Source organism: Brevundimonas sp. GN22 (genome assembly GCF_054824005.1).
Window position 1 is genome coordinate 1 of sequence record NZ_JSYD01000002.1, and the last position, 57,127, is coordinate 57,127.

The following is a 57,127-nucleotide window of genomic DNA, read 5'->3' on the forward strand; positions in this document are numbered from 1 at the left end:
CTGAGAAGATTGGCGTGGGGCAGACAGACGGAGCTGCCGAGCAGCCGGGCCTTTTGGTGCCTCACATTACGATGGCGAAACGTGAACCGGTAGGCCCACGGACGAACGCCGCCACCAACTCTCGTTCAGCCAAAACATTATGACCGATATGCGGCAAAACCGTCTTTCGGACCCGATCCAGCACGGCTGATATCCAGTTTTTGCGAGCCTGTGTCGCTGTCACCAAAGCTTCACCAATCGGCGCTTTTTGTGTCTAGCGCCCGACAGATGCGAGGCCTAGACGGCGCCAGATCATTCCAAGGGGATATTGAATGAAGCGCCTGTCTCTCCTCGCCGTGACCGCCAGCACACTGGCTATCGCTGTCGCAGCACCTGCATTTGCCCAATCGACGACCCCGGCCGCCGATGAGCCCGCCTCGGTGGGTGACATCGTTGTCACCGCCCAGCGTCGTAGCGAAAGCATTCGTGACGTGCCGTTCGCCGTCACCGCGATGAACATCGAGACGCTGGCCGCTGTGAACGCGGGCGGTGCCGACATTCTGGCGCTGGCTGGCCGCGTACCCAGCCTGCAGGTCGAAAGCTCGAACGGCCGCTACGCACCGCGCTTCTATATCCGCGGCTACGGCAACGTCGACTTCGACTTCACCGCCTCGCAGCCGGTTTCGGTCGTCATGGACGATGTGGTTCTGGAAAGTGTCTACCTGAAGGGCTTCCCGCTGTTCGACGTCCAGCAAATGGAAGTCCTGCGCGGTCCGCAAGGCACCCTGTTCGGCCGCAACACCCCCGCTGGCGTCGTCAAGGTCGACACCGTCAAGCCGGGCGCAGAGTTCGAAGGCTTCGGCAAGATCGCTGCCGGTAACTATGGTTCGGTTCGCGCTGAAACCGGCGTCACCGTTCCGGTCAACGACACCGTGTCGGTGCGCATCGCCGGTCTGTGGAACCACCGCGACGACTGGGTGAACAACGCCTATGACGCCGCCTTCGCCAACCCGAACGGCGAAGAACTGGGCAATTTCGAGGACCGCGCTATCCGTGGTCACCTGGCCTGGACCCCGAACGACCGCTTGTCGGTTCTGGGTACCCTGCAGTTCCGCGACTACGCCGGCACCGGCACGCTGAACCGCGCCAATGCCCTGACCAAGGGCTCGAACAAGCTGAACGACAACTACGACCGCGACACCGTCTATTACGATGGCGGCCGTAACAACTTCCAGAAGCAGAACACCCAGTCGCAGTCGCTGCAGGTCGCTTATGACTTCGGTGACATGACCCTGACCGGCGTCATCGGTTCGTTCCAGGGCGAGTCGATGGGTAACGGCGACATCGACGGCGGCGTGTCCTTCACCGCTCCGGCCGGTGCTGGCTATGCCACCCCGTTCCGCGTCGAAAGCGGCACCGATCACTCGGATCTGGTCCAGAACACCTTCGAACTGCGTCTGGCCTCGAACGGCAACAACCGCCTGAACTGGCAGGTCGGTGCCTTCGCATTCAACGACCGCTTCAATCTGGTGTCGAACACCTATGGCGGCACCGGTGCTCTGGCCCCGACCAAGCAAACCGACATCGTCCAGAAGTCGGAATCGTGGTCGGTCTTTGGTCAGGCCAACTACCAGCTGACCGAAGCCCTGAAGATCACCGGCGGCCTGCGCTACACCGAGGACGAGCGCACCTATAACGGTTCGATCACCATCGGTGCTCCGGGCACCGGTCAGGTCGCTGTTTCGGACGAGCAAGTCTCGTGGGACATCAGCGCCCTGTACGAAGTGAACCCGAACTGGAACCTGTTCGCCCGCGTCGCCCACGGCTACCGTGGTCCGTCGATCCAAGGCCGTAACCTGCCGGTTCTGACCACCGCCGACTCCGAGACCGCCATGTCCTACGAGGCTGGCTTCAAGGCTCGCCTGTGGGATGGCCGCGCCCGTCTGAACGCCACCGCCTACTTCTATGAAGTGGACGACATGCAGTTCACCGCCATCGGCGGCATCGACAACTCGAACCGCCTGCTGAACGCCCAGAAGGGTGAAGGCAAGGGTATCGAGATCGACGGCGACGTCTATCTGGGCGCTGGTTTCACCTTCGCCGGTGGCTTTGCCTGGAACGCGACCGAGATCAAAGACAATGATCTGCTGGTGGCCATCTGCGGCAACCACCTGTGCACCATCACCGATCCTATCCAGAACGTGAACGGCACAGACCGCGCCAACATCAACGGCAACCCGTTCCCGAACGCTCCGGAATACTCGGCCAACTTCACCCTGTCGTACGTCCGCCCGCTGGGCAACGATCAGGAGCTGTTCGCCGCGACCGACTGGGTCATGCAAAAGAACACCAACCTGTTCCTGTATGAATCCAAGGAGTTCATGTTCGGCACCCAGTTCGAAGGCGGCCTTCGCGCCGGCTGGCGTGACCTGTCCCGCGACCTCGAAGTGGCTGGCTACGTCCGCAACATCACCGATGAAGACAACATCATCGGCGCGATCGACTTCAACAACCTGACGGTCTTCGTCAACGAGCCGCGCATGTACGGCATCGAGGTTTCGAAGCGCTTCTAAGCGACAAGACGTCAGTGATCTGACAAGGGCGGTCGGGGCGAAAGCTCCGGCCGCCCTCTTGCTATATGGCGGTCCTTGATGGCCAATACCCCGTCCTTGTGGGAGGGGTCGGATGCGTCTTTCGATATTGCTGGGCTCGCTGGCCCTGATGTTTGCGCTGGCTGTGCTGACACTGCAGACGCCGTCACCGCGCCCGATAGATGCTCCGCCTCATCTGTTCTCTGCTCAACGGGCCATGGTGGATATCCGCCAGATATCCAGGGCTCCCCATCCGCTGGGTTCGCCCGAAAATGTTCGGGTGAAGAACTATCTTGCCCAACGGCTGACCGACCTCGGCTTTAGTGTGACCGAGCAGAAAGGCGACATCTCCCTCAAAGGGGGCCAGCGCCTCAAACGCGAAGGCGGATCGCCCGAAACTACGGGACAAGCGACCAATCTGGTCGCCGTCCGCACCGGCAGCCAGTCCGACCTGCCGGCGCTGATGCTCATGGCCCACTATGACACCGGCGCGTTGTCACCGGGTGCAGGCGACGACTCCACGGGGGTTGCTGTCACTCTGGAAACGGCGAGAGCCCTCGCGGCCCGCAACATCGACGGGCGCACCCTGATCATCCTGCTGACGGACGGTGAAGAGATCGGCCTTGAGGGCGCGCGCATCTTCTTCAACGAACACCCCCTGGCCAAGGCACCGGGCTTCATCATCAATCTGGAGGCGCGTGGCGGTGGCGGTCGGGTCAATATGTTCGAGACCGGCAAGGGCGACGGCCCCACCATCAAGGCCTTCGCCCCTGTCGCCATGAAGGCCGACGGCGGTGTCACGACGGCCTCGATCGGCTCCTACCTTTATGAGCGGATGCCCAACGGTACGGACTTCACCATCCCCCGCGACAAGGGCATGCAAGGCGTCAATCTGGCGTTCCTTGGCCGGGCCCACCACTATCACACCGCAGATTCCACGCCCGAGCAGCTGGATGTTGGCTCGGTCCAGCACATGGGATCACAGACGCTGGAACTGGCAACGCGCCTGATCCCGGCTGCGGAACTGCCCAAGGCGGGTCCGAACCTTGTCTATTCCGACATCTTCGGGCGCTTGTTGATCAGCCATTCGCCGTTCGCGGGCTGGATCCTGCTAGGGCTGTCCCTCATGGGACTGGCCTATTCCGTCTGGCGCGCGCGGACTGTGACAGGTCTCGGAGCCAAACAGCTTTGGCAGGGCATGCTGGACGGGGTCTGGTTCCTCAGCGCGTCCCTGGTGCTTTCACAGGGCGTAAGGATGCTGGCGGGTCCGCTGCAAATGCGCGTCGACGGCGTGTCCTTTTACTACACCTTGTTGCGTCGTCTGCCGTGGATGGAGGCGGCCACCGCGCTGGTGGTTCTGGGTCTGGCCTTCTTGCTGATGTCAGGCGGACGCGCTTCGCATCGTCGCGTACTGGGTTACGGCCTGGCGCTGGTCACACTGACGGTCGCGGTACTGGGCAAGGGAGGCCCTGTCTACGTAGGCGCAGGCGCAGTTGCTGCCGTCCTGTCGCTGTGGCCCGGTGCAGCGGCAAGAAACATTTGGGGCGGCTGGACAGGCACAGTGGCGCTGGCATTTGTACTGGGCTGCGCCCTGCAAGGCTTTGCGCCCCAAGTGGCATTGATCGTCACATGGCCTCTTTTGCTAGCGGTCATCGCTATGGCGATCTCGGCCACCCTGTCGCCATCGCTCAGTGAACTGCGAGGGCTGGTTGCGCCCGCTATCGCCGCCATTATCGGCGGTGCATGGCTGGTCGGTTACGGGCATTTCGTGTTTCTGGCGCTGGGTATTTCCGTGCCGGGAGCACTTGGCTTTATCGGTCTGCTTATCCTGCTATTCCTTCGCCCGCTGGTGCCCGCGCGGGGCGACCACTGGCTGACAGGGATGGCTGCCGTCTTCCTGATCGCTGCCCTGGTGTTCAGTGGTGCATCGCGTCTGGCGGAGCCACACACGCCACCGCCGAGCGATAAGGGGGCGTCACGCGCCAACGCTTAAGCTTGTCGTAGTAAGGTTCTGCCAAACGGACAGGATGAAACTGATCCACGCCCTTCAGGACAACAGCGACCCCAACTCTCTGGTGTCGCGTTTTCGCCGCGCCCGTAGCCGTCGGGTTGTCACTCTCATCGAAAAGATTGCAGCCGAACAGGGCGAGGTCAGGATCGTCGATCTGGGAGGAGAGGCCGGGTACTGGCAACTGTTCGATGTCGAGCTTCTGCGTCGATGCAAGGTCCATATCACGCTGGTGAACCCCGGCGGGGTGGACGATGCCTGGGACGAGCGGTTGTTCTCGGTCGTCGACGACGACGCAACCCGATTGCCGCAATACCCCGACAACAGCTTTGATCTCGTCCACTCCAACTCTGTGGTCGAACATGTCGGCGATTGGGTGCGCATGGAGGCGTTTGCCACCGAATGCCGTCGTCTTGCCCCGCGCTATTACGTCCAGACGCCCTATTTCTGGTTTCCGGTCGAGCCGCATTTCTCCAGCCTTTTTTTCCACTGGCGGAGCGAGCAGTCACGCGCCCGCGCCCTGATGCGCCGCGCCCACGGCTTCTCGCAAAAGGCACCCGATGTGGGGGCCGCGATGCGGGACGTCCAGCACGCGCGGCTGCTGGATAAAAACCAGTTCCGTTTTCTATACCCTGACGCCGTACACCACGACGAGAAGGTCGGTCCCCTGATCAAATCGCTCATCGCTATCCGCACCTAGAAGCGCTGGCGCAAAGACGCAGACGCGATTATCGCTAGACGCATGTCGCATCCTGTTCTCGTCACCGGCTCGGCCGGATTTATCGGCTTTCACACCACGCTTCGCCTGTTGGAGCGGGGCGAGACGGTCGTTGGTATCGACAATCTGAACAGCTATTACGATCCGGCTCTGAAACAGGCTCGGCTGGACCAGTTACTGGTCCATCCCAGCTATCGCCACCATACGCTTGATCTGGCCGACGCCAGCGGGGTGGCGGCCGTATTCGCCGAGCATCATCCAAAACGGATCGTCCACCTCGGTGCTCAAGCAGGCGTCCGCTACAGCCTCGAGGCACCCGGGACCTATGTGTCCTCCAATGTCACCGGCTTTCTGTCGATTATCGAGGGCGCGCGAGCCGCAGGATGCGAGCACCTCGTCTATGCCTCGACCAGTTCGGCCTATGGGGCCAATGGCAAACTGCCGTTCGCGCCGTCGGACGGAGCCAACCACCCCCTGACCCTCTATGCCGCGACCAAGATCGCCAACGAGGCTATGGCGCATTCCTACGCCCATCTGTTCGGTATCCCCCTGACGGGCCTGCGGTTTTTCACCGTGTACGGTCCGTGGGGCCGACCGGACATGGCGCTATTCAAATTTACCCGCGCCATCCTCAAGGACGAGCCGATCGACGTGTACGGCGAGGGCCGTATGAGCCGCGACTTCACCTATGTGGATGACATCGTGACGGGCATTGTCGCGGCACTGGACCAGCCCGCGACGGTCAATCCGGCATGGGATGCCACCGCTCCCGATCCGTCGACCAGCGGCGTTGCCCCGTGGCGCATTCTGAACCTCGGCGCAGGTCAGCCGGTCCCGCTTATGCGATACATCGAGGTGCTGGAAGAAAAGCTGGGCCGCAAAGCCAAGCTGAACCTGATGCCGATGCAGGAGGGGGACGTGGTCAACACCGAAGCAGACGTTTCGGCCACTCTGGCGGCTATCGGCTATGCGCCCTCAACGCCAGTCGAAGAGGGCGTGGGCCGGTTCGTTGACTGGTATTGCAACTTCTACCGCGAAAACTGACCGGCCCAAGAGGCTCAGCCCCCGTCGGTCCACACCGTCTTGTACAGGTCAAAGCGGCGGTCGCGCAGGTTCTTGACCGTGCCTTGCGCCCGCGCCCACGCCAGATCGGACAGATCGAGGTCGGCCACCGTCACCGTCTCGACGTTCTCGGTCGCCTCGGCGGCAATACCGTCCCGCGCAAACGGGAAATCGCAGGGCGTCAGGATGCAGGACTGGGCGTACTGGATGTCCATATTCTCGACATTGGGCAGGTTGCCGACATTGCCCGCCAGCACGACGTAGCACTGGTTCTCGATGGCCCGTGCCTGACCACAGTAGCGCACCCGCAGATAGCCCTGACGGTTGTCCGTGCAGAAGGGCACAAACAGGATGCGCGCCCCCTCGTCCACCATGCGGCGTGCGATCTCGGGGAACTCGGAATCGTAGCAAATCATCACTCCGATAGGGCCGCAGTCCGTCGGGATGGCATGGACCCGGTCGCCGCCTTTGATATTCCACCAGTGACGTTCGTTCGGCGTGGGATGCAGCTTTTCCTGTTCGTGCACCGAACCATCGCGCAGGAACACATAGGCCACGTTCTGGATGTCGCCGTCATCGGTACGGGTCGGGTGCGAGCCGCCGATAATGTTCACATTATAGCTGACAGCCAGCTTGCGCATGGCCTCCACAAAGCGCGGCGTATACCGGGTCAGATGCTCGATGGATTCCACCGGCGTCAGCTTCTTGGGCTCTAGCGACAAGAGCTGAAGCGTGATGAGCTCGGGGAAGACTACGAAGTCGGCCCGATAGTCGGCCACCACATCGACGAAATATTCGATATTGGCCATGAACTCGTCAAAGCTTTCGACCTTGCGCATCTGCAACTGGACGGTGGCGACGCGAACAGCTTCCTTGGTGGTGAAGGCCGCGCCCTTACCCGTATCTTCGATGAAGTAGGGGTTGCGCCACACCATGTGTGAGGCGTGGCCCATCGACTGCTTATCGGTGGACAGATAGCCGCGCAGCACACCGATCGGCTCAAAGCCGGACCGGATATGGAAGGCCACGACAGGATCATTCATCTTACGCGCCGTAACAGCGTCCAGATAGTCCTTCGGATCCGGATAGGCCGACTTGCGCCGCGACAGCCCGGGCAGGCGTCCACCGAAGACAATCCCCTTCAGGTTCTGGACCTCGCACAACTCGCGTCGGGCATCGTACAGGCGCTGGCCGATCCGCAGTCGGCGACGGGTGGGATCGACACAGACCTCCATACCATACAGCCAGTCTCCGTTCGGATCGTGCCGCGAGGCATAGCCCCCGCCAGTGATATCTTCCCAGGTATGGGCGCGCATGGCCGAAGCTTCGTCGATGCGGAAGCTGGCCGCATAGCCGACGATCTCGCCCTCGTATTCCACCACCAGCTGGCCATCCGGATAGATGGCGATCTGACCGCGTAGCATGCCGGCGGTGTAGGGAATGTCGTCTTTGTAGACGCGCCCGACCAGCGCGCTGATGGCCGCAACATCGGCCATTCTCGCGTTTCGGAGCGTCAGGAGGGCGGGTTTGGAAGGATCGACGGGCGGCAGATTTTCAGTGCTCATACGGCACTAAACGCCTGTCCGTGGCAAAGGTGGCGAGACACCCTGCGTCATTATCGGACGCATGAAACGAGCGCTGTTCCACATTTCAAATGAGAACATCTTGTGAACCAGAACAAACCGTGTACTAATCACGTCATCGAGGGAGCGGGTCCTGGCGGGTCTCTCCCAACGTCCTACGGGAAAAATGCCATGAATCATGGCATGGGAGAGATCAAACCAATGACACAGGCGGCATTGAAATTAGTGGCTAAGGCAGACTCCGATAAACAACGCGCCCTTGAGGCAGCGATCGCACAGATCGACCGCGCATTCGGCAAGGGCTCGGTCATGAAACTGGGCAAGGCAGGTCAGGTGACCGAGATCGACAGCGTGTCGACCGGTTCTCTGGGCCTCGATATGGCTCTGGGCATCGGCGGTCTGCCGGTGGGCCGCGTGATCGAAGTTTTCGGTCCCGAATCCTCGGGTAAAACCACTCTGGCTCTGCACACGGTCGCAGAAATCCAGAAAAAGGGCGGTGTGGCTGCCTTCGTGGACGCCGAACACGCGCTTGATCCGGTCTATGCCCAGAAGCTGGGTGTGAACCTGGACGACCTGCTCGTCTCGCAGCCGGACACCGGTGAACAGGCTCTGGAAATCGTCGACACCCTCGTCCGCTCGGGTGCCGTGGACATCGTGGTGATCGACTCTGTCGCCGCCCTGACCCCGCGCGCCGAAATCGAGGGCGAGATGGGCGACAGCCTGCCGGGCCTGCAAGCCCGTCTGATGTCGCAAGCCCTGCGCAAGCTGACGGCGTCGATCAACAAGTCGAAATGCATCGTGCTGTTCATCAACCAGATCCGTCACAAGATCGGCGTGATGTACGGCTCGCCCGAAACCACCACGGGCGGTAACGCTCTGAAGTTCTACGCTTCGGTGCGCCTCGACATCCGCCGCACCGGCGCGATCAAGAACCGCGACGAAGTGGTCGGCAACACCACTCGCGTGAAGGTCGTGAAGAACAAGGTGGCCCCGCCGTTCCGTGAGGTTATCTTCGACATCATGTACGGCGAAGGCATCTCCAAGATCGGCGAGATCATCGATCTGGGCGTGAAGGCAGGCATCGTCGAGAAGTCGGGCTCCTGGTTCTCCTATGACTCGACCCGCATCGGTCAGGGCCGCGAGAACGCCAAGGAGTTCCTGAAGAACAATCCGGATATGGCACTGGCCATCGAAAAGGCTGTTCGCGCCTCCACCAACAAGATTGCCGACGAGCTTCTGGGCACTCCGGAACCGGACGAAGGTCAGGACCTCGAAGGCTAAAGCATCTCCGCCCTCCCCCGGCGACCCGCCTACCGACCCCGTCGGGGGCGGGGTGGAGAAGGCCCACCCGTTCATCGGGTGGGCCTCTTTTTTTGCCCGTCTAAAGGGCTCGGCCCTTTCCCTGACCGATTGAAAGCGGCAGGGTCAAAACTCCTTCCCGATGATGAGAGCCTGCGATGACTGCCTTCGCCACTGCCGACCTGTGTGATGCCCACCCCGACAAGGTGAAGGTCTGCACCACGGCCTTCCGTAGCTTTGGCAAGATTACCGCCTTCTGTGGCCCGATCCGGACCCTCAGCGTTCTTGATGATAATGCGCTGGTGCGCTCTACCCTCGAAGGTCCCGGACGCGGCGCGGTGCTCGTGGTCAACGGTGGCAGCTCGCTCAAGCGCGCACTCGTGGGTGATAATCTGGCCAAACTGGCCATCGACAATGGCTGGGCGGGCATCATCGTCAACGCTGCCATCCGCGACAGCACCGTCATCGACACCATGGACGTGGGCGTAAAAGCCATCGGCACCTGCCCCCTCCGCTCGGACCGTGACGGCATCGGCGAGCAGGACATCCCGACCAGTTTCGGCGGCGTCATATTCCGTCCTGATGACTGGATTTATGCGGACGCGGACGGCGTCATTGTCTCCGCAGACCGACTGGTCTGAGCGCCGTTCCGAATTCGCCATGAGTCTTGAGGGTTCGGGGGTGATGCACTCGCCTCAAAAACCCTATATGACGCCCTGACATTATTTTTGCGGTGCGGCCCTCCGGCTGCGCTGCCCACCCGACACACCGAACAGTCCGACAGATCATGACCAGCCTGAAGCAGATACGTTCTACCTTCCTCGATTACTTCGGCAACGACGGCCACGAGAAGGTGCACTCCGCACCGCTGGTGCCGCAGAACGACCCGACCCTGCTTTTCGTCAACGCCGGCATGGTCCCGTTCAAGGACTACTTCACCGGTGCTGCCGTGCCGCCGTATCCGCGCGCCACTTCGTCGCAAAAGTGCGTCCGCGCCGGCGGCAAGCACAACGATCTGGACAACGTTGGCTACACCGCGCGTCACCACACCTTCTTTGAAATGCTGGGCAACTTCTCGTTCGGCGACTACTTCAAAGACCACGCCATCGAGAGCGCGTGGGGTCTGCTGACCAAGGAGTTCGGTCTGGACCCGCAAAAGCTGCTGGTCACGGTTTATCACACCGACGACGAAGCCTTTAACATCTGGAAGAAGGTGACGGGCTTCTCGGACGACAAGATCATCCGTATCCCGACCGCCGACAACTTCTGGGCCATGGGCGACAACGGTCCGTGCGGTCCGTGCACCGAAATCTTCTACGACCACGGCGAGCACATCTGGGGCGGCCCTCCGGGTTCGCCGGAAGAGGACGGCGACCGCTTCGTCGAGATCTGGAACAACGTCTTCATGCAGTTCGAGAAGGAGAACGACGAGATCGTTCGCGAACTGCCCAAGAAGTCGGTCGACACCGGCATGGGTCTGGAGCGTATCGCGGCTGTGCTGCAGGGCGTGCACTCCAACTATGAAGTCGATCTGTTCCGCCACCTGATCGCCGCTTCGGAAGACGCGACCAACACCAAGGCCGAAGGTGCGCTGCAAGCCAGCCACCGCGTAATCGCCGACCACCTGCGCTCGTCGTCGTTCCTGATCGCCGACGGTGTGACGCCGTCGAACGAAGGCCGTGGCTACGTCCTGCGCCGCATCATGCGCCGCGCCATGCGCCACGCCCACCTGCTGGGTGCGCAAGATCCGCTGATGCACCGTCTGGTTCCGGCACTGGTCACCGAGATGGGCGAAGCCTATCCGGAACTGGGCCGCGCACAGGCCTTCATCGAAGACACGATGAAGCAGGAAGAAATCCGTTTCCGCACCACCCTTGGTCGCGGCATGGGCCTGCTGGACGAAGCCACCAAGGACCTGTCCGAGGGCGGCATCATCTCGGGTCACACGGCCTTCACCCTGTATGACACCTACGGCTTCCCGCTCGACCTGACGCAGGACGAAGCACGCCGCCGTGGCCTGTCGGTCGACAATGACGGCTTCGAGGCCGAAATGGCCGAGCAGCGCCAACGCGGCAAGGCCAACTGGAAGGGCTCGGGCCAAACCGCCAATGCTGGCGAATGGCTGGCCATCCGTGACCAACTGGGTGCCACCACCTTCACCGGCTATGACAACACCGACGGCGAAGGTGCCGTGGTTGCCATCGTGGCCGAAGGCGCTCGCGTTGAAGCCGCTTCGGCTGGCGACATCGTCGAAGTCCTGTTCGACCAGACCCCCTTCTACGGCGAAGGCGGCGGCCAGAACGGCGACAAGGGCTCGGTAAAATGGGCTGGTGGCGAAGGCCGCGTTCTGGACGTGCAAAAGCACGCAGGCGGCGACCTGTACGCCCACCAGATCGAAGTCACCTCGGGCGAGTTGAAGATCGGCACCAAGGTCGAGTTGTACGTCAATGCCGATGAGCGCCTGACCACCCGTTCGAACCACTCGGGCGCACACCTGCTGCACACCGCGCTGAAGAACGTTCTGGGTGCCCACATCGCCCAGAAGGGCCAGATGGTCGACCACGAGCGTCTGCGCTTCGACTTCAGCCACAATGCGCCGGTGACCGACGAGGAAATCGCCCGCATCGAAGACGAGGTGAATGCGGTCATCCGCCAGAACGTGCCCGCCACGACCCAGTTGATGTCGCCTGAAGAGGCTATCGACGCCGGTGCTATCGCCCTGTTCGGCGAGAAGTACGGTGACGAAGTGCGCGTGCTGGCGCTCGGCAACTCGCTGACCGAAGCCGGCAAGGCCTATTCGGTCGAACTGTGCGGCGGGACCCACGTCGCCCGCACCGGCGACATTGCCCTGTTCAAGATCATCTCCGAAGGCGGCGTGGCCGCTGGCGTGCGTCGTATCGAGGCCCTGACCGGCGAAGCCGCCCGTCAGTACCTGCTGGAACAGGCCAACATCACCCGCTCGCTGGCGCAGAACTTCAAGGTTCAGCCGACCGACGTGGCACCGCGTGTTGAAAACCTACAGGCCTCGGTCAAGTCGCTCGAGAAGCAGGTTGCCGAACTGAAAAAGCAACTCGCCCTCGGCGGCGGCGGTGCCTCGGCCGCTCCGGAAGAGATCAACGGTGTGAAGGTGATCGCCCGCGTCCTTGACGGCGTGGACGGCAAGGGCCTGCGCGGCGTTGCCGAGGACTTCAAGAAGCAACTGGGCTCGGGCATCGTGGCTCTGGTCGGCGTGACCGATGGCAAGGCTGCCATCACCGTCACCCTGACACCGGACCTCGTCGGCAAGTACAACGCCGCCGACTTCGCCCGTGACGCCGTGATCGCCATGGGCGGCAAGGGCGCAGGCGGCAAGCCGGACTTCGCCCAAGGCGGCGCACCCGACGCCTCCAAAGCCGAAGAAGGCCTCGCAACCATCAAGGCCAAGATCTAAGCATCGGCTCCAAGCCTACAGAAAAGCCCGCCTCACCCGAGGCGGGCTTTTTTGTTTGGGCGACTTCGTCGCGCGCTATCGCTCGGCCCTCGGGGCCTCGCTGCATGAGCGCAGAGTTCACCTACTTCTTTTTGCCCTCAAGGAGCGAGCCACCGCGTGGCGAGCGTTAGGGCAAAAAGAAGCCCCGCCAGACACCGTCTGGCGGGGCTCACTCTTAGTCAAAAAGACTATTACTCACCAATGCCCGGCAGAGCCGCGCGCAGGTTTTCCGAGACCTTGTCCAAGAAACCTTCGGTGGTCAGCCAGCCTTGTTGGTCGCCGACCAGCAGGGCAAGGTCCTTGGTCATGAAGCCCGACTCGACGGTGTCGACGACGACCTTCTCGAGGGTTTCAGCGAACTGGGCCAGCTCGGCGTTGTTGTCCAGCTTAGCGCGGTGCTTGAAACCACGGGTCCAGGCGAAAATCGAAGCGATCGAGTTGGTCGAGGTCGCTTCACCCTTCTGGTGCTGACGGTAGTGACGGGTCACCGTGCCGTGGGCGGCTTCGGTTTCCATGACCTTGCCATCCGGGGTCATCAGGACCGAGGTCATCAGGCCCAGCGAGCCGAAGCCTTGGGCGACGACGTCCGACTGCACGTCACCGTCGTAGTTCTTACAAGCCCAGACGAAGCCACCCGACCACTTCATGGCGGCAGCCACCATGTCGTCGATCAGACGGTGTTCGTAGGTCAGACCGCGAGCCTTGAACTCTTCGGCGTAGTGAGCGTCGAACACTTCTTGGAAGATGTCCTTGAAGCGGCCGTCGTAGGCTTTCAGGATGGTGTTCTTGGTCGATAGGTAGACCGGATAGTTACGCTGCAGGCCATAAGCGAACGAAGCGTGAGCGAACTCACGGATCGACTCGTCTTGGTTGTACATGGCCATGGCCACGCCAGCAGCCGGAGCCTTGTAGACTTCGTGCTCGATGACTTCGCCGTTGTCGCCAACGAACTTGATCGACAGGGTGCCGGCACCCGGCATCAGGAAGTCGGTAGCCTTGTACTGGTCACCGAAGGCGTGACGGCCCACGACGATCGGCTGGGTCCAGCCCGGAACCAGACGCGGAACGTTCGAGCAGATGATCGGCTCGCGGAAGACAACGCCGCCGAGGATGTTGCGGATCGTGCCGTTCGGCGACTTCCACATCTTCTTCAGGCCGAATTCCTTCACGCGGGCTTCGTCCGGCGTGATGGTTGCGCACTTCACGCCAACGCCGTGCTTCTGGATAGCCTTGGCAGCGTCGATGGTGATCTGGTCGTCCGTAGCGTCACGGCTTTCCATACCCAGATCGTAGTAGTCCAGTTCCAGATCCAGATACGGGAAGACGAGCTTGTCCTTGATCATCTGCCAGATGATGCGGGTCATTTCGTCGCCGTCGATGTCCACGATGGGATTGGCGACCTTGATCTTGGCCATACTTCGCCTCTTGTTCTGAGAAAGGTTTACGTTGGGGGCGATATAGCCCCCCAGAGCGCCGACGCAAAGCAATAGGGCATAAGAATTTGGCGTTCCGCCAACCTGCCCCTAGGGTGGCGTTCCGGTTTATCGACGGGCCATCCCGAGGATTTCCCCCATGCTCACCGCGCGTATTCTTGCTATCGGGGTGGCGTCTGCCTCCCTCCTTACAGGATGTAACGAGGACGAGGCTGCGCCGACTTCGTCCCTGCCGATTACAACGGTGGCGGTCGCCGCAGAGAACGCCCGCGATACGGCGGGCGATACGTCTTCCGGTTTATCGAGTGAAACCAAAGCCTTCCGCGATTGGACGGCGATTTGCGACAACGTCAACAACTGCGCCGCCTACGGTCCCGGCGAGGATAATGGCGGCTTTGTCCTGGTAAAACTCGCAGCCGGTCCGGAGGCCAGACCTAGGGTCTATGCCGACAGTTGGGCCCTGCAATCGCCGACTGTGCCAACCCGACTCGACATCGATGGCCGGAACTATGCCGGCGTCTGGGGCGATCCGGATACCGATTTGAATGTTCTGACATTTGAGAATCCGTCAGACCAATTGCTAAGGGCGCTGGCCAATGGTCAGGCTCTGACCCTGTCGGCCAATGCCGAGCGGATTTCAGTATCGTTGACCGGCGCGGCCGCTGCGTTCTTGTGGATCGACGAGCGTCAAGGGCGCCTTGGCACCACCACAGCCTTGGTCCGCAAAGGCGATCGCCCCGCCAGCAGCGTGCCAGATGCACCGACGCCGCCGCGTATCCGCGTCGCTGCACCTGTGTCCCAAACGGATTTGCCCAAGACCCTGTCGCCACACGTCACGGCCCTGCCCCGCGCGCGCGAATGTGCATCTCTGTATGAGAACAAGTCATTTGGACGGGACGATTGGGCGGTTCACCGCCTCGGCACCGATACCCTACTGTGGGAACTGCCGTGCGGAGCCGGAGCCTATAATTTCTCGCAGGCCTATGTCCTGTCGGCCAATGACGGGTCCGGCGCGCGTGCGTTAGAGTTTCCCACGCCACGCGGCCCGCTAGACAGTCTGGTCAACAGCAGCTTTGATAGCCAGACCAATACGATCGGTGCCTTCGGCAAGGGCCGCGGTGTTGGCGATTGCGGCAGCATGGCATCATGGGCGTGGACGGGCCGCGAGTTTGCTTTGCTGTCGGAAGACAATATGAGCGACTGCCTCGGCATCCACTGGGATATTTGGCCCTCGACTTGGCGTACCGCTCAATAGGGCACCCGCAGTGGCACAAAGCGAGCCCGCTGGCGTTGTGGACAGAAGCATCCCGTTGCTTTTGACGTGATAACTAACCTCAGCCCATAGGTTTCATATGAAGATGTTGCTCCATGTGGCCACGATCATTGCCGCTGCCGCTCTGTTCATCATTAGCTATCCGCTCGATGCACATGCCCAAACGCAATGCCCTGTTGGCACCGCCGCAGGCTCCGCCACGTGCGGGCCTGACCCTTCCTCAGGTGGTTACGCACCGGCAGCGCCTAGCGGGCCGCCCCGTATTCGCGAGCGCGTGAGCGGAGTAGGCGGCTTTGCCATCAATACCGAGACCTTTGATATTTACGCATGGACCGGCCACAGCTATCGCGCCGAGGATGCGGGCTGGCAGGCGCTCGCGAAGTGCCAGCAGCCTGACTATAATCGCGAATTGAGCATGGCACCGCCGCCCAATCCAGATGCCAAGTGCGAGATCCTTTATTCCTGGCTGAACGGTTGCGCTTCGGTGGCGCGGGGTTCTGTTGAGGGGATCGATAACTATTACTTCGAGTACGGCCGCGATATGAGGGCGGCCCGCGCAGCGACCCTCAGCGCCTGTGAGGGCAAGGCCACGGGCTGCACGATCGTTCACGACGCGCGCTGTGCTTCGGCGACAAACCGTACACGCGAAGTGATAATGCTGGGCCGACAAGATTAAGGGCCGAAAGATTTCTCCCCTCGTCTTATAGGCTCTTAGCTGCGCAGGCGCTGTTCCAGCACGGCCAGCGGCATGGAGCCGCTGAGCAGCACCTTGTCGTGGAACTGGCGCAGGTCGAAGTCCGGCTTGGCTTCGGCTTCGGCACGCAGGCGAGCGATGACCGTGTGGCCGACCTTGTAGGCGCAGGCTTGGCCCGGCCAGACGGTGTAGCGGTTGATCTCGCTGTTGGCGGCGTCGCGCGGCTTGGCGCCTGAGGCGACCATGTATTCCACGGCGTCCTCGCGGCTCCACTGCTTGGCGTGCATGCCGGTGTCGACCACAAGACGCACAGCACGGAACAGATAGGACATCAGGAAGCCCGCACGGCCCAGGGGATAGCTGGCATAGGCGTTCATGTCATTGGCGGCCACCTGTTCGGCGTACAGCGCCCAGCCCTCGTTGAAGGCCGAGAAGCCACCTGCACGGCGCCATTGCGGCAACTCTCCCGCCTCGCGTTGCAGGGCAACCTGCAGGTGGTGACCCGGCGACGCCTCGTGATAGGTCAGGGTCGGCAGGGCAAAGCGCGGCCAGTTCCCGCTGTCACGCAGGTTGATGTAGTAGACACCCGGACGCGAACCATCCAGCGGCGGGCCTTGATAATAGCCACCCGGTGCGCCGGACTGGATCGATACCGGCACACGGCGCACCTCCACGTGGGTCTTGGGCAGGCGTCCGAAATACTGCGGCAGCATCGGATCGAGCTGTTTGATCTGGTCATTCAGCCATTGCAGCAGTTCGACCTTGCCCTCGTCGGTGTTCGGGAAGAGTTGGGCCGGATCCTTGTTCAGAGCATCGACGCGCTCGCCGACCGTGCCCTGGGTATACCCCTGAGATTTGAGCACTACGTCCAGTTCGGCGCTGATCTGGGCGACCTGTTCGCGTCCCATCTGGTGAATCTCGTCCGCCGTCAGGGTGGTGGTGGTGTTGGAGCGCAGGCCGTTGGCATAGAAGGCTTCGCCATCCGGCAGACGCCAAACACCTGCATCGTGAACCGCCTGCGGACGCAGGGCTTCCAGCTTGGCGATCTGGGCCGCCAGTGCGGGCTTAACCTCGGTGTCCAGAATGGCCTTGGCCCGGTCGGCATAGCCGGATAGGCCCAGCGCCGCTTCCTTGCGGGCGACCGTCTTGATCATCGACCAGTCACCCGCCGCCATATCGCGCAGGTTGCGGATTTGCGGGAGGGTGCGGTCGATGATGTAGTCCGGCGCGATCACACCCTTGGCGGCATCGAACTCGATCAGTTCATTCTCGCCGTGGATCGATTTGGCGAAATCGGACAGACGCGAAAGGAAGCCATCGGCCCCGTACTTGTCGTCAAAGCGATGCTGGTTCTCAAGGAAGTCCGGCGTCGAATAATAGGCACCCGACAGTTGAGCCACCACGTAGGGCGACGGACGCCCCGGACCCGATCCGTATTCAAAGCGTGCCGTTTCGGCCGCCGTTTCGCGACCGAAGGCGGCGATGGCGTAGTTCAACTGCCCCTGTTCGGAAAGTCCGCTTTGATCGAAGGTTTTAAGCTCGGCCCATTTGGCGGTGGCGCGGGCGCGGTCCTCGTCGCGCGCCGACAATCCTTCGTCGCTGAGCTTGCCGGACAGATGGGCCCACTCGCCCTTGTCCAGTCCAAGGCCCGTCGCCCGCTCGGGGCTTTCCAGAAGCTCGCTGTTGAACCAGCCGTCCAGCAAACTGTTCAGCCGGGCATCGGCATCGCTCAGAGCAGCGCGAGCCTGCGCCAGTGTTGGCGCGGCGGCAGCCACAGCGGCGGCTCCCATCAAAAGGCGGCGACGGTCGATCATCGATAACTCCCCTCGGGTACAGAACCGGCGTCGACAGCCCCTCGCCGTCGCACGCCCGTATTTTTAACGTTAGTGAAGCTTGAACCCGTCGCGCAAGAGACGACCGGATCAGTCTCAGCCCTGCCAATCGCGCAGTTCACGCTCCAGAACAGCCATCGGCACCGGCCCCAGAGCAAGGCCGAAGTCGTGATAGGCCTTGATGTCGAAGCGCGAACCTAATCGGGCCTCGGTCTCTTTGCGCATCTTGGCCCAGACGTTATGGCCCACCTTGTAGGCGCACGCCTGACCGGTCCAGACGCAGTAGCGCTCGACCTCGGTGGTGACGTTGGATTCCTGATCTCCCAGCACATCCACCATGTAGCGGATGGCCTGCTCACGGCTCCAGCGCTTGTGGTGCATGCCGGTGTCCACCACCAGCCTGGAGGCCCGGAACATCAGCGACTGCAGGTAGCCAATCTCGCCGAGCGGGTCGTCTTTATAGACCCCCATTTCATCCGCCAGTTGCTCGGCATAGAGGCCCCATCCCTCGAGGTTGGCCGAGAAGCCGATACCCTTGAACAGCAGGGGCAGATCATCTTGCTCCGTCCCCAGAGCAACCTGGAAGTGGTGCCCCGGAGAGGCCTCATGCCAAGTGAGCGTGCGAAGGGTGAATTTGGGCACCTCTGCCGTATCGCGCAGGTTGATATAGAAGGCCCCCGGACGCGAACCATCCAGTGCCGGCCCCATATAATACCCGCCGGGCGCGCCAACTTCGATTTCGGCGGGGATGCGGCGCACTTCCACCGGCGACTTGGGCAGACGTCCGAAATACTGCGGCAGCAGCGTGTTCATGTGCGCGATGTCGAGGTTCAGGTCATCGATGAGGCGCTTCTTGCCTTCAACTGTATTCGGATAGACCTGGCCTTCCATATCGGACAGGCTCGCGACCCTCTGGCCCACGCTGCCTTCAGTCTTGCCGATCTTGCGCAAGAGCGCATCGGCACGGGCCGTCAGTTCGGCGACCTGATCCAGTCCTACCTGATGGATTTCGTCCGCCGACATACCCGTGCTGGTGTAGTAACGCAGAGCATGGGCATAGAACTCATCGCCGCGCGGCTGTTTCCAGATTCCCGCATCGTGGGTCGTGCGGGGCAGCACGGCCTCGTATAGCTCGACCTGCTTTTGCAGCGCAGGATAAACCTTTTCCTTCAGGATTTCCGTCGCCCGCGCCGCCCATTCTCCGGCTAGCCCCTTAGCCGCTGCCCGGTCTGACAAGCTGCTCACGAGGGAATGGTTCTGCGGATCAACCTCGATCAGGTTTCGCAGCTGGGTCAGGGTCTTCTGGACGATAAAGTCAGGCGGGATGACGCCTTTTGCCTGATCCTGCGCGGTGATCTCGCGGTCGTGTTCCAGCTGAACCGCAAAGTCTTCGAGGCGCGACAGATAGGCCTCGGCATCGTCTGTCTGTTCAATGCGGTGCTGCGACCGCATGAAGTCCGGCACGAACTGATATGCGCCCGTCAGTTGGCTGATACGGTACGGGCTGGGATAGCCGCCGACGCCATAGCCCATATCGTCGATGGCTACCGTCGAAGCTCCAAAGAAGCTGACCCAGTCATATTGGGTACGCTCGACGCGGCTCAAAGCTTCGCGATCGATCTGGGCTAGCGTCTGCATCGCGGCCTTCATCTTGGCGCGCTGGACCGTCGCATAGGCGGGCGAGTTGTCACTCAGTTTAAAACGCGCGCCCGCCCTTTCGCCACGGTCGAGACCATAGGAAGTCAACACCGTTGGATCGCTCAGAAGAAAGTCATCCGTGATCTGCTGGATTAGCGCGTGAAACTGTGTCGATGCGGCACCGTCCAAGGCGCGCGCGTAGGACGCTCCCATCGGCACGACGGACATAGCCGCCCCGGCAACAAAGCTTTGAAGCAAACGACGACGATCCATACTCAACCCTCCCAGTGGCCACGGTTATGCGACACTAAGAACAACGGCCCCGCACGCAAGACGTACGGGGCCGTTTCGGGGATTAAGTTTGCGTCACGTGTCCGCGAGTTAAGCGGGCAGATGCTGCTTGATACACTCGCGGATACCGCGCTTCAGATCGCCCGAGGCGGCGGGCTCATAGTGGCCTTCAGCAGCCAGAACAGCGCGCACAGCCGCATCAAGGCCATTCGGAATAGCAGCGACGACCTTCACCTGCCCCTTTTCATGCAGGCAATAGCCCAGCTCGGTGCAGAGGGCGGCAAACATCGGCTCATAAGCGGTCAGATCGGTCATGATCGTCCTCTAGCACTCTCACCCAGGTTTCGACAGCCCGACCTTCAGCCCTTCAGGCGCGCGGCGTGGAAGGCCACGTGGTCAGCGATAAAGCTGGCCATAAAGAAGTAGGAGTGGTCATAGCCCGGCTGCATACGCAGGGTGATCGTCTGACCCGCCTTGTCAGCAGCGGCTTGCAGCAGTTCCGGCTTCAGCTGACCTTCGAGGAAGGTGTCGGCGTCGCCCTGATCGACGAGGATGTCGTCATAGTGCCCCTTGGCCGCCCCCGCTTCTATGAGCAGAACCGCATCATGCTTGGCCCATTCGGCGCGGTCTTCACCCAGATAGGCGGTGAAAGCCTTCTCGCCCCACGGGCAGCGGGTCGGCGAAGAGATCGGCGCAAATGCCGACACCGACTTGAACAGTTCGGGATACTTAAGCGCCAGCGTCAAAGCGCCGTGACCGCCCATGGAGTGGCCCGAAATGCCGCGCACGCCATTGGCCGGAAACTCCGTCTCGACCTGTTCGATCAGCTCTTTGGTGACGTAGGATTCCATCTTGAAATGGGGTGCCCAGGGAGCCTGGGTCGCATCGACATAAAAGCCCGCGCCTTGGCCCAGATCATAGGCTTCATCATCGGCGACACCCTCACCGCGCGGCGAGGTATCGGGGGCAACGATAATCACACCATGCTCGGCGGCGGCTTGGTACGCGCCTGCCTTAGTGGTGAAGTTGTCCTCGGTGCAGGTCAAGCCCGACAGCCAGTAGAGCACCGGAAACGGCCCTTCGCCCGCAGGCACAAAAACCGACAGGGCCATCGGCGTACCGGTGGTTTCGCTGTCATGCTTCAGATAGCTGAGCTTGCCGCCGTGGACAGTGTGGGTTTTGACGGTTTCCATAAATCACTCCGGTCAGTCAGGCCAGACGCGGGCCATGAACGCATCGTCCAGCAGGCCCTTGTCGCCAAAATATTGATACCAGTCTTTGGGGATCGGCGGGCGTTCGCTGATCAAGGGCTCGCCCCCGCCAAAAGCTTTGAAGCGCACACCCACAAGCACCGGACCACCGGTCACAGACGGCGCGGCCACGCCATTGGCCGCCACGGTCACGGCAGTGACCAGATCGGGCGACAGTTCGGGCTTGCTGCTGACAATCCATGTCTTGGCGCGGTTGCCCGGCTTGATCATCACCAGCAGCATGTTGGACGACCCCGCCTGACGCGGGGCGGCGTTCAACACGGCCTCTGCAGCGGCGGTCACCTGATCCATATAGGGGGTCAGGGACTTTTCATCGACGCGCTGTTTGACGATGTGGTCCGGCATATAGAGCCACACATCTTCCTTTTCCCACGCGCGGGCCGCGGCCTGTTCTTCCGGCGTCGGGCCCTTCATCTGCGGCGGGGTGCGATCGCAGGCGGCCAACGACAAATTCAGGGCCGCAATACCGGCGAAAAGGGCGGACTTCGATCTCATGTCGGCTCACAAGTCTTCAGGGGGATGAGGGCACTTACCATGTCCGCCCCACCCACCCTAGCGGACGTGTCGTCCTATTCCGGACGATACATGGCGCAGATCTTGTTGCCTGCGGGGTCGCGCAAGTAAGCGAGGCAGAGTTTGCCAAAGGGCGTTTCGCGAACGCCGGGGTCTTCTTCGATATGCACGCCGCCGTTCTCGATGCCCGCTTGGTGGAAGGCCCGCACAGCCTCTTCGTTCTCGGCGGCAAAACCGATGGTGCTGCCGTTGGCAAAGGTCGCCGGTTCGCCATTGATCGGCAGGGTGATGCCGAAGGTGCCGTTGCGGGTCATATACATCACGCGCGGAATGCCCGGAATTTTGCGACCCTTGTGATGGCCCAGCGCCCCCAGCACCGCGTCATAGAAAGTCTTGGACGCATCCAGATCAATCGCCCCCAGAATGACGTGCGAAATCATAAAAAACTCCCCTCGATATCATTATCGAGGGGAGCTTAGACTTAGTGAGTTGCTTTTGGCAACTATGTCTTAAAAGACGATGACCGAACGGATCGACTTGCCTTCGTGCATCAGGTCGAAAGCCTTGTTGATGTCTTCCAGACCGAAGGTGTGGGTGATCATCGGATCGATCTCGATCTTGCCGTCCATGTACCAGTCGACAATCTTCGGCGTGTCGGTACGGCCGCGCGCACCACCGAAGGCCGAACCGCGCCAGACGCGGCCGGTGACCAGTTGGAACGGACGGGTCGAGATTTCCTTGCCGGCTTCTGCGACGCCGATGATGATGCTTTCACCCCAACCACGGTGGCAGGATTCCAGCGCCTGACGCATGACGTCGGTGTTGCCGGTGCAATCGAAGGTATAGTCCGCACCGCCGTCGGTCAGACGGATGACCTCGGCCACGACGTCGGAAACGTTCTTCGGATTGATGAAATCCGTCATGCCGAAGCGACGGCCCCACTCTTCTTTATCGCCGTTCAGATCAACGCCGATGATCTTGTCAGCGCCAACCATCTTCAGGCCCTGAATGACGTTCAGGCCGATACCGCCCAGACCGAAGACCACGCAGTTCGAGCCCGGCTCGACCTTGGCGGTGTTGGTCACCGCGCCCACGCCCGTGGTCACGCCGCAGCCGATGTAGCAGGCCTTGTCGAAGGGCGCGTCCTTGCGGATTTTCGCCACGGCGATTTCGGGCATGACGGTGAAGTTCGAGAAGGTCGAGCAACCCATGTAGTGGTGGATGGTCTGGCCCTTATAGGAGAAGCGCGAGGTGCCATCCGGCATCAGGCCCTTGCCTTGCGTGCCACGGATCGAGGTGCACAGGTTGGTCTTGCGCGACAGGCACGACTTACACTGGCGGCATTCCGGCGTGTAGAGCGGGATCACGTGATCGCCGACTTCGAGGCTGGTCACGCCCGGGCCGACTTCGACCACAACGCCCGCGCCTTCGTGGCCGAGGATCGACGGGAACAGACCTTCCGAATCCAGGCCATCGAGGGTGTAGGCGTCGGTGTGGCAGACACCCGTGGCCTTGATCTCGATCAGGACTTCACCAAAGCGCGGACCTTCCAGATCGACTTCGACGATCTCCAGCGGCTTTTTGGCTTCGAACGCTACGGCGGCAAGAGATTTCATAATTGTTTGTGTCCTTTCAGGACGCCCTATGCTCGGCCCGCGGGGCCTCGCGACTTGAGGGCAAAAGTCCCAAGATGGTCTATCGTTGTGGACCTTTTTACGCTGCGTTTGGGTTCGCGCCTACCGGTAACAACCGCAAAACATTATTGCGTATTAGCAACAATCCTGCTGCAACATCCCCATGAGCAGGTGGGACGGCATCGACGAGTTTACGGCTGTGGCCGAGCAGGCCAGCTTTTCGGACGCGGCCAGACGGCTCGGGCTGTCGACCTCTGCGGTCAGTCGCGAGATTGCACGGCTGGAGGACCGGTTGCAGACCCGATTGCTGCACCGCACCACCCGCCGTGTAGAGCTGACCGATGCCGGGCGCGAGTTTTTGGCCCGTTGCCGCCGCTTGATCGACGAGCGCGACGAGGCTTTGGCCGCCATCCAGCCGGATGACCATGCCCCGCGCGGCCTGCTACGGATGACGTGTTCAGTTTCCTATGGCGAGCGGTTCATTGCCCCCGCCGTCAATGCCTTTGCGCGGCAATATCCCGAGCTTCGCATCGACCTCGATCTGGACAACCGCCTGCGGGATATGGTCGGCGAAGGCTATGATCTCGCCATCCGTTTCGGCCACCTGACAGACTCGCGCCTGATGGCACGGCGACTGACCTCGCGCTCGCTGATCCTGTGCGCCAGCCCCGATTACCTCAGCCGTCGCGGGGCACCGCGTGACCTGTCCGAGATTGCCAGCCACGACACCCTCAGCGGCTCGTCCCAGCAATGGCGTTTTACCGAGGGCGGGCGCGAAGTGACCCTGACCCCGCTCAGCCGCTGGCGCTGCAACTCTGGCACGGCGGTGCTGGACGCCGCAGTACAGGGTCTGGGCCTTTGCCAACTGCCCGACTTCTATGTGCGCGAGGCGTTGGCCAGCGGCCAGCTCGTTTCCCTTCTGGACGAACAGCGTCCTCCGGACGAAGGTGTCTGGGCCGTGCATCCACACCCGCGTCACGTTCCACCCAAGGTGCGGGCTATGATCGACTGGCTGCACGACCATCTGAGCCAACAGGGGACCTAAGACATGAACATCGTCGTCCTGACCGGAGCCGGAATATCTGCCGAGAGCGGCGTGCCGACCTTCCGCGCCAGTGACGGCCTGTGGGAGGGACACCGCGTCGAGGAAGTGGCCACGCCCGAAGGCTTCGCCGCCAACCCCGCGCTGGTGCAAGAGTTCTACAATCTGCGCCGCGCCTTCCTGTCAGAAGTCGAGCCGAACGCCGCCCATCTGGCATTGGCCGAACTGGCGGCGCGCTGGCAGGGCGACTTCACCCTCGTGACCCAGAATGTCGATGACCTGCATGACCGCGCCCATCAGCAGATCATGCCCGCAGCCGGCTTTTCCCTGATCCACATGCACGGTGAACTGCTCAAGGTACGCTTTACCCGCACCGGCAAGGTCATGGACTGGCACAGCGACCTGCAACCCTACCACCCGTCGCCGTTTGATCCGTCCGGCTATCTGCGCCCGCACATTGTCTGGTTTGGAGAGATACCGCTCGAAATGGCGCAGATCGAAAAAGCGCTGTCGGAGTGCGACCTGTTCCTGTCCATCGGCACGTCGGGCAACGTCTATCCCGCCGCCGGTTTTGTGCAGCTGGCCAGCATGGCGGGCGCACGGACGGTCGAGATCAATCTGGAGCCGACGGTCGGACAGAACCTTTTTTCGGAGCACCTGTATGGTCACGCGACGGAGGTCCTGCCGCCCTTCCTCGCTACCCTCTAGGGCCAAACAGGATAATGGCGGCCCCGATCAGGCACACTGCACCACCCAGCAGGTCCCAGCGATCAGGCGTGGTCTTTTCCACCACCCGCATCCACACCAGAGACGCGCAGATATAGACCCCGCCATAGGCCGCAAACGCCCGCCCTGCCGCCTCCGACGGCACGAGCGTCAAAAGCCACGCGAAAGCGATCAGACTGGCTACCCCGGGCACCAACCACAGAGGTGAGCGATCCAGTTTGAGCCAAGCCCAGAAGGCAAAGCAGCCTGCGATCTCGGCCACAGCCGCCAACGGATAGACGAGAGCCATCTTCATTGGACTTGTGAAGCACCCGCATCAGGACTGCACAAGCGTTTCATCCCGATACCCAAGGTGATTTGCCGTTTGCATCAAGCGAGTTCATTTTGCGATGCAACAAAGGCCCGCCCCCAGTTTCGTCTCCGGGCCCTGACGGATTTCTCATGACGACCGACGCCAACAACCCCCCTTCGCTGCCGACCACCAAGCCGTACGGCCGCATTATTGCCATGCCGGCCGACACCAACCCTGACGGTGATATCTTCGGCGGCTGGCTTCTGGCGCAGATGGACTTGCACGGTGCCACGCCTGCGTTCGAGCGGGCCGGTGGCCGCTGCGCCACCGTGGCGCTGGATGGCATGGTCTTCCACCAGCCGGTGACCATCGGTGACGAGGTGACCATCTACGCCCGCATCATCCATACGGGCCGGACCTCGATCCGCGTCCACGTCGAGGCCTGGAAGCGTGCTCGCGGTCAGGCCGAAAACGAGAGCGTCCGCGTGACCGAGGGCATCTTCACCTACGTCGCCATCGACGAAGACCGCAAGCCACGCCCCATCCCGGAAGTCTCGCCGCTGGGCTGATCGGCAGCACCTTTGTCCCAAATGTGATACTATGGTGCCAAGGTCGCGCTTTCCTTGACCTTGTCACCAGCAGACCCTACCTCCCGATCATGGCTATCCGACGCATTCTGACCATCGACATTCCGGCCGATCTGGCCATCCTCAAGACCGTTGCCGAACCGGTCGCCAGCGTGACGGACGAAACCCGTGCGCTGATGGATGACATGCTGGAAACCATGTACGACGCCCCCGGTATCGGCCTGGCCGCGCCGCAAATCGGCGTGCTGGAACGCGTGGTGGTCATGGACCTCGGCGACAAGGCAGTCCCTGAAGGTCTGGAAGGCGAAGAGGCCGAAAAGGCTTCGCGCAATCCGCGCTATTTCGTGAATCCGGAAATCCTGTGGGCGTCCGAGGAAACCCTGCCTTACGAAGAAGGCTGCCTGTCGATCCCGTCCTATTATGACGCCGTCGAGCGTCCGGCCCGCGTTCGCGTGTCGTACCTGAATTATCAGGGCGAAAAGATCGAGGAAGAGATCGACGGCCTTTATGCGGTTTGCTTCCAACATGAACTGGACCACCTGAATGGCGTTCTGTTCATCGATCACCTGTCGCGCCTGCGCCGCGACCGTGCTGTGACCAAGGTCAAGAAACACCAGAGGATGGCTGCCTAATGTCCCGTCGCCAACGCCGTGAAGTCCAGTCCCGTCGCCCGATGACCCGCGCCGCCAAGGTTGGCGTGGCTTCGGCTGCGACCATCGTGGGCGTCGCCGCCATCGGCGTCATTGCCGGCCTGCTGCTGGATCGTCTGCTCGATTTCGACGACGCTCTGGACGCGGGCGGTGCATGGGATCTGGACGGTTCCACCCACACCCGCTGGCAGTAAGTTCACGCATCCTATAAAGGCGGGGTCCGCCCGCGTTGACACCCTGACCTGAGCTTTCGCGGGCCAAGGAGTCACTATGCGCCTCGCCTTTATGGGAACCCCCGAATTTGCCGTGCCGTCGCTGGCCGAGCTGATTGCCGCCGGTCACGAGATCGTCGCGGTCTATTCCCAGCCGCCACGCCCCAAGGGCCGCGGCCAAAAGCTGACCCCTTCGCCCGTCCATGCTTTTGCAGAGTCGATGGGCTTGCCGGTCTTCACGCCGGAATCCATGAAATCAGATGAGGCTATTGCCCAGTTCCAGTCGCTGGATCTGGATGCCGCCATCGTCGTGGCCTATGGCCAGATCCTGAAAACCGAAGTGCTGGAAGCGCCTGAACTGGGCTGCTTCAACCTTCACGGCTCGATGCTGCCGCGTTGGCGCGGTGCCGCACCGATCCAACGCGCGATCATGGCAGGCGACAAACAGACCGCCGTGCAGGTCATGCGTATGAGCGAAGGTCTGGACGAGGGTGCGATCATCCTGTCCGAAGTGCTCGACATCTATCCGACCGACACCGCAGCTTCGCTGTCCGAGCGTATGAGCCACACGGGTGCGGCCCTGTGGTCGCGTGCGCTGGCGGCTATCGAGCGCGGTGGCGCACAGGAAGTCGAACAAGTCGGCGAAGTCACCTACGCCAAGAAGATCACCCCCGCAGAGGGCCGCATTGACTGGAGCCGCCCTGCGTCGGAAGTCGACTGCCACATCCGCGGCCTGTCGCCGTTCCCCGGTGCATGGTTCGAGGTCGAGCATGAGGGCGAGCCTGTTCGTATCAAGGCGCTTCTGTCGGAAGTGGTCGACGGTGCAGGCAAGGCTGGCGAACTGCTGGATCAAGACCTGACTATCGCTTGCGGTGAGGGTGCCGTTCGCCTGATCCGTGCCCAGCGTGCGGGCAAGGCCCAGCAATCAGGGGTCGAACTGCTCAACGGCTTCAAGATCGCCACCGGCACGGTCTTCGCTTAAAAATGCCCCGCTACCGCTTTACGGTCGAATACGACGGCGCGGCCTATAACGGCTTTCAGGCGCAGAAGGACCAACCAACGGTTCAGGGCGCGCTGGAGGCTGCCATCAAGGCCTTCAGCGGTCAGGATGTGCGTATCGCTGCGGCTGGCCGTACCGACACGGGCGTGCATGCCACGGGACAGACCTGCCACGTTGATTTGGACAAGGACTGGCCGGCCCGCACCGTCATGAATGCTATGAACGCCCACATGCTGGACGAACGGGTGTCGGTGCTGGACTGCGTGCCCGTCAGCGACGAATGGCATGCGCGGTTTACCGCCAATGGCCGCAAATACCTGTATCGCATCCTCAACCGTCCGGGCCGCCCTGCCATCGAGCAGGGCCATGTCTGGCACGTCAAAAAGCTGCTGGATGCCGAGTCGATGAACGCGGCCGCCCAATACCTGTTGGGCCAGCACGACTTCACCACCTTCCGCGATGCCCAATGTCAGGCGCAAAGCCCGATCAAGACCATGGACATCGCCCGCGTGACCCGCGTCGGCAACGAGGTTCATCTGGTGTTCGAGGCCCGCAGCTTCCTGCACCGTCAGGTGCGATCCATGACGGGCTCGCTGGCCGAGGTGGGCCTAGGCCGCTGGACGCCAGAACAGTTCAAGGCCGCCCTCGATGCCGCTGACCGCACGCGATGTGGAGCAGTGGCACCGTCGGACGGCCTCTATCTGACCGGCGTCACCTACGACACCGAAGCGTAATTATTTCTTCAGCAGCCTACCGAGGATGCTGCCGAGGCCACCGCCTGCGCCACCACCAGCACCTCCCAGCAGACCCCCAAGGATGTCGCCCATGTCCACGCCCTGTTTCGGGTTGGCGGCATCACCGTCCGGCGTCAGCTTGTCGATGATGATCGGCAGGGCCATGGCCAGCACGCTGGCGGCCTGAGCGGGCGAGACGCCAAGTTTTAGCGCAAACTGCCCGATCGGTCCCGAACCCACAATGCCTTCAAGCTGGCTGGCCGAGATCGGAAGGTTGTTCCCGCCGCCCAGCCAGGACTTGGCAATGTCGCCCAGCCCGCCCGCGCTAAACTTTTGGGTCAGGCCCTGAACGCCACCCTGAGACTGGATCAATTCCTGCACGCCGCCGATGGCATCGGCGCCGCCCGGAAGGCTACCCTTGCCCATCAGTTCATCCAGAAAGCTCATGGCAACCTCCACATTCTGTGCCGTTTGACCGGCTAAGCTGGCATTAGCTGTGGATTTTTCTATCCGCATAAATGCAAACCTCTGTGACGGGTTTCGCGCATTTCCGCACCGGCGCAAACCCCCGCCCTTACGCGGTTGCAGCATGATGCAATACAGCCAAGGTTAACTGCTGATTAACCTTTTAAACCCACTGTCCGGCATTGGATTTTCCGTTGCACTTTGAAACATTGCTTCAAAGTCACGAAAAGTTCGGCTACGACTTCGCTACCAACAGAACAACAGACAGGAGCACGCCAGTTGATGAAACGGCTCACTGCTGCCACGCTAGCGGCTGCACTCGGAATTTTTGCCATTAATCCGGCCCCTGCCCAAGCAGGTGATCCTTACTGGCAATGCGTCACCTTCGCCCGGATGTTCTCCGGTATTCAAATTTTCGGTGATGCCTGGACCTGGTGGCGCCAAGCTGTCGACCGCTTCCGTACAGGTAACGCACCAGAGACCGGTTCGGTTCTCGTGTTCCAACCACATGGTCGCATGCAGTCCGGTCACGTTGCTGTTGTTTCCGATGTTCTGACCGATCGCGTTATCCGCGTCACCCACGCCAACTGGGGCGGTAGCCGCGGTAAGGTCGAAGAGAATGTCACCGTCGTCGACGTCTCTTCCGAAGGAAACTGGAGCCGCGTGAAGGTCTGGTACAACCCTAGCAATGCTCTGGGCACCACCATCTACCCGACCTACGGTTTCGTTTATAACGGCGCACGCAACGCTTTGAACGAGGGCCGCCAGCTGGCCCAGAACGCTTCGCAGAGCAACAACACCAACTAAGTCTCCAGACTTGGTGAAATCAGCCCCGGCTTCGGTCGGGGCTTTTTCAATTGGCGCTATCGTCTGGCCAGTCGCTGCGGATCAGGCGATAAATCTGCCATGACAGAGTCATCTGAAAGTATCCGCAGCCATTCCATCGAGAATGCGCGCCATGAGCCGCAGGGCATCACCTATGCAGGCTATCTCTCGCTCGACGCGCTGCTGAACGCGCAAAACCCCCGCTCGGACCAGCATGACGAGATGCTGTTCGTCATCATCCACCAGACAAAGGAACTGTGGCTCAAGCAGATCCTGCACGAGGTGGCACTTGCGCAGAGCCTGATCCGCGCCGGCAATCTGGTGCCAGCCTATAAGTCACTGGCGCGCGTCAGCCGCATCCAGTCGGTCATGACCCAGAGCTGGGACATCCTCGCTACCATGACGCCGGCTGACTACCTGCGCTTCCGTGGTGATCTCGGTAGCTCGTCGGGCTTCCAGAGCGACCAGTTCCGCCGTCTGGAGACGATGCTGGGCCTTAAGGACCCACGCTTCCTGCGCTTCCATGTGGAACGGTCCGAAGCCCATGCCGCTTTGGTGGCCGCAATCGAGGCACCGAGCCTCTATGACGATGCCCTGCGCCAGCTGTCGCTCGCAGGCGTGCCTGTGCCGGAAGAGGTTCTGAACCGCGACGTCTCGCAAAGCTACGAGCCGCACGAGGGCGTCGAAGCCGCGTGGCTGGAGGTCTATCGCAATACCGAGAAGTGGTGGCCCCTGTACCAACTGGCCGAAAAGCTGGTCGATCTGGACGATGCCCTTCTGACCTGGCGACACAAGCATGTCGTCACGGTGGAACGCATCATCGGCCGCCGTCAGGGGACCGGCGGGACCGACGGGGTCGGCTATCTGGTCGAGACATTAAAACGCCGCTGTTTCCCGGAACTTTGGTCTTTGCGTACCAAGCTCTGACGGGCAACCATTAGGCCCGCCCAAGAGTTCTCATCAGCCGAGTAACGCTAGCGGAGTGTGCCCATGAGTGCGAATGACCACGACGTCAAAGTCCTGAATGGACTGATCGAGGCCCTGATCGACTGCGCCGACGGCTATGCAGACGCTGCCACCAACTCTGACGAGCCACGCTATGGCCAATGGTTCGACAGGCGCGCTTCGCAGTATCTTGCCCTTGCAGAGACCCTCAAGGGCGAGGTTCGCGCCCGTGGTGGCTCGCCCGAGGACAATGGCTCTATTCTGGCCAAGGCTTCGCGCGCTTTCAGTGGCTTTAAACAGGCAGTGTTGGGCCAGAAGGGCACCATCTACCAACTGATCCAGTCGTCTGAAGAACAGGTCCGCGCGCGCTTTGAACGCGCCGCTGGCGACACCCAGTTATCGGCTACCACGCGCGACATCGTGCGACGCGGACTGGAGCAGTTGCCGCTCAGCGAGGCGGATCTGGCGGCCCTGACGGCGGATGTCGGCCACTCTTGAGGCAATAAAAAACCCCGGCGGTTTCGCCGGGGTTTTTCATATCTAGCCCAGGGCTAAACTTAAGCTTCGGTCGAGCCTTCGCCGGTGGTCGGAACGACGACCTTACGAGCGGTTTGACGCTCGGCGATACGTGCCGACTTACCGCGACGGTCGCGCAGGTAGTACAGCTTGGCGCGACGGACGACGCCGCGACGCTTGACTTCGATCGAGTCAACGTTCGGGGACAGGATCGGGAAGCGACGTTCCACACCTTCACCGAACGAAATCTTGCGGACCGTGAAGGTCTCGTTGATGCCGCCGCCGTCACGGGCGATGCAGACGCCTTCGAAGGCCTGGATGCGCTCGCGCTCACCTTCCTTAATGCGGACGTTCACGCGCAGGGTGTCACCCGGCTGGAAGTCAGGAATGGTCTTGCCTTCGAGCAGGCGGGCTTTTTCTTCAGCTGCGAGCTGTTGAACGATGTTCATAGTCTATCTCCGGAGCTTATTTGCTCTTTACCTGTAAGTTGGCGAGATACTGCTCCCAGAGGTCTGGGCGCCGTTCCCGCGTAGTCAATTCCCGCTGTTCCTGCCGCCACTTTGCGATCTTTTTATGATCGCCCGACAGCAAGACCTCGGGAATGTCGTGGCCCTCGAACGTCCGCGGTCGCGTGTACTGCGGATGCTCTAACAGGTTGTCTTCGAAGCTCTCGGACGACAGGCTTTCCGCCGCACCCAAGACCCCCGGAACCAACCGGACGCACGCCTCGATCGCCACCATTGCCGCCGCCTCGCCACCGGCGAGGACCGCGTTTCCGACGGAGACCTCCTCGAACCCGCGCGCATCAAGTACCCGCTGGTCCACCCCCTCGAAACGGCCGCACAGCACGACGATACCGTCGGCTTTCGCCCATTCCTTCACTCGCGCCTGCGTCAGGGGCCGACCGCGTGCGCTCATGTACAAAAGCGGCCGAGGGGGACCTTGCAGGCTATCGAGAGCCCGCGCCACCACGTCCGCTTTGAGTACCTGACCCGGACCGCCACCCGCAGGGGTGTCATCCAGGAAGCCGCGCTTATCCTCGGAAAACGCTCGAATGTCCAGCGTTTCCAGATTCCACAGCCCCTTCTCGCGCCACGCCGTACCGATCAGCGAAACGCCGAGCGGACCGGGAAAAGCCTCGGGGAACATGGTCAGGACGGTTGCGGTAAAAGCCATGGCGCGCCCTTTACCCTCCACACCCCCAAAAAGCGAGGGGCGGAAGGTCTGAACCTTCCGCCCCTGGCCGTCTAATAAGTCGTCGATATTACAGGGCGGGCTGGCCGCCACCGTGTGCAATCCACGCATCGACCTGTTCTTCCAGTACCTGAAGCGGCACGGCACCGGAGCCCAGCACCACGGTGTGGAAGTCACGGATGTCGAACTTGTCGCCCAGTGCCGCCTGCGCCTTGCGACGAAGCTCGAAGATCTTCAGTTCGCCGATCTTGTAGCTGGTCGCCTGACCCGGGTTGGTGATGTAGCGCTCGACTTCCTTCTGGATATCACGTTCCGACAGCAGCGAGTTCTGGCGGAAATAGTCCATCGCCTGCTCACGGCTCCAGCGTTTGGCGTGCAGGCCGGTGTCCAGCACCAGACGCACAGCGCGCCACAACTCGGTCGAGAGGCGGCCAAAGTCCGAGTACGGGTCTTGGTAGAAGCCCATCTCCTTGCCCAGTTGCTCGGAGTACAGGCCCCAGCCTTCGGAATAGACGCCGTATCCGCCGAAGCGACGGAAGGACGGCACGCCCTCCATTTCCTGAGCATAGGCGATCTGGAAGTGGTGACCCGGGGCACCTTCGTGCAGGCTGATGCCTTCAACCTGCGGCTTCAGAACCTGCGTCATGTCCGACAGGTTCATATAGTAGATGCCCGGACGCGAGCCGTCCGGTGCCGGACGGTTGTAGAAGGCGATGGAGGCGGTCGCTTCGCGGAACGGTTCAACCGCGCGCACTTCCAGCTTGGCTTTCGGCAGGATGGAGAACCACTGCGGCGCGATTTCCATCACGCGGTTCACATAGCCACGCGCGTCGGTCAGGAAGGCTTCCTTGCCCTCGGGCGTGTTCGGGTACTGGAACTGCGGGTCGGTTTTGATGAAGGTGAAGAACTCTTGCAGGGAGCCGGTAAAGCCGACCTGCTCTTTGATCTTCTCCATATCCTTCTGGATGCGGGCGACCTCGGCCAGACCGATGTTGTGGATTTCATCGGCCGTAAGGGTGGTGGTGGTCGAGAGTTGCAGGCGCGCGTTGTAATAAGCCTCGCCGTCGGGCAGACGCCACACACCGTCATTGCTGTCGGCCTTGGCCTGAGCTTCGCCCAGCGCGACCAGAACGGTCTCGAAACCGCGCTTGTAAGGGCCCGTCAGAGCCTCGCGTGCCGAAGCCAGCAGCCGGTCCTTGGTGGCCTGATCGGTCGAGAGGGCGTTCACCTTCTTCTGGAAGTCGGCCCAAACCGGGTTCTCTGCCCCCCCGTCAAACGGTGCGCCGGCGATCACGGCGCGGGTGTTGGCGAACGACGGCTCGAACACGAAGATCGGCGAGACAATGCCCTTGGCGGTGCGCTCGCGCAGGGTCGATGCCACCTGCCCCATATAGCGTTCGGTATCCGCCAGACGGGCCACATAGGCCTCGGCATCGGACACATTATCCACGCGGTGGTTGTTGATCATAAAGACCGGCAGGCCCGTGGTCGGGTTTCCGTTGGCCGCGAACTGATAGCCCCAGTCGCGCCATTGGTCAGACAGACGGCCCTGTTGAACCTGATATTCAAACAGACGCACCGACAGTTGGTTCTGGGGCGAAAGTTTGGAGACGTCGAACGACGACTTCAGCTCGGCCAGTTGGGCCTCGGCCATGGCCATGCTGCGAGCCTGGGCCTCGGGGGAGTTGTCGTCCAACTTGTCATAGTCGGTCTTCATACCCATCGAGGTCATGCCCTGCGGGCTGAGCGCCAGACGCGCCTGATAGGCCGCCTCGAACCACGCCGCCAGCCGCGCGTCCTCGCTCTGGGCCGGTGCCGTCGCAGCGGCTGGCGCGTTTTGCGCGACCGCGGCACCCGCAACACCACACAGGGCCAGTGCGGCCACCGAAGAAATCAGAATACGGCGCATCAGCGCTCCCCTCGTTACAAAACTCCGGAGAGCACAGTTTCAGCAAAGCGTTGGCGTTACAAGATTACGCCGAGTTGAAATGAACGTCAGGATGACGCCACCGCGCCCTTCCCTTACCCACCGCGCAGCTGGGTGATGGTTTTGGCGGGCGAGATTTGTTCGGCATCCGTCACCAGATGCACCAGCGCTGGCTGTCCCTTCGCCGCAGCCTCGCGCGCCTTGGCGAAGGCTGCGGGGAAGTCGCCCGTACCCGTCACCCGAATACCGAACGCCCCAAAGGCCTCGGCATATTTAACGAAGTCGGGGTTCTTGAGATCGGTCGCGATCACGCGGCCCGGATAATGGCCTTCCTGATGCATACGGATGGTGCCGAAGGTGCCGTTGTCCACGACCACAACGATAGCCCCGATGTCGTATTGAGCGGCCGTGGCCATTTCATTGGCGCTCATCATGAAGTCACCATCGCCCGCGATGCAGACCACTTCGCGATGTGGAGCCGTCGCCTTGGCTGACAGGGCCGCCGGATAGCCATAGCCCATAGCCCCCGAGGTTGGAGCCAACTGGGTCCCGCGCGCCTGATGGCGGTGGAAGCGATGCAGCCACGCGGCGAAATTGCCCGCGCCGTTGGTCAGGATCGCATCCTTGGGCAATACCTCGCCAAGGTGGGCGATCACTTCACTCATGTTAACAGCGCCGACCGTTTCAATCGGCGTGGAGAAGGCGAGGAATTCTTCGTGAGCGGCCTTGGCCTGATCGTGCCACAGACGATCCGGCTCGATCTGCGACAGCGCTAGCGCGGCCAGGCTGTTGTCCGCCGTGGCGGACAGCAGAGGTGCCCAGACGCGGCCCAGCTCCTCTACGCCCGGATGCAGATGGATCAGGGTCTGCGCCGTGAGGCTGCGGTCCAGCAGGGTGTAGCCTTGCGTCGGGTTTTCACCCAGACGCGCACCGATGGCGATGATCAGGTCCGCATCCTTGACCCGCGCAATCAGCTTGGGGTTCGGCCCAAGGCCCAGATCACCCGCATAGCAGGGGTGGAGATTGCTGATCAGATCCTTGCGGCGGAACGACAGCGCCAGCGGAAGACCCAAACGCTCGGCCCAGCCCGCGATGGACGTGGTCGCCTCTTCGCTCCAGCCCGAACCACCCAGCACCAGCAGCGGGCGCTCTGCCGCTTTCAGCTTGTCCGCGACCTGAGCGACGAACGCGGGATCAAGCGCCGCACGCGCCGGAACAACAGGGCGCACCGGAGCCGGACCACCGTCCTCGTGCAAAAGGTTTTCGGGAAGCGCGACGACCACCGGCCCCATGCGCCCCTGAAGTGCGGTGGAAAATGCCCGCTCGACCACTTCAACCGTGCGCTCGGGGCTTTCCAGTTCGGTCGCCCATTTGGCAAGACCACCAAACACCTCGCGGTAGTCGACCTCCTGAAACGCGCCGCGCCCGCGGTCCGACAGAGCAATCTGGCCCACAAACATAATGAGGGGCGTCGAGTCCTGATGGGCCGTATGGATGCCGATAGACGCATGGGTCGCTCCCGGACCGCGCGTCACCATGCAGACACCAGGCTTGCCCGTCAGCTTGCCATAGGCCTCGGCCATGTTAGCGGCACCGGCTTCGTGGCGGCAGACGATGACCGCAATCTTGTCGAGTACATCGGACAGTGCATCCAGCACGGCCAGATAGCTTTCACCCGGTACGCAGAACACCTTGTCCACGCCGTTGGCAACGAGAGTTTCGACCAGTCGACGGGCGCATGACACAGGGGTTGCAGTCATCGGATATCCGTTTGAAAACAGCTTATAGCTCGGGTCGTGATGACCGGCTGGATAGTTCCGATCTTTCTATATTGGGCGAACGCCGGTTGTCACCCGAACTTTCCCATCATTCGTTTCAAACGAGGCAAAACATGCGTAAATTCATTGCGTTGGGCGCAATCGCCATCGCCCTGACCACTGCTGCGTGCAACACCATTGCGGGCGTTGGTCGCGACGTTCAGGCTGCTGGTCGTGCGGTTACCAACTCGTCGGATTCGGCCCGCCGCTAAGGGCTATTCGACGCGGCCGGATTCGGAGGCACGCTCCAGCGCCTCTACAGTTGCGGCACAGCCCTGCAAGGTCTCGTCGCCAACCTTCACCATGGCGGCCAGCGGATAGATGCGATCGCTCATCCCGTCTGAACAATCCGTGCCGGTCAGGGTCACAACCAGTGGCTTCTGATCCGGCAGGGTGGTTTCCCAAACAGCCAGATTGCCGGTTACCTTGGGCGTAGCTCCGGCCCCCGACACAGGCGTACCGTCCATACGGGCGAAGGTGATCGAAGTCTGATCGATATCGACATGCCAGAACGGTTCGTTGCCAAGCGCACGGATGGGGCCGTTAAGCGAGAGTTCGCCGATTTTCAGTGGGACAGCGGCCGCATTGGCTTCCGGGGCATTATTCGGCCCTTCGGCAGTCGGCTTGCACGCCGCCAGTGCCAGACCCAGGGTCGCGATTGCCAAAACTGTGCGCATAGCGCCTCTCCCGTTCACAGGTGGTGCAACAGTGACGATGCCCCGCTCATCGGCACCATACATCTTCACCCGAATGTATCGCACCGTCCTGTTTCTGAATGCAAAATGGCCGGTCCCTGTTCCAGAGACCGGCCATCCGATATTTTAGCGCAAAGACAGAAGACTTACTTCTGGACCCACTGCCCTTGGGCGTTGCGGTACCACTGGCCCGAGGAAATACGCGGCAGAAGCTGCGTCTCGAACATGCGGGTAGCAGCCACCTCGACCGTGGTGCCAGCCTCGGCAGCACCGCGTGAGTACACTTGGCGGCGACCGCTGTTGACGGCCTCTACGGCTGCGCGGGTATCCGGCTCGACCGAAGTGCGAATGCCCAGATAGCCATCAGCTTGCTCACCGACCTTGCCCTCGGCCTTGGCAGCATCGACCAGAGCTTTCTGGCCAGCGGTCTGCGCCATTACGCCACCGGCAACGCCCAATGCGGCAGCTGCAGCGACAGCGATGAAAAGTTTGCGGTAGGCCATTATTCTATGCCTCCTATTAGAACAGGTTCGGGTTTTGCTGGAGCAGCTTCTGCAGCTCGGCATCCAGCTTGATGTGAATGTTCGCATTGAGATTGGCGTTGATCTCGAGCGGCTTGTCAAAAGCAACCTTCACCGTTGGCGAGCATGCGGCAACACCGGCCACCGCCCCTGAAAGGGCGAGGATGGTGAACTGACGTTTGTCCAACATTTCGTAGTCTCCGGTTTGTCCGTGCGCGTGCGGTGATAGGGCCACTTTACGCCTGAATGGCTGGTGAATGAAATCGCCAGCGTGTCTATGGGGTTCCCTCGGGCGGTGACACCGTCACGACCGGAGGTGCAGAGGTCTGCTGGTCCTCGAAGCGCCGCCTCATGACGTTGAAGATTTCGGTCGCCAGCTCATTGGCGTTCCAGCTGGTGTTCAACCGCAGAATGACGGGCGTACCGGACGGAAGATCGAGTCGCTTTTTGGTAAGATCGCCACGCAGGAGATCGATGATAGAGAGCCTCAGGTCCTGCTGCACCTCTGGATCGTGCCGCCCGTCGATCACGAAGTTCAATCCCAGACGCCCCCCCGGCAAGGATTGGACATGAGCCGTCAAACTGTCGATCGCGAGATTTTCCAGCGCCTGATAGGCGAGGTCCTGCACGGTGTTCGGCGGCAGATCGACCGTAGCGCCGGCATCGACATTCCCCTCGGCATTGCTGGACATGCCCGTCAGGACCTCGGGGTCGATTTCCAGACGCCCGGCGGCGGAGGTCAGCTCGCCACCCTCGATCTGCCAACCCAGCTTGTCATTGTATCGGAAGCCGAGATCTCCCGTCAGTGCCGCATCGAAGAACGCCTTGTCACGCAGGTTCGCTGCGGCCAGCAGGTCGTTCACCTGAAGGTTTTCCAGATGCATGACGCCGGTCACGTCCTGTCCGCGGGCAAACGGGATAACCACCGAACTAGCGCGCACACGGCCACCGCCAATCGAAACCGCCGCCTCGCTCAGCACCAAGGCGCGGTCGCGCGTACGCGCCCGCAAGTTCAGGTTCTCGACAGGCAGGAAGGCATCCAGCCTGCGTGCGGTGAACACCGCATCCTCGGCCATGGTCATGTTCAAAAGATCGGTGAAAGCCACCTGTCCGGACAGATCCGATACCTGCCCCATAGGGGTGTCAAAGGTCATGCCTTCGACATACAACTTGCCGTCGCTTGTGGCCCCTTGCGGGTTCCACCGGAACTGTCCCGATAGATTGATACGGCCCGTCGCGGGACTGCCGACAAAATCCGAGAGCATAGGGCTGAGGCTGGTGGGTTGCAGACCACCCGCGGTGAAGTCCAATGGCCCGGTATGGACTCTCAAGCCGCCTTCGCCGGAGGCCACGCGGTGGTCCAGCACAAGGTCTGCGACGTGATACCCCTCGCGGCTCAGCGCCAGATTCCCACTCCAGATGCCATTGGCCAGTACGACCTCACCCTTGGCCAGCGCGGGATTGAATCGGGCCTGTGCGTCGCTATCGGCCACAATGTCGGCCAGCGTTGCTTCGATGCCGGTAAGGCGTAGCGTGGTCTGTCCCTGACGGCCGGCTACAACAAGGCGGCCTCGTCCGTTGTCCAAATCAATACCGGCAAAGGGTGCGGCCAGCTGCGTTTGCTGCAGGCGACCCGCCAGTTGCCATTGCCCCTGACGCATCGTGAACAGCGGCTGGCCTGCTGCGCAGAGTTGGCCCTGAATACGCTTCAGATCGTTCTCGCCAATATCGACCGACGCAGCGCGGATATCGGCGCAGCCATCGGCGGTATAGTCGGTGGTGCCATTGCGCACCCGAAGACGTCCGGCGGTTTTCAGAGCGATGCCGCTGACAGGATCAAAGTCCAGCGCGCCGTCCCCCCTGAGACGGGCGCTAAAGCCGCCATCAGCCATCTGCCATTGGCTGACATCGACATTGAGCTTCGGGAAACCCTCGCCCTCCAGCGTCAGGCGCGCCGAACCGTGCGGTGCCACGCCCGCCAGTTGCAGCAGAGGCCCGTCCTTGGGCTGGAACGTCAGTCGCGCACCATTGGCCGAAACAACCTGTGCGGGGGCGGTCAGTTGCAGCGCGTTCCCGCGATTAGTCTGGGCAAATGTCAGGTTCGGGGCGGAGAAGCGGAAGTTGCGAGCAGCCTGTTTCAGGCGCGCCATCTGCGGCGCATCCTCTCGCGTGACATCACCCAGCCCCATGAACTGGCCGTTGGCCGCCAACCCACCTTGAAGCGCGACTCGGGTTGCCAATCCGCGCACTGCGTCCAGACGGAACTGGCCCCGCACGTCCCGAAGTTTCAGGTCACCGGAATCCAGCGTCTGCGCGGCCAGTGTCAGCGGTCCTTGCGCTTCGAACAGCTTGCCATCGCCGCCAGCCAGAAGACGTCCGGACGAAAGGTCGGCCTGACGCACCACCGTCTGCCCGCTACGCAGGCTGGCTGCTCGCAGGCGTGTCGGACCTTCGAGACGCCAGTTCAGGCGGCTATCGTTCTGACCCGGCTGTCCGCGCGAAAAGGCACCGGCCACACTGTCGGCGATGAGCGTCGCAGCCGTCAGCTGTTGGTCCCCGCTCGCAAGGGAATCGGCGGTCGCCTTGAGAGAGCCTTGACCATTGAGGGTGAAGGCGTCGATCCACCCATCAAGCTGGCCCTTCCATCCCAGAGTGGCATTGACGCCGCGACCGGCGATCTGGTCGCCCGCAATCCGCTCCACATTGGCTTTGGCGTCGAGGGTCACGGTGCCGACCGCCTTGGCTTCGCCTTTGCGCGGATAGGGAAGCTGTCCCTTGAGATCGAGACTGACCTTCTCGCCGGTTGTGCCTGACGCCTGTAAAGAGCGCGCCGACGACACCAGGGTGAAGTCGAGGCTGTCGCGACCACCGCGCGCTTCGATGCGCGCGTCCAGTCCCTTGGCTTCGAGGTCATTGAGCTTCAGATCGGCAGGGTTCAGGGACGCCTTCAGCCACTCCAGTCGTTCGTCGTTGACGCGCGCGTCTGCGGTCGCGGTGATCGCGCCATACGGCGTCGTCAGCAAAGCTGTGCCCTGATTGACGATAATCAGTGGCCCCGGCTTTTTGGGTCCCGGCGGGCGAGAGGTGAACTCTTCGATCAGTGGATCAAGCGAGCCGAATGAGACCTTCTTTCCTGTCCACTCCGCCTTTATGACCGGCCGATCCAGAAGCACGCGACGCGGCGTCACGCCAAGGCCGCCAGCCATCCACGGCATGCCGATCAGGTAATCAACCTCGACACGCTCGACGCGCACGTCGGGGTTTTCCGGATCGCCGACAGTGATGCGCCCGGTGAAACCGTCCCATTCGATACGCTGGACTTCGACGTCGGCGGCGATACCGCGGCGGTGCAGCCATCCGACAAGCACTTCTTCGGCCACGGCACGGCGGCCAATGTAAAGTCCGCCCAGGCCCAAGGCCACGACCAGACCGCCGATCGTCAGTCCCGTACCGATACGACCGGGCAGACGAGATTTACCGACGGCCTTTACGGACCCGTCTTTAGAAGCCGGCTCTGAGGTTTGTTCAGGAATTTGATCACTCACAGCGCTGACTTCTAACGATCCAGAACCACCGGGACAAACAAATCTCAAGTACGCCCGAAGTTCATACCTCCGACGTTAACGACCGGTTCGGCTTACTCATTTAATGTAGGCACCAATAAGTCATGACAGGCCGTTCCAGATGGTTGGCGATATGTTACCTGTTCCGACTTTGATCGTATCGTCTAATTTCGGCCAAAAGACTCGTAGAAAGGAACCAAATCGAAACGAGCAGAACGCTTGTTAACTGAATGTAACAATCGTCGCTTCCCATCCTGAGACAGTCGGTCTATAAAGTCCGCTTCACGTCTCTCGGGAAGGAGACGGGAACCAGATTTCGTTGGGCGCAATTTGCGTCGTCGAATACCGGGGAAAAATGGCCCAGTTCGATCCTCGCCGCCAACCGTTGCGGCTTGCCCCTCACATGCTCACCACAGTGGCAGCCATTGGCATCGCCTTGGTTGCGGGCAAACCCTTCGCCGCGTCAGAGGTCCAGGAACTGCCGGTTCTGACCCCTCAGCAAACTGCCTATCTGGAAACGCAGGCCTATGCGGCCGCTGCGGCTCCTGCCGGTCTTAACGCCCCCGAGGCGGTTCCGGTTCAAATCCGTCGTGGTGAAACTTTCGAGCAGGCCATTCGCCGCTCGGGTGTAGCCGCCGACGATGCCAGCGCTGTTGCCGCTACGATCGCCAGCGCTTTCGACCTCAAAGACATTCGCGCCGGTGCCAAGTTCGAGACCGCAGTGTCCCGTCCGCGCGGTGGCGTGGGCGAGGCCCGCCTCATCGGCCTGACCATGCGGACCGGCCCTGCCAGCCAGCTTACCGTTTCGCGCAGCTTTGACGGCGCGCTGAAACTGCGCTCGCTGGACGAAAAGGTGACGCAGGAAACTGTCGTCGCCCGCGACAAGGTTCAAGGTTCGCTGTCGGCTTCGGCTCGCGAACTGGGCGCCACCACCGCTGTGGTACGCCGCGCCAGCCAACTGTTCGCCCACAAGTTCGACATGCAGCGCGACGTTCGCGCCGCCGACGAGTTCACCCTCGTCTTTGACCGCTCGGTCACGGAGTCGGGCCGCACCATCGAGACCGGCGACCTGCTTTATGCAGAGCTCAAGGGCCACGTCTTCTACCGCTTCCAGCGCCCGGGTTCGAACAAGGTCGAGTATTTCGACAGCACCGGTAAGAACGTGCGCTCGGTCATGATGCGTACGCCGCTGCAAAGCTTCCGTCGTGTCAGCTCCAACTATGGCGTCCGCGTCCACCCGATCTCGGGCTATCGCAAGATGCACCAGGGCACCGACTTCTCGGCCGCGACCGGCACGCCGATCATCGCACCGGCTGACGGCGTCGTCGTCGAAGCCCGTCGCTGGGGCGGCTACGGCAACTGGATCCGCGTTCGTCACTCGAACGGTCTGGAAACCGGCTACGCCCACCTTTCGCGTTACGCCTCGGGCATTCGCGCCGGTCAGCGCGTCAGCCAGGGTCAAGTGATCGGTTACGTCGGTAACACCGGCAACTCGACCGGCCCGCACCTGCACTATGAAATGTGGCGCAACGGCCAGCGCATCAATCCGAACAGCGTCCGTACCCAAGAAGGTACGATCCTGTCGGGTGCCGAACTGGCAGCCTTCCGCGCTGAAAAGGCCCGCATTGATCGCATCATCGCTGCCGGCGGCCACACCCGTCCGGTCGTGCAGCAAGCGAACGAAGACGGCCTTCGCAAGATCACCGCCTGATTTTAGCGAGATAGAATTGAAAAAGGCGCGGGATCATCCCGCGCCTTTTTTATTACCCTACCAGATAGGGAATGCCGCCCACCCCACCGGGGCAGTTTACGCCCAGCACGCGCACGTCCGCTTCACCCAGACCGATCCCCAAAACCCTCACCAGCGGGTTCAGGATCGCATCCAGCAGATAGCCAATCGGCGTCAGCAGCGGCGTCAGCAGCTTCACAATCCAGTCCAGTTGCAGGCCGAGGAAGCTAATCTTCAACTGGCTGGTCAGATTGTTCAGCAGGCTACCGACTATCTCTTTGGCCCGAACTGTTTTGGGCGTGTGGTTCGCAATTTCGGTCGCATTGAACTGTAGCCTCTGCCACGTCCGGTCCTTGCTCTCGACGTTGGCATAAATCTTCAGCGGCAGGAGAAGGACTTCGGCGATGGTTAGATCATCGGTGTAGATGGGGCGTTTGAAGTCGCTGAAGTCACCTGGATTGGTCACATTGCCGACAGTCACCCGCAGCAGACCTGGACGGGCGTCCACGTCAACGCGATTGGTCGCGCTGCACCGGATGTCTGCGATCTTCGCCTCGGCAGAAGCGACTTCGGCAAACAGCTGCAGGTCCGCCGCCAATAGTTCGGGCACAAGGTTCTTGGTCTTGGCCTGAACGAAAACGCGCGTTTGGGCGGTGCGAATGATCGGGGTCTGTCCCGATGATACCGTGATCCATGCTGACTGGTTGGGGCGCTCGCCTATCGCGACCTTGACCTTCACATCCGCCAAAATGGCGTTGACGTCGGAGTTGAGCGCCAGTTGTCGGTTGCCATTGGCCGTCTCCAGCCCCGCCATCAGAATATCCAGCGCCGACACATCGACATTCAAGGCGCGCCGCAAACCATCGCGTGCATCCACATCGACGCCCAGAATGTCCGAGACCTTGATTGGAACACTCAGTCGCGCACCGGTAATCGATCCCAGAACGGCCTTGTCATCATCATCGGCAACGACGCGGAGCACATCCAGCAACTGCCCCGTCGTCACATTGTGCGCCAGCAGCGCATCATAGTCGCCAGCTTCAACGCCCAGCTTTACAGCCAGAGCGTCGACGAACTGGAGCAGGTTCACATCCGCCCCGACGAGACGGTTGTAATCCATGACGTTCAGATTGATGTTCGAGCCCAGAAGTCCCGTCAGGACCGAGTTCAAAATCCCGCGGTTCAGGCTCAGCAATCTCGAGCCGATAGAGAAGACCGCCGAAGGCTTGGAGCCAGGCAGGGCTGCTGTCGACTGGCGTGTGATTGGGGCGGAATGGAAGCCCATGATGCGGGCGAAATACAGTTTCGCACGGTCATTTATGACGACGCGCGCCGCATTGGGCGATGTACCGCCTGCGGTGAAACGCAGATCGGGTTTGATGTTCGGATCACCGACATAAACACCGACCGTCGTCTGGACCGTAATGTCGTTGCCTAGGTTGGCCTTGGCGGTCGCAGTCGCGGCGGCCTGCGCCTTGGGTAGATCGCGCGCTGCGGCCAATGAGGCCAGATCTGCCGCGCCCTGAACCGTCCGCGCCTTAAGCACCATCGAGCCCAGATCAACCGCCAACGCAGCCAGAATGACGATCAGCACGGACGCCGCGGCGACTATAATCGCCACGCCGCCTTCCTGATCCTTGGCGAATATCTCCGGCTTAAGGCGGGAAAGCCACATTAGTAGCCTCCCAGACGCACCACAGCTTCGCGGTTGATATTCTGGGGCGGCGCGACCGTCAGCGCACGCAGGGCCATAATGGGATGGTTGCTGACGTCATAGTTGATGCTGACCTGCACCACCTGATTGTCGCTGGTGACAGCTACGCTGGAGGCGGAGACAGGCACACCTATTTGTGGACCACGCGCGGCAACGAAATCGAGCGCCAGCTGGCGCCGCTCCGCTGCATCAAGGCCGCCGAGCGAAGCCCGTGCGGATTCATAGGCCAGAGACTGGACCGAGTGAGCCAGCCAGAACCAGCCGCCATAGACGATCATGCCGATCAACATCAAAATGAGGATCGGGGAAACAAGAGCAAATTCAACAGCAACGGAGCCGCGGCGCGACCGACGTTTGCCGGGAACTATTCGAAGCATGGGGGGAAACTCCAAATAACAGCGTTACAGTAGGGCGCAGCGAGCTTAATTTGGAGTTATCAGGTTTGGTGAACGCCGGATTCGCTAGGTTTGGATACCGTGATCCCCCGGCCAATGATCGTGGAAGTAGCCTTTAGGCGCTGGCGATGCTAAGCGCCGCTCTATGACGACGCCTCCTATTGAACGCATCCGGAATTTTTCCGTAGTCGCCCACATCGACCACGGCAAATCGACGCTGTCTGACCGCCTGATCCAATTCACCGGCGGCCTGACCGCGCGCGAGATGTCCGAGCAAGTGCTCGACAACATGGACATCGAAAAGGAGCGCGGCATCACCATCAAGGCGCAGACCGTGCGCCTGAATTATAAGGCCAAGGACGGGGAAACCTACGTCCTGAACCTGATGGATACGCCCGGTCACGTCGACTTTGCCTACGAAGTCTCCCGCTCGCTGGCTGCCTGTGAAGGCTCGCTGCTGGTAGTCGATGCCTCGCAAGGCGTCGAAGCCCAGACCCTGGCCAACGTTTATCAGGCTATCGACAACAACCACGAGATCGTTCCGGTCCTCAACAAGATCGACCTGCCCGCTGCCGAACCCGAGCGCGTTAAGGCCCAGATCGAGGACGTGATCGGTCTGGACGCTTCTGACGCTATTGAATGCTCGGCCAAGTCGGGTATCGGCATCGAAGACGTGCTCGAAGGTATCGTCGCCCGCCTGCCGGCACCCAAGGGCGATGCGAATGCTCCGCTGAAGGCCATGCTGGTCGATGCGTGGTACGACCCCTATCTCGGCGTTGTGCTGCTGGTCCGCGTCTTCGACGGCGTGTTGAAGGCCGGTATGCGCGTCAAGATGATGCAACACGGCACGACCCACCTGGTCGACCGCGTTGGCGTCTTCCTGCCCAAGAATACCCCTGTTGAGGCGCTTGGTCCGGGTGAAGTCGGCTTCATCACCGCACAGATCAAAGAAGTGGCGCACGCCGCTGTCGGCGACACCATCACCGACGAGAAGAAGCCGACCGCTGAACCGCTCAAGGGCTTTAAGGAAGTCCAGTCGGTGGTATTCTGCGGCCTGTTCCCTGTCGACGCCGCAGACTTTGAAGACCTGCGCGCCGCCATCGGCAAGCTGCGTCTGAACGACGCGTCCTTCACCTACGAGATGGAGTCCTCGGCGGCTCTGGGCTTCGGCTTCCGCTGCGGCTTCCTTGGCCTGCTTCACCTCGAAATCATCCAAGAGCGCCTGAGCCGCGAGTTCAACCTCGACCTAATCGCGACCGCCCCGTCTGTTGTTTACAAGATCGGCCTACGCGACGGCACCGAGATCGACCTGCACAACCCGGCTGACCTGCCGGACGTCATGCAAATCGAGACCATTGCCGAGCCGTGGATCAAGGCCACCATCCTGACGCCGGACGAATACCTCGGTGGCGTGATCAAGCTGTGCCAAGACCGTCGCGGCAACCAGCTGGAGCTGTCCTACGTCGGCTCGCGCGCCATGGTCGTCTATGAGCTGCCGCTGAACGAAGTGGTGTTCGACTTCTACGACCGCCTGAAGTCGATCTCGAAGGGCTATGCCTCGTTCGACTACGAGATCACCGACTATAAGGTAGGCGACCTCGTTAAGATGAGCATCCTCGTCAACGCCGAGCCGGTCGACGCCCTGTCGATGCTGGTTCACCGTGCACGCGCCGAAACGCGTGGTCGTGGCATGGTCGAGAAGATGAAGGAACTGATCCCGCCGCACATGTTCGTCATTCCGATTCAGGCAGCGATCGGCGGCAAGATCATCGCCCGCGAAACTGTTCGCGCGCTGCGTAAGGACGTGACCTCGAAATGCTACGGCGGCGACGCCACCCGTAAGAAGAAACTGCTCGAGAAGCAGAAGGCCGGTAAGAAGCGCATGCGCCAGTTCGGCAAGGTGGAGATCCCGCAAGAGGCCTTCATCGCCGCGCTCAAGATGGACGAGGATTGATCGTCCCCGGCACCCAGACAAAAGCCCCGACCGAAAGGCCGGGGCTTTTTCTTTAGCTAGGCTGATATGCGTACGTGGCGCTTGGCCAGTTCGCGACGGTCGTGGCCGGTCGAGAAGATCACAGCAAGAACGACGGCGATGACCGCGCCTAACAAGGTGTCCAACACCCGCTCCGGTGCCATTTCCGCCCCGGCCGTGGCAGGCGACGCCAGATAGGTCATCAACAACGCCATCGGGGTCACGAACATCTGGCCCAACGCATAATTGTAGCCGATCGCCGCCTCCGTCATCCATTGCAACAGGAACAACAGGGCGATGCCTGCCCACACCGATGGCGACTGGGACAGGATGATCCAGATCAGCACGGCACCGATGACAGTGCCTGCTACACGCTGGAGTGCGCGGTTGAGGGTAACGTGAAGATGCACGCCTTGGAGCACGGCTACCGCCCCCATGGCTGCCCAACCCGGATGGGCTACGCCCACGGCATGGGCGATCCAGCCGGCAATCAATGCGCCGCCGGCGATACGGCCAGCAGTGGGCCATAGAGGCTGTAGCTGTTGACGCAAGCTGTAGCGCTGTCTGGGTTCGGCGACATCTTCCTTGGCGCGCAACGCTTCGGTCACGGCGCAAACCACGATGGCCAACGTGGCCACAGCCGAAGCCATCAACACCCGCACCCCCAGATCCTGCAGGCTGGCTGGAGCATTCATGCCTGCCATGCCCGAGAACATGAAAATCAGCGGGCCGGGGGGGCCAAAGCGCCCCACGGTCGAGGCAATGAAATACAAGCCCCCCAGAAGCGCCAGTACCAACAGCAGACCCGCTGTCGGCACACCTGCCAGACTGGCTATCGACATGATGGCCAGTGAAGAGACCTGACACAGCGCCGCATAAACTACGATCACATTGCGCCGCGCCTTGGGTGCGAAGCGCCCGAACAGGGCCACCAACGCGCCCAGCGAGGCATAACCCAGCAGCGCCGACCACGGCGATAGTTGCACTAACGGCAGGGCAATGGCGACCGTCAAAGCCGCCTGGAAACCGGCAAGGATACTGTTACGCAGACCTTGAGGGCGCACGACCATCGCGCTTTCAGCAAACTGGCGGCGCGACATCAAGAGGCGAGCGGCTTCGCGCCGTCCTACACGGTCGCTCATTGTTCGGCCTCCTTGCGGGCCAGACGAGCCGCGATAAGGCGTGCATCAAGGCGATCAATCGCCTCAAGCGCGCCTATGATTTCGGCGTCTCCCAGACTGTCCAGAAGGCTCGTCTCGGTCCGCAGCAGGATGGAGCGAATGTGCTGCACCTGACTTTGACCTGCGTGCGTGAGATAGACGCGACGTGCCCGCGCATCGGAAGGGTCCGTGCGGCGCTCGGTCCAGCCCTTCTGCTCCAGAATGTCGAGCAACCGCACCAGCGTAGAGGCATCGATGCCCACGCGCTCGGCCAATTCCTTTTGCAGGAGGCCGCCGCCGCTTTCGTCCAGATGGATCATCGGAGCCCACGTCGCGTCGGTCAGGCCCGCACGGGCAAGGGCTGCCTCCAACTCCTGTCTCCAGCGACGGGCGACAATAGAAAACCGGATCCCGAAACGGGCGCGTACACTGTCAGGGTTTGAACTCATTAGACATTTTTAGCTAATTTAGTTTGAGCCTCAAACTATCCATAGGTCTCGGGTGCGCTTCATGAACTTTTAGAAAGGTTCACGGAGTCGCATTGCAGCGAACCGAGAGGCAGGTAAGGTCGCGACACATTTTCAACGCAAAGGATCAACCATGCGTCGTCTCGTTACCTCGGCTGCGATTGCTGCCCTGATGGTGGGAGCTGCTCCCGTTGCGGCTCTGGCCAACACCACCGCCTCTGCCGCCACGGCCACACAGGCACAGGAACTGCGTGGCGCGCCGGTTTCCGAACTGCTGGCCCGTGTCGATATTTCGTGGAAGCGCTTCCAACTGGATAACGGTCTGACGGTGATCGTGCATGAAGACCGCAAGGCGCCCGTGGTGGCGGTCAGCGTCTGGTACAACGTCGGCTCCAAGGACGAGCCGAAGGGCTCCACCGGCTTTGCTCACCTGTTCGAGCACCTGATGTTCGGCGGTTCGGAAAACAGCCCGAAATCGCACATTCAGGCCGTACAGGCCGCAGGTGCTACCGCGCTGAACGGTACGACCTGGTTTGACCGCACCAACTACTTCCAGACGGTGCCGACCCCGGCTCTGGAATACACGCTGTATCTTGAATCGGACCGCATGGGTCACCTGCTGGGTCAGGTGAGCCAGGAGGTGCTCGACCTGCAGCGCGGCGTCGTCCAGAACGAAAAACGTCAGGGCGACAACCAGCCTTACGGCCTGTCCTATTATTCGGTTCTCGAAAACCTCTTCCCTGAAGGGCACCCGTACCGTCACTCGACCATCGGTTCGATGGCCGACCTCGATGCCGCCAGCATGGAAACGGTGCGCCAGTGGTTCATCAACAACTACGGCCCGAACAACGCCATCATCGTTCTGGCCGGTGACGTCGACGAAGCGCAGGCCCGTACCCTCACGAACAAATACTTCGGCCACATCGCTGCCGGTCCGGTGAACACGCCGAAGGAAGCCGACGTACCAACGCTGGCTGCACCGGTGACCCAGACCCTGCATGACCGCGTGGCCCAAGCCCGTGTCTCGCGCTACTGGGCTGTTCCAGGCATGCTTGATGCCGACGCCGCGCCGCTGACGGTGGCCGCCTCGGTCCTGGGCGGCCTCAGCAGCTCGCGTCTGGACAATGCTCTGGTGCGTGGCGACCAGACCGCATCGGGCGTCTCGGCCAGCAATCAAGCCTTCCAGCGCGTGGGCATGTTCTCCTATTCGGCCACGGTCAAACCGGGTCAGGATCACGAAGCCGTTGCCAAGCGCATCGACGAAGAGTTCCAGCGCCTGATGACCGAAGGTCCGACGCAGGACGAGATCGACCGTGTTGTCACCCAAACTGTTTCGCGCCGCATTCAGGGTCTGGAACAGACCAACGGCAAGGCCTCCACTCTGGCCGAGGGCCAGTTGTACGCCAACGATCCGGACTATTACAAAACCGAGCTTCAGCGCCTGGCCGCGGTCACGCCGCAGCAGGTGCGAGATGCGATGCAACGTTGGCTGACCCGTCCGGTTTACAACCAGATCATTCTGCCGGGTGAACGCGAAGCCTATACCGAGGCGGCAGCCGCTCCGTCGGGTGCCACCCCGACGCCGGCCGCCGAAATCCAGCGCGTTGCGCGTGATCCGGCCCCGCAGATCGGCGAAGTGAAGAATCTGGACTTCCCCGATGTTCAGCGCGCCACGCTGTCGAACGGCATTGAAGTCGTCTATGCGCAGGTTTCGAGCGTGCCGGTTACGCGTCTGTCGCTGGAGTTCAACGCCGGTATCTCGGCCGACAGCGCAGAGAAGCCCGGTGCCCTGACCCTGATGACCGACGTCATGCAGGAAGGCACGACCACCCGCGACTCCAAGGCACTGGCCGAGGCACAGGAGCGTCTGGGCGCATCGGTCAGCGTCAGCAACAGCATGGACCGCTCGGTCGCCAGCCTGTCGACCATCAGCACCAATCTGGCCCCGTCGCTAACGCTGCTGTCGGATGTTGTTCGCAATCCGGCCTTCGCCCCGAGCGAGGTCGAGCGTCTGCGCGCCCAGCGTCTGGCCCGTCTGGCCAGCGAAAAGACCCAGCCGCAAGCCATCGCATCGCGTGCTTTCACCCCGCTGATCTACGGCGAAGGCCACCCCTACGCCCGTCCGGGCTCGGGCACCGAGGCCGGTGTAACTGCCGTCACCCGTGACGATCTGGTCCAGCAGCACCAGCAATGGATCCGTCCTGACAATGCCAAGCTGTTCGTCGTGTCGGATCTGCCGTTGTCGGAAATCACCGCACAACTGAACGCCGCATTCGGTGACTGGACTGCGCCATCGGCTCCGAAGGGCAACAAGGCCTTCCCGGCCAGCATTCCGCAAAGCGAAGGCAAGATCGTACTGATCAACCGCCCGCAATCGCCGCAATCGATCATCTATGGCGGCAAGGTCCTGGCGGTTACCGGCAAGGACGACAATCTGGCGTTCAACCTCGGTAATACGGTTGTCGGCACCGACTTCCTGAGCCGCATCAACGCCGACCTGCGCGAGACCAAGGGCTGGTCCTATGGCGTGCGGGGTATGTTCAACCCGTACGAAGGGGCTTCGCCCTACACCATCGTTGCGCCGGTTCAGGCCGACCGCACGGGCGAGTCCATTCAGGCGCTGATGCACCAGTATAACAACTTCCTGACTGCGGAAGGCGTGAAGGCCGAGGAGCACCAGCGCACCATTCTGGGCGAAACGCGCTCCCTGCCGGGCTCGATCGAAACCGCCGGTTCGATCCTCGGTGCCCTGCGTAGCAACGACCTGTACGGCCGTCCTGACAACTATCAGGAAACGATCGCACAGCGCACCAACAGCACCACCGCAGCACAGATGGACGCTGCGGTTCGTCGCCTGCTCGACCCGTCCAAATTCGTCTGGGTCGTGGTTGGCGATGCTGAAAAGGTGAAGCCGCAACTGGAAAGCCTCGGCATTCCGGTAGAGGTTCGCGAAGTCCAGTAAACCCTGCACCTTCGCTAAGCATTCAAGGGGGTCGACCGAAAGGTCGGCCCCTTTTCTATTTCATCGTTATGTGTGGCGTGATTACTGTCGGCGTATGAACGACGCCCGTATCCCCTACACCCGCCCGATGCGACTTGCCGTCCTGATTGATGCCGAGAACGCCTCGTCCAAGGTCGCCGATGGCCTGTTTGCCGAGATCGCTTCTCTAGGCGAAGCGTCCGCACGGCGCATCTATGGCGATGCGGCCAGCCCCGCCCTGCGCAACTGGGTGTCGATCCTGCCGCAATGGGCGCTCCAGTGGCAGCAGAATTTCCAGAACACCAAGGGCAAGAATTCCGGTGATATTGCTCTGGTCATTGATGCGATGGACCTGATGCATTCAGGACGGTTTGACGGTTTTTGTCTCGTGTCGTCCGACAGCGACTTCACCCGTCTCGCCGCCCGCATCCGCGAGCAGGGCTATCCGGTTTACGGCTTTGGCGAGCAGAAGACCCCCGAGAGTTTCCGTCAGGCCTGCACCCGTTTCATCTATCTCGAAAACCTGATGGAGCCACTTGAGGGGGCAGAGACAGAGCCTGCGCCATCTGCAGACAAACCCGCCCGTCGCCCGCTCAAGGCTGCCGAAGACCTGATCATCAAGGTCATGCATGATGCCGATGACGACGGCGACGGATGGGTGGCCTTAGGCCTGATCGGCAACCGCATGCGAAACGCCTATCCCGACTTCGACCACCGCAGCTATGGCTTCGCCAAGCTGTCCTCGCTCATCAAGGCCTCCAAACGCTTCGAGGTGGTGCAGTCTGCGGGCAACGGCCTGAACGTCCGCCTGAAATAGGACCGGCTTCGGGCGAAGGTCGGACAAACAGCGTTTGCCTCTTCTCCCGCGCGCGGCATCGTCTATGTATGGCGCATGGCCGGACCAGAGACACCGCAGGAAACATTTAAGCGCGCCTTGGCGCATGCCGCGCGGGCGCTTGCCGAACATCCCGAGCTGGAAGTTCACTTTGCCTCTGACGGGCCAAAGCTGGTCGGCAATGTCCTGACCCTGCCCCATCCGCCGCGCGATCCATCCTCTAACGAGGGTGCCTCGGCGCGCGGTCAGGCCGACCGTCTGGCGCTGAAATTGGCCAACCACGACCCCACCATCGACGCCAAGGCGCGACCGCTGGACCGCACCGCCGCCGAGGTGTTCGACGCCATCGAACAGGCGCGTGTCGAAACCATCGGTGCGCGCAAGCTGGCGGGCGTTCGGGCGAACCTTCGGGCTGCTCTCACCTCGCGGCTTGAACGCACAGGCGCACTGCGGGCCGAGACTGATCGCATTCCCTTGAGCGAGGCCGCCGCCCTTTTGGTGCGCGAGCGGATTATGCAGGCCCGCGCCCCCGATGCGCTCGGGGCTATGCTCGACAAGGTGCGCGACGATCTGGAAGCCCGCGCGGGCGATCAGTTCGACGCCCTTGCCGCTGCTGCTGATGACCAGAAACTGTTTTCCAGTCGCCTGAACGATTTGCTCCGCGCCCTCGACTTGGAGGCTGGTTCGGCCGACACGCCTGACAACTCCGAGGACGAAGGCGAGGACGAGCCGGACGAGGCCCAGCAGGACACGCCCGAGGAAGACGAAGAAGAGGAAGACGGCGAGGCCGAAGGCGGACAGTCGCTGGAAGGCAGTGCCGACGAGCAAACGGCCGAAGAAGAGCGACAAACCCGCCCTGATGGCCGTCCTGCCGATGCCGAGGGCGAGCCGGGCGACGAAGATCCCGAACTGAGCGAGGGCGCGCAGCCCAACCGCAACGAGTCGCAGGATGACGGCCGCAAGGTCGATTTCTACCACGCCTTCACCACAGCGTTCGACGAGGTGGTCGACGCTGCGGACCTGTGCGACCCGATGGAGCTGGATCGTCTGCGGGCCATGCTGGACCAGCAACTCACCTCGCTCGGCAGCGTCGTCTCGCGGCTCGCCAACAAGCTGCAACGCCGCCTGATGGCACAGCAAAACCGCTCGTGGATGTTCGATCTCGAGGAAGGCATGCTGGATACGGCGCGCCTGACCCGCGTCATCACCGACCCCAGCAGCCCGCTGTCGTTCAAGATGGAAAGCGAAAGCGCCTTCCGCGATACGGTCGTGACCCTGTTGCTGGACAACTCCGGCTCGATGCGTGGTCGCCCGATCATGGTCGCCGCCGTCTGCGCCGATATTCTCGCCCGTACGCTGGAGCGTTGCGGCGTGAAGGTGGAAATCCTCGGCTTTACCACCCGGGCATGGAAGGGCGGACAGAGCCGCGAGGCATGGATCAATGCCGGCAAACCCGCCAATCCGGGCCGCCTGAACGACCTGCGCCACATCATCTACAAGGCCGGTGATGCCCCATGGCGCCGTGCCAAGAAGAACCTTGGCCTGATGATGCGCGAAGGTTTGCTAAAGGAAAACATCGACGGCGAGGCCCTGCAATGGGCGCATAACCGCCTGCTGGCCCGCAGCGAGCAACGCCGCATCCTGATGGTGATCTCGGACGGCTCGCCGGTCGATGACTCGACCCAGAGCGCCAATGCCGCCCTGTACCTCGACAAACACCTGCGTCAGGTCATTGCCGAGATCGAGAACACCTCTTCGGTGGAGTTGCTTGCCATCGGTATCGGCCACGACGTCACCCGCTGGTACAGCCGCGCCCTGACCATCAGTGACGTCGAACAACTGGCCGGTGCCATGACCGAAAAACTGGCCGAACTGTTCGACGCCAATCCCGCCAGCGCCCAGACCCGCCGACGCAAAGCCGCATGAACCGCAAACTCTATCTGTCCGCCCTCGCCTGCCTGACGCTGGCCGCCTGCGCCAGCGCCGCGATCACCTCGCAGCCGTGGACTGATAGCTCTTCGACGGCTCCGTGGACGGCCCAGCCCGCCAGCACCCGCACGGTGGGACTTGGCATTGGCGGCTCGGTTCTGGCCGACGGCGTAACCTTCGCGGGCGGGGTGCAACTGCTGACGCCAACCCTGTCGCCTTTGCGTAGCCTGTCAGACCTCAAGCTGGTGGGCGCGGACGGTTTCGTGACGGTCTCGGATGCAGGCGATCTGATCCTCGGCCAGATCAAGCTGGACGATGGGGGCAAGTTGATTGGCTTGGACCAGTTCCGCAGCCGCCGACTGTCGCTGACGGACGGTTCACCCATTACCGAAAAGGTCGATGGCGATGCGGAAGGTCTGGCCGTGCTCCCCAATGGCGAGGTTCTGGTCAGCTTTGAACGGGATCACCGCATCTGGAACTATGGTCCGCTGGATGCCCCGCGCCTTCCTGTCAGCGCGCCGCGTCCGGTATGGCCGTTCAACGAGAATGGCGGCATGGAAGCCCTCGCCGCACGCGACAATATCCAGTGGCGCGTCGCGGGCGAGGATGGCGGAACATGGGACTGCACGCGCGTCACCTGCACCCTCGTACAACTGCCTCCGGCCGAACCGCTCAAGGACAGCCAATATCGCATTACCGGTATCGACCGTGATCCATCGGGGGATGGCTATTGGGTGGTTCAGCGCTCGTATGCGCCACCGCTGGATGCGCGCGCGCGGGTGCGTCACATGGCAGAGGATGGCACGCTTGGTCCGGTCATGGTCGAACTAAAACTGCCGGGCACGACCGATAATTTCGAAGGCATCGCTGCAACAAAAAGAGGCGGGAAAACCCGCCTGTACATCCTGTCGGACGATAATGAGAACCCGCTACAGCGCACGCTGATGCTGGCGTTTGATATCAGCCGTTAAACGCGCTCGCTGATCTTGATCGCAGCCTTGCAGCCGATCTTGATGACGCTGCTCAGCAGGCGATAGGCCGGTGCCTCGCGGCTGCCGTGGGCAATCGCATGGTCGTGGTGCATCAACTCTTCGTCGCGAAACTGCGTTAGTTCGGCAGCCAGTTCCGGATCGCGTTCTTTAATCTCGGCAATCTGGTCGGCGTAGTGTTTTTCGATCACGCTCTCCACCGCTTCGGTGCAGGCGTGGGCGGCCTTCTCGCCGAGCAGAGCCGTACCCGCACCCAGAACCGTCGCAGCTACCTTCCACACCGGGATCATGGCGGTCGGACGGACCTGATGCTCGTTCAAAAGGGCGTTGAAGCGGTCGAGGTGGACCTGTTCGTGCCCTTCCATCTCGACCAGATCGCCTGAAATTTTCTCCTTGCCGGCGCGGTCACCAAGGATGGCGCGCTGGGCGCGGTAGATGTTGACGGCGGCAAACTCACCGGCGTGATCGACCCGCAGGATCTCGGCCATGCGACGCTTGTCGGCACCGGCACCTGGACGTGGCAAGGGCACGCGGCGGGCTTCGGCAACATTTTGCGGAGTGTCGGTCATATCCGGATCCTACTTACGCGGGGCGCGGGCGTCTTTAGGACGCTTCGCCGCCAACAGGCTCATAACAACCAGCGCCATCGAAACCACAAAGTTCCACGCCGCCATCGACAGACCAAGGAAGCTCCACGCGATATCGCCGCATCCCGTGATCGGAGCCACCTCGACCGATCCGTCGAGAATACCGGCCAGATTGCCGAAATCCACGTCCAGCGGATTACCGGCAGAACAGGTGGCCGGAAGCGCCCACCATTTCAGCTCTCCGCCCGCATGATAGCCTGCGGTGATGGCACCGGTGATGAACACCAGCGCCAGCACGAAAGCCGCAAGGCGCGGAGTGCCGCGGCGCGAACGGCTGATGAGGTGCCACAGGGTCGCCGCACCCGACACAACCAGAGCCGCCCAGTAAACCTCGCGCTGCTTCAGGCAAAGATTACAGGGGTCCAGCCCGCCAAAACGCTCGAACGCATGCGCAGTACCCAGCATGGCACCGGAAACCAAAAACGCGACGAGCGTCCACCAGCGTTTCAGATTGGAATAGAGAGCCTTCATAGCGGGCAGTCTTAGCCGCCTATTGGGTGCCCGTCATCAGCGCTCTTTAATGGACGAACTTCACAGCCAGAAGACCGCCCACCAGCAGTACGATCAGCAGCACGGTAAACAGGGCCAAACGCTTTTCCACGATGGCCAGCATGGGCTCGCCCCAGCGTTTGAGCACAAATGCCACCAGGAAGAAGCGCATCCCCCGCGTCAAGACGCACAGGGCAATGAACAGCGCCAGATTGAACTTGAAGATGCCCGCCGAAATGGTGATCAGCTTGAACGGAATCGGCGTCAGTCCCTTGATCAGGATCACCCACGCGCCATGCTGCTGGAACATGGCTTTAGACGTCTCGAACGCCTCGGCCTTTCCCATGGTGGCCAACATCCACATGCCCACGGGCTCGAGGAAATGGCCGATCAGATAGCCGAGCAGTCCGCCAAGCACCGAGGCCACGGTACAGACCGTCGCATAGAAATAGGCCCGCTCCGGTTTGGCCAGAACCATTGGGGCCAACATCACATCCGGAGGGATGGGAAAGAAAGAGCTTTCAGCGAAAGACACCGCTGCGAGCGCCGGTGTGGCACGGCGATGGCGGGCCAGTGAAAAGACCCAATCATAAAGCTTACGCAGCATCTTCATCTCGGCTTGGCAGCGAAGAGGTCGACCCTAGCAACCTGTGATCCCAAACGCGAGGCATGAGCCTCCAACTGCGGCTGTATGACCATCTTGTCCTTTAACCTTATACAGCATAGCTTTTGCTCGACGTTTTCGCGCCGCCCGCGCGTCACGTTGTTAGTATCCGCCAGTCTGGTTGCGTCCGTGTTCAAGCGTCCTCGAAATCTCCAACC

Annotated in this window: 52 protein-coding genes; 26 read left to right on the top strand and 26 right to left on the bottom strand. The window is 61.7% G+C overall.

What is annotated here, in order from left to right; all coding sequences use genetic code 11:
* Positions 1-311 precede the first annotated feature (311 nt).
* The 4 genes from OB03_RS00070 (at position 312) to OB03_RS00085 (ending at position 6,340) form a co-directional block, all read left to right on the top strand.
* Complete coding sequence (locus OB03_RS00070; protein WP_461342808.1) at positions 312-2,552, top strand: TonB-dependent receptor; 2,241 nt, start codon at positions 312-314, stop codon at positions 2,550-2,552.
* A 112-nt stretch (positions 2,553-2,664) separates the two neighbouring features.
* Positions 2,665-4,563: a M28 family peptidase gene (locus OB03_RS00075; RefSeq protein ID WP_461342809.1), complete on the top strand. Its 1,899-nt coding sequence runs from the start codon at positions 2,665-2,667 to the stop codon at positions 4,561-4,563.
* A 34-nt stretch (positions 4,564-4,597) separates the two neighbouring features.
* Positions 4,598-5,278 carry a class I SAM-dependent methyltransferase gene (locus tag OB03_RS00080; RefSeq protein ID WP_461342810.1) on the top strand — a complete coding sequence of 227 codons (681 nt, stop codon included), beginning with the start codon at positions 4,598-4,600 and terminating at the stop codon, positions 5,276-5,278.
* A gap of 42 nt (positions 5,279-5,320) precedes the next feature.
* Positions 5,321-6,340, top strand: coding sequence for an NAD-dependent epimerase (locus OB03_RS00085; protein WP_242913048.1), 1,020 nt, complete (start codon positions 5,321-5,323; stop codon positions 6,338-6,340).
* 14 nt (positions 6,341-6,354) lie between these two features.
* Here the strand turns inward: OB03_RS00085 and OB03_RS00090 are convergent, their stop codons facing one another.
* Positions 6,355-7,923, bottom strand: a complete 1,569-nt coding sequence (locus tag OB03_RS00090; protein ID WP_461342811.1) for a GNAT family N-acetyltransferase — start codon at positions 7,921-7,923, stop codon at positions 6,355-6,357.
* A 219-nt stretch (positions 7,924-8,142) separates the two neighbouring features.
* Between OB03_RS00090 and recA the strand changes: the two genes are divergently transcribed.
* The 3 genes from recA (at position 8,143) to alaS (ending at position 12,670) form a co-directional block, all read left to right on the top strand.
* The gene (gene recA / locus OB03_RS00095; protein WP_242913100.1) at positions 8,143-9,222 is read left to right on the top strand and encodes a recombinase RecA; all 1,080 of its coding nucleotides are present in this window, start codon (positions 8,143-8,145) and stop codon (positions 9,220-9,222) included.
* Positions 9,223-9,398: 176 nt separating this feature from the next.
* Complete coding sequence (rraA, locus tag OB03_RS00100) at positions 9,399-9,881, top strand: ribonuclease E activity regulator RraA (RefSeq protein ID WP_242913046.1); 483 nt, start codon at positions 9,399-9,401, stop codon at positions 9,879-9,881.
* A gap of 146 nt (positions 9,882-10,027) precedes the next feature.
* On the top strand, positions 10,028-12,670 hold the full coding sequence (gene alaS, locus OB03_RS00105; protein ID WP_242913045.1) for an alanine--tRNA ligase: 2,643 nt from the start codon (positions 10,028-10,030) through the stop codon (positions 12,668-12,670).
* A 230-nt stretch (positions 12,671-12,900) separates the two neighbouring features.
* Here alaS and OB03_RS00110 read toward each other — a convergent pair whose 3' ends face one another.
* Positions 12,901-14,124 carry an NADP-dependent isocitrate dehydrogenase gene (locus tag OB03_RS00110; protein WP_242913044.1) on the bottom strand — a complete coding sequence of 408 codons (1,224 nt, stop codon included), beginning with the start codon at positions 14,122-14,124 and terminating at the stop codon, positions 12,901-12,903.
* Positions 14,125-14,281: 157 nt separating this feature from the next.
* Between OB03_RS00110 and OB03_RS00115 the strand changes: the two genes are divergently transcribed.
* Both OB03_RS00115 and OB03_RS00120 read left to right on the top strand, forming a co-directional pair.
* Positions 14,282-15,397: a DUF1176 domain-containing protein gene (locus OB03_RS00115; protein WP_461342812.1), complete on the top strand. Its 1,116-nt coding sequence runs from the start codon at positions 14,282-14,284 to the stop codon at positions 15,395-15,397.
* A gap of 97 nt (positions 15,398-15,494) precedes the next feature.
* The gene (locus tag OB03_RS00120; RefSeq protein ID WP_461342813.1) at positions 15,495-16,091 is read left to right on the top strand and encodes a DUF4189 domain-containing protein; all 597 of its coding nucleotides are present in this window, start codon (positions 15,495-15,497) and stop codon (positions 16,089-16,091) included.
* 35 nt (positions 16,092-16,126) lie between these two features.
* On the opposite strand, the gene OB03_RS00125 is transcribed toward OB03_RS00120, so the two are convergent.
* From OB03_RS00125 to OB03_RS00155, 7 genes are all read right to left on the bottom strand, one after another.
* Positions 16,127-17,923, bottom strand: coding sequence for a DUF885 domain-containing protein (locus tag OB03_RS00125; protein WP_242913041.1), 1,797 nt, complete (start codon positions 17,921-17,923; stop codon positions 16,127-16,129).
* Between the two features lie 114 nt (positions 17,924-18,037).
* Positions 18,038-19,852, bottom strand: coding sequence for a DUF885 domain-containing protein (locus OB03_RS00130; protein ID WP_461342814.1), 1,815 nt, complete (start codon positions 19,850-19,852; stop codon positions 18,038-18,040).
* Between the two features lie 108 nt (positions 19,853-19,960).
* Positions 19,961-20,185 carry a hypothetical protein gene (locus OB03_RS00135; protein ID WP_242913039.1) on the bottom strand — a complete coding sequence of 75 codons (225 nt, stop codon included), beginning with the start codon at positions 20,183-20,185 and terminating at the stop codon, positions 19,961-19,963.
* Positions 20,186-20,229: 44 nt separating this feature from the next.
* Positions 20,230-21,063 (bottom strand): S-formylglutathione hydrolase, encoded by an 834-nt coding sequence (gene fghA, locus OB03_RS00140; protein ID WP_461342815.1) that lies wholly within the window; start codon positions 21,061-21,063, stop codon positions 20,230-20,232.
* 12 nt (positions 21,064-21,075) lie between these two features.
* Positions 21,076-21,636, bottom strand: coding sequence for a hypothetical protein (locus tag OB03_RS00145; protein ID WP_242913037.1), 561 nt, complete (start codon positions 21,634-21,636; stop codon positions 21,076-21,078).
* 74 nt (positions 21,637-21,710) lie between these two features.
* The gene (locus OB03_RS00150) at positions 21,711-22,094 is read right to left on the bottom strand and encodes a VOC family protein (RefSeq protein ID WP_242913036.1); all 384 of its coding nucleotides are present in this window, start codon (positions 22,092-22,094) and stop codon (positions 21,711-21,713) included.
* A gap of 69 nt (positions 22,095-22,163) precedes the next feature.
* Positions 22,164-23,270: an S-(hydroxymethyl)glutathione dehydrogenase/class III alcohol dehydrogenase gene (locus OB03_RS00155; RefSeq protein WP_461342816.1), complete on the bottom strand. Its 1,107-nt coding sequence runs from the start codon at positions 23,268-23,270 to the stop codon at positions 22,164-22,166.
* Between the two features lie 181 nt (positions 23,271-23,451).
* Between OB03_RS00155 and OB03_RS00160 the strand changes: the two genes are divergently transcribed.
* Together OB03_RS00160 and OB03_RS00165 are read left to right on the top strand one after the other, a co-directional pair.
* On the top strand, positions 23,452-24,333 hold the full coding sequence (locus OB03_RS00160) for a LysR family transcriptional regulator (protein WP_461342817.1): 882 nt from the start codon (positions 23,452-23,454) through the stop codon (positions 24,331-24,333).
* Positions 24,334-24,336: 3 nt separating this feature from the next.
* Positions 24,337-25,038: an NAD-dependent deacylase gene (locus OB03_RS00165; RefSeq protein WP_461342818.1), complete on the top strand. Its 702-nt coding sequence runs from the start codon at positions 24,337-24,339 to the stop codon at positions 25,036-25,038.
* On the opposite strand, the gene OB03_RS00170 is transcribed toward OB03_RS00165, so the two are convergent.
* A complete protein-coding gene (locus OB03_RS00170) occupies positions 25,028-25,351 on the bottom strand; it encodes a YnfA family protein (protein ID WP_242913032.1) in 324 nt (107 codons plus the stop codon). The two genes, OB03_RS00165 and OB03_RS00170, sit on opposite strands and share 11 nt — an antisense overlap.
* Positions 25,352-25,497: 146 nt before the next feature.
* Between OB03_RS00170 and OB03_RS00175 the strand changes: the two genes are divergently transcribed.
* From OB03_RS00175 to truA, 5 genes are all read left to right on the top strand, one after another.
* Positions 25,498-25,917 carry an acyl-CoA thioesterase gene (locus OB03_RS00175; protein WP_461342819.1) on the top strand — a complete coding sequence of 140 codons (420 nt, stop codon included), beginning with the start codon at positions 25,498-25,500 and terminating at the stop codon, positions 25,915-25,917.
* Positions 25,918-26,006: 89 nt separating this feature from the next.
* Complete coding sequence (def, locus tag OB03_RS00180) at positions 26,007-26,567, top strand: peptide deformylase (RefSeq protein ID WP_461342820.1); 561 nt, start codon at positions 26,007-26,009, stop codon at positions 26,565-26,567.
* On the top strand, positions 26,567-26,779 hold the full coding sequence (locus tag OB03_RS00185; protein WP_242913029.1) for a hypothetical protein: 213 nt from the start codon (positions 26,567-26,569) through the stop codon (positions 26,777-26,779). The genes def and OB03_RS00185 overlap by 1 nt, the downstream gene beginning before the upstream one ends.
* 76 nt (positions 26,780-26,855) lie before the next feature.
* Entirely contained in the window at positions 26,856-27,779 is a 924-nt protein-coding gene (fmt, locus tag OB03_RS00190; RefSeq protein ID WP_461342821.1) for a methionyl-tRNA formyltransferase, read from the top strand.
* 2 nt (positions 27,780-27,781) lie between these two features.
* On the top strand, positions 27,782-28,531 hold the full coding sequence (truA, locus tag OB03_RS00195; RefSeq protein ID WP_461342822.1) for a tRNA pseudouridine(38-40) synthase TruA: 750 nt from the start codon (positions 27,782-27,784) through the stop codon (positions 28,529-28,531).
* Here the strand turns inward: truA and OB03_RS00200 are convergent, their stop codons facing one another.
* The gene (locus tag OB03_RS00200) at positions 28,532-29,122 is read right to left on the bottom strand and encodes a YidB family protein (RefSeq protein WP_461342823.1); all 591 of its coding nucleotides are present in this window, start codon (positions 29,120-29,122) and stop codon (positions 28,532-28,534) included.
* Positions 29,123-29,278: 156 nt separating this feature from the next.
* Here OB03_RS00200 and OB03_RS00205 point away from each other — a divergent pair, with 156 nt between their 5' ends.
* The 3 genes from OB03_RS00205 to OB03_RS00215 all read left to right on the top strand — a co-directional run bounded on the left by OB03_RS00205 (position 29,279) and on the right by OB03_RS00215 (position 31,264).
* Entirely contained in the window at positions 29,279-29,803 is a 525-nt protein-coding gene (locus OB03_RS00205; RefSeq protein ID WP_242913025.1) for a CHAP domain-containing protein, read from the top strand.
* Positions 29,804-29,902: 99 nt separating this feature from the next.
* Positions 29,903-30,748 carry a tryptophan 2,3-dioxygenase gene (locus tag OB03_RS00210; protein ID WP_461342824.1) on the top strand — a complete coding sequence of 282 codons (846 nt, stop codon included), beginning with the start codon at positions 29,903-29,905 and terminating at the stop codon, positions 30,746-30,748.
* A gap of 63 nt (positions 30,749-30,811) precedes the next feature.
* The gene (locus OB03_RS00215) at positions 30,812-31,264 is read left to right on the top strand and encodes a PA2169 family four-helix-bundle protein (RefSeq protein ID WP_461342825.1); all 453 of its coding nucleotides are present in this window, start codon (positions 30,812-30,814) and stop codon (positions 31,262-31,264) included.
* Between the two features lie 59 nt (positions 31,265-31,323).
* Here OB03_RS00215 and rplS read toward each other — a convergent pair whose 3' ends face one another.
* From rplS to OB03_RS00235, 4 genes are all read right to left on the bottom strand, one after another.
* The gene (gene rplS, locus OB03_RS00220) at positions 31,324-31,731 is read right to left on the bottom strand and encodes a 50S ribosomal protein L19 (RefSeq protein ID WP_167178502.1); all 408 of its coding nucleotides are present in this window, start codon (positions 31,729-31,731) and stop codon (positions 31,324-31,326) included.
* A 16-nt stretch (positions 31,732-31,747) separates the two neighbouring features.
* Positions 31,748-32,458: a tRNA (guanosine(37)-N1)-methyltransferase TrmD gene (gene trmD / locus OB03_RS00225; protein WP_406852305.1), complete on the bottom strand. Its 711-nt coding sequence runs from the start codon at positions 32,456-32,458 to the stop codon at positions 31,748-31,750.
* Between the two features lie 88 nt (positions 32,459-32,546).
* Positions 32,547-34,385, bottom strand: coding sequence for a DUF885 domain-containing protein (locus tag OB03_RS00230; RefSeq protein ID WP_461342826.1), 1,839 nt, complete (start codon positions 34,383-34,385; stop codon positions 32,547-32,549).
* 113 nt (positions 34,386-34,498) lie between these two features.
* A complete protein-coding gene (locus OB03_RS00235; protein ID WP_461342827.1) occupies positions 34,499-36,163 on the bottom strand; it encodes a thiamine pyrophosphate-binding protein in 1,665 nt (554 codons plus the stop codon).
* A 131-nt stretch (positions 36,164-36,294) separates the two neighbouring features.
* Between OB03_RS00235 and OB03_RS00240 the strand changes: the two genes are divergently transcribed.
* Positions 36,295-36,432 carry an entericidin A/B family lipoprotein gene (locus OB03_RS00240; RefSeq protein WP_242913019.1) on the top strand — a complete coding sequence of 46 codons (138 nt, stop codon included), beginning with the start codon at positions 36,295-36,297 and terminating at the stop codon, positions 36,430-36,432.
* Between the two features lie 3 nt (positions 36,433-36,435).
* Here the strand turns inward: OB03_RS00240 and OB03_RS00245 are convergent, their stop codons facing one another.
* The 4 genes from OB03_RS00245 to OB03_RS00260 form a co-directional block, all read right to left on the bottom strand.
* The gene (locus OB03_RS00245) at positions 36,436-36,897 is read right to left on the bottom strand and encodes a COG3650 family protein (protein ID WP_242913018.1); all 462 of its coding nucleotides are present in this window, start codon (positions 36,895-36,897) and stop codon (positions 36,436-36,438) included.
* Positions 36,898-37,061: 164 nt separating this feature from the next.
* Complete coding sequence (locus OB03_RS00250) at positions 37,062-37,418, bottom strand: YdbL family probable chaperone protein (RefSeq protein WP_242913017.1); 357 nt, start codon at positions 37,416-37,418, stop codon at positions 37,062-37,064.
* Positions 37,419-37,434: 16 nt separating this feature from the next.
* Complete coding sequence (locus tag OB03_RS00255) at positions 37,435-37,626, bottom strand: YnbE family lipoprotein (RefSeq protein WP_461342828.1); 192 nt, start codon at positions 37,624-37,626, stop codon at positions 37,435-37,437.
* 85 nt (positions 37,627-37,711) lie between these two features.
* Entirely contained in the window at positions 37,712-40,981 is a 3,270-nt protein-coding gene (locus OB03_RS00260; protein WP_461342829.1) for an intermembrane phospholipid transport protein YdbH family protein, read from the bottom strand.
* Between the two features lie 373 nt (positions 40,982-41,354).
* Between OB03_RS00260 and OB03_RS00265 the strand changes: the two genes are divergently transcribed.
* The gene (locus OB03_RS00265; RefSeq protein WP_242913014.1) at positions 41,355-42,710 is read left to right on the top strand and encodes a M23 family metallopeptidase; all 1,356 of its coding nucleotides are present in this window, start codon (positions 41,355-41,357) and stop codon (positions 42,708-42,710) included.
* Positions 42,711-42,762: 52 nt separating this feature from the next.
* Here the strand turns inward: OB03_RS00265 and OB03_RS00270 are convergent, their stop codons facing one another.
* Together OB03_RS00270 and OB03_RS00275 are read right to left on the bottom strand one after the other, a co-directional pair.
* Entirely contained in the window at positions 42,763-44,403 is a 1,641-nt protein-coding gene (locus OB03_RS00270; RefSeq protein WP_461342830.1) for a TadG family pilus assembly protein, read from the bottom strand.
* Entirely contained in the window at positions 44,403-44,732 is a 330-nt protein-coding gene (locus OB03_RS00275) for a pilus assembly protein (protein WP_242913010.1), read from the bottom strand. The genes OB03_RS00270 and OB03_RS00275 overlap by 1 nt, the downstream gene beginning before the upstream one ends.
* Positions 44,733-44,982: 250 nt before the next feature.
* On the opposite strand from OB03_RS00275, the gene lepA reads away from it, so the two are divergent.
* Complete coding sequence (gene lepA, locus OB03_RS00280; protein WP_242913008.1) at positions 44,983-46,791, top strand: translation elongation factor 4; 1,809 nt, start codon at positions 44,983-44,985, stop codon at positions 46,789-46,791.
* A 56-nt stretch (positions 46,792-46,847) separates the two neighbouring features.
* Here lepA and OB03_RS00285 read toward each other — a convergent pair whose 3' ends face one another.
* Together OB03_RS00285 and OB03_RS00290 are read right to left on the bottom strand one after the other, a co-directional pair.
* Complete coding sequence (locus OB03_RS00285; protein WP_461342831.1) at positions 46,848-47,951, bottom strand: FUSC family protein; 1,104 nt, start codon at positions 47,949-47,951, stop codon at positions 46,848-46,850.
* Complete coding sequence (locus tag OB03_RS00290) at positions 47,948-48,418, bottom strand: MarR family winged helix-turn-helix transcriptional regulator (RefSeq protein ID WP_461342832.1); 471 nt, start codon at positions 48,416-48,418, stop codon at positions 47,948-47,950. Before OB03_RS00290 ends, OB03_RS00285 begins: the two co-directional genes overlap by 4 nt.
* Before the next feature lie 151 nt (positions 48,419-48,569).
* Between OB03_RS00290 and OB03_RS00295 the strand changes: the two genes are divergently transcribed.
* The 4 genes from OB03_RS00295 (at position 48,570) to OB03_RS00310 (ending at position 55,151) form a co-directional block, all read left to right on the top strand.
* On the top strand, positions 48,570-51,398 hold the full coding sequence (locus OB03_RS00295) for a M16 family metallopeptidase (protein ID WP_461342833.1): 2,829 nt from the start codon (positions 48,570-48,572) through the stop codon (positions 51,396-51,398).
* 94 nt (positions 51,399-51,492) lie between these two features.
* Complete coding sequence (locus OB03_RS00300) at positions 51,493-52,233, top strand: NYN domain-containing protein (protein ID WP_242913000.1); 741 nt, start codon at positions 51,493-51,495, stop codon at positions 52,231-52,233.
* A 75-nt stretch (positions 52,234-52,308) separates the two neighbouring features.
* Complete coding sequence (gene cobT / locus OB03_RS00305; protein WP_461342834.1) at positions 52,309-54,177, top strand: cobaltochelatase subunit CobT; 1,869 nt, start codon at positions 52,309-52,311, stop codon at positions 54,175-54,177.
* A complete protein-coding gene (locus OB03_RS00310) occupies positions 54,174-55,151 on the top strand; it encodes an esterase-like activity of phytase family protein (RefSeq protein WP_461342835.1) in 978 nt (325 codons plus the stop codon). The genes cobT and OB03_RS00310 overlap by 4 nt, the downstream gene beginning before the upstream one ends.
* On the opposite strand, the gene OB03_RS00315 is transcribed toward OB03_RS00310, so the two are convergent.
* From OB03_RS00315 to OB03_RS00325, 3 genes are read right to left on the bottom strand one after another with little or no spacing between them, the layout of a single operon-like run.
* A complete protein-coding gene (locus OB03_RS00315; protein ID WP_242912995.1) occupies positions 55,148-55,738 on the bottom strand; it encodes a demethoxyubiquinone hydroxylase family protein in 591 nt (196 codons plus the stop codon). The two genes, OB03_RS00310 and OB03_RS00315, sit on opposite strands and share 4 nt — an antisense overlap.
* 9 nt (positions 55,739-55,747) lie before the next feature.
* Positions 55,748-56,287: a disulfide bond formation protein B gene (locus tag OB03_RS00320; protein WP_242912994.1), complete on the bottom strand. Its 540-nt coding sequence runs from the start codon at positions 56,285-56,287 to the stop codon at positions 55,748-55,750.
* A 46-nt stretch (positions 56,288-56,333) separates the two neighbouring features.
* Entirely contained in the window at positions 56,334-56,912 is a 579-nt protein-coding gene (locus tag OB03_RS00325; protein WP_242912993.1) for a YqaA family protein, read from the bottom strand.
* Positions 56,913-57,127 lie beyond the last annotated feature (215 nt).

Bases quoted from the DNA above. Each gene is read 5' to 3' on its own strand.
- OB03_RS00070 (WP_461342808.1), top strand. From the start codon at position 312: ATGAAGCGCCTGTCTCTCCTCGCCGTGACCGCCAGCACACTGGCTATC.
- OB03_RS00075 (WP_461342809.1), top strand. From the start codon at position 2,665: ATGCGTCTTTCGATATTGCTGGGCTCGCTGGCCCTGATGTTTGCGCTG.
- OB03_RS00080 (WP_461342810.1), top strand. From the start codon at position 4,598: ATGAAACTGATCCACGCCCTTCAGGACAACAGCGACCCCAACTCTCTG.
- OB03_RS00085 (WP_242913048.1), top strand. From the start codon at position 5,321: ATGTCGCATCCTGTTCTCGTCACCGGCTCGGCCGGATTTATCGGCTTT.
- OB03_RS00090 (WP_461342811.1), bottom strand. From the start codon at position 7,923: ATGAGCACTGAAAATCTGCCGCCCGTCGATCCTTCCAAACCCGCCCTC.
- recA (WP_242913100.1), top strand. From the start codon at position 8,143: ATGACACAGGCGGCATTGAAATTAGTGGCTAAGGCAGACTCCGATAAA.
- rraA (WP_242913046.1), top strand. From the start codon at position 9,399: ATGACTGCCTTCGCCACTGCCGACCTGTGTGATGCCCACCCCGACAAG.
- alaS (WP_242913045.1), top strand. From the start codon at position 10,028: ATGACCAGCCTGAAGCAGATACGTTCTACCTTCCTCGATTACTTCGGC.
- OB03_RS00110 (WP_242913044.1), bottom strand. From the start codon at position 14,124: ATGGCCAAGATCAAGGTCGCCAATCCCATCGTGGACATCGACGGCGAC.
- OB03_RS00115 (WP_461342812.1), top strand. From the start codon at position 14,282: ATGCTCACCGCGCGTATTCTTGCTATCGGGGTGGCGTCTGCCTCCCTC.
- OB03_RS00120 (WP_461342813.1), top strand. From the start codon at position 15,495: ATGAAGATGTTGCTCCATGTGGCCACGATCATTGCCGCTGCCGCTCTG.
- OB03_RS00125 (WP_242913041.1), bottom strand. From the start codon at position 17,923: ATGATCGACCGTCGCCGCCTTTTGATGGGAGCCGCCGCTGTGGCTGCC.
- OB03_RS00130 (WP_461342814.1), bottom strand. From the start codon at position 19,852: ATGGATCGTCGTCGTTTGCTTCAAAGCTTTGTTGCCGGGGCGGCTATG.
- OB03_RS00135 (WP_242913039.1), bottom strand. From the start codon at position 20,185: ATGACCGATCTGACCGCTTATGAGCCGATGTTTGCCGCCCTCTGCACC.
- fghA (WP_461342815.1), bottom strand. From the start codon at position 21,063: ATGGAAACCGTCAAAACCCACACTGTCCACGGCGGCAAGCTCAGCTAT.
- OB03_RS00145 (WP_242913037.1), bottom strand. From the start codon at position 21,636: ATGAGATCGAAGTCCGCCCTTTTCGCCGGTATTGCGGCCCTGAATTTG.
- OB03_RS00150 (WP_242913036.1), bottom strand. From the start codon at position 22,094: ATGATTTCGCACGTCATTCTGGGGGCGATTGATCTGGATGCGTCCAAG.
- OB03_RS00155 (WP_461342816.1), bottom strand. From the start codon at position 23,270: ATGAAATCTCTTGCCGCCGTAGCGTTCGAAGCCAAAAAGCCGCTGGAG.
- OB03_RS00160 (WP_461342817.1), top strand. From the start codon at position 23,452: ATGAGCAGGTGGGACGGCATCGACGAGTTTACGGCTGTGGCCGAGCAG.
- OB03_RS00165 (WP_461342818.1), top strand. From the start codon at position 24,337: ATGAACATCGTCGTCCTGACCGGAGCCGGAATATCTGCCGAGAGCGGC.
- OB03_RS00170 (WP_242913032.1), bottom strand. From the start codon at position 25,351: ATGAAGATGGCTCTCGTCTATCCGTTGGCGGCTGTGGCCGAGATCGCA.
- OB03_RS00175 (WP_461342819.1), top strand. From the start codon at position 25,498: ATGACGACCGACGCCAACAACCCCCCTTCGCTGCCGACCACCAAGCCG.
- def (WP_461342820.1), top strand. From the start codon at position 26,007: ATGGCTATCCGACGCATTCTGACCATCGACATTCCGGCCGATCTGGCC.
- OB03_RS00185 (WP_242913029.1), top strand. From the start codon at position 26,567: ATGTCCCGTCGCCAACGCCGTGAAGTCCAGTCCCGTCGCCCGATGACC.
- fmt (WP_461342821.1), top strand. From the start codon at position 26,856: ATGCGCCTCGCCTTTATGGGAACCCCCGAATTTGCCGTGCCGTCGCTG.
- truA (WP_461342822.1), top strand. From the start codon at position 27,782: ATGCCCCGCTACCGCTTTACGGTCGAATACGACGGCGCGGCCTATAAC.
- OB03_RS00200 (WP_461342823.1), bottom strand. From the start codon at position 29,122: ATGCTGCAACCGCGTAAGGGCGGGGGTTTGCGCCGGTGCGGAAATGCG.
- OB03_RS00205 (WP_242913025.1), top strand. From the start codon at position 29,279: ATGAAACGGCTCACTGCTGCCACGCTAGCGGCTGCACTCGGAATTTTT.
- OB03_RS00210 (WP_461342824.1), top strand. From the start codon at position 29,903: ATGACAGAGTCATCTGAAAGTATCCGCAGCCATTCCATCGAGAATGCG.
- OB03_RS00215 (WP_461342825.1), top strand. From the start codon at position 30,812: ATGAGTGCGAATGACCACGACGTCAAAGTCCTGAATGGACTGATCGAG.
- rplS (WP_167178502.1), bottom strand. From the start codon at position 31,731: ATGAACATCGTTCAACAGCTCGCAGCTGAAGAAAAAGCCCGCCTGCTC.
- trmD (WP_406852305.1), bottom strand. From the start codon at position 32,458: ATGGCTTTTACCGCAACCGTCCTGACCATGTTCCCCGAGGCTTTTCCC.
- OB03_RS00230 (WP_461342826.1), bottom strand. From the start codon at position 34,385: ATGCGCCGTATTCTGATTTCTTCGGTGGCCGCACTGGCCCTGTGTGGT.
- OB03_RS00235 (WP_461342827.1), bottom strand. From the start codon at position 36,163: ATGACTGCAACCCCTGTGTCATGCGCCCGTCGACTGGTCGAAACTCTC.
- OB03_RS00240 (WP_242913019.1), top strand. From the start codon at position 36,295: ATGCGTAAATTCATTGCGTTGGGCGCAATCGCCATCGCCCTGACCACT.
- OB03_RS00245 (WP_242913018.1), bottom strand. From the start codon at position 36,897: ATGCGCACAGTTTTGGCAATCGCGACCCTGGGTCTGGCACTGGCGGCG.
- OB03_RS00250 (WP_242913017.1), bottom strand. From the start codon at position 37,418: ATGGCCTACCGCAAACTTTTCATCGCTGTCGCTGCAGCTGCCGCATTG.
- OB03_RS00255 (WP_461342828.1), bottom strand. From the start codon at position 37,626: ATGTTGGACAAACGTCAGTTCACCATCCTCGCCCTTTCAGGGGCGGTG.
- OB03_RS00265 (WP_242913014.1), top strand. From the start codon at position 41,355: ATGGCCCAGTTCGATCCTCGCCGCCAACCGTTGCGGCTTGCCCCTCAC.
- OB03_RS00270 (WP_461342830.1), bottom strand. From the start codon at position 44,403: ATGTGGCTTTCCCGCCTTAAGCCGGAGATATTCGCCAAGGATCAGGAA.
- OB03_RS00275 (WP_242913010.1), bottom strand. From the start codon at position 44,732: ATGTTGATCGGCATGATCGTCTATGGCGGCTGGTTCTGGCTGGCTCAC.
- lepA (WP_242913008.1), top strand. From the start codon at position 44,983: ATGACGACGCCTCCTATTGAACGCATCCGGAATTTTTCCGTAGTCGCC.
- OB03_RS00285 (WP_461342831.1), bottom strand. From the start codon at position 47,951: ATGAGCGACCGTGTAGGACGGCGCGAAGCCGCTCGCCTCTTGATGTCG.
- OB03_RS00290 (WP_461342832.1), bottom strand. From the start codon at position 48,418: ATGAGTTCAAACCCTGACAGTGTACGCGCCCGTTTCGGGATCCGGTTT.
- OB03_RS00295 (WP_461342833.1), top strand. From the start codon at position 48,570: ATGCGTCGTCTCGTTACCTCGGCTGCGATTGCTGCCCTGATGGTGGGA.
- OB03_RS00300 (WP_242913000.1), top strand. From the start codon at position 51,493: ATGAACGACGCCCGTATCCCCTACACCCGCCCGATGCGACTTGCCGTC.
- cobT (WP_461342834.1), top strand. From the start codon at position 52,309: ATGGCCGGACCAGAGACACCGCAGGAAACATTTAAGCGCGCCTTGGCG.
- OB03_RS00310 (WP_461342835.1), top strand. From the start codon at position 54,174: ATGAACCGCAAACTCTATCTGTCCGCCCTCGCCTGCCTGACGCTGGCC.
- OB03_RS00315 (WP_242912995.1), bottom strand. From the start codon at position 55,738: ATGACCGACACTCCGCAAAATGTTGCCGAAGCCCGCCGCGTGCCCTTG.
- OB03_RS00320 (WP_242912994.1), bottom strand. From the start codon at position 56,287: ATGAAGGCTCTCTATTCCAATCTGAAACGCTGGTGGACGCTCGTCGCG.
- OB03_RS00325 (WP_242912993.1), bottom strand. From the start codon at position 56,912: ATGCTGCGTAAGCTTTATGATTGGGTCTTTTCACTGGCCCGCCATCGC.